52 protein-coding genes are annotated in these 53,074 nt (G+C 68.0%); 21 read left to right on the top strand and 31 right to left on the bottom strand.

What is annotated here, in order from left to right; translation table 11 throughout:
- Nucleotides 1–23 precede the first annotated feature (23 nt).
- Nucleotides 24–704, bottom strand: a complete 681-nt coding sequence (locus tag B1790_RS26790) for a GAF and ANTAR domain-containing protein (protein WP_079926325.1) — start codon at nucleotides 702–704, stop codon at nucleotides 24–26.
- 196 nt (nucleotides 705–900) lie between these two features.
- Here B1790_RS26790 and B1790_RS26785 point away from each other — a divergent pair, with 196 nt between their 5' ends.
- From B1790_RS26785 to B1790_RS26770, 4 genes are all read left to right on the top strand, one after another.
- Nucleotides 901–2,124 (top strand): acetyl-CoA acetyltransferase, encoded by a 1,224-nt coding sequence (locus B1790_RS26785; protein WP_079926324.1) that lies wholly within the window; start codon nucleotides 901–903, stop codon nucleotides 2,122–2,124.
- A gap of 24 nt (nucleotides 2,125–2,148) precedes the next feature.
- Nucleotides 2,149–3,666, top strand: a complete 1,518-nt coding sequence (locus B1790_RS26780; protein WP_079926323.1) for a carotenoid oxygenase family protein — start codon at nucleotides 2,149–2,151, stop codon at nucleotides 3,664–3,666.
- A 32-nt stretch (nucleotides 3,667–3,698) separates the two neighbouring features.
- Complete coding sequence (locus tag B1790_RS26775; RefSeq protein WP_079926334.1) at nucleotides 3,699–4,556, top strand: helix-turn-helix domain-containing protein; 858 nt, start codon at nucleotides 3,699–3,701, stop codon at nucleotides 4,554–4,556.
- A gap of 165 nt (nucleotides 4,557–4,721) precedes the next feature.
- Nucleotides 4,722–5,171: an Hsp20/alpha crystallin family protein gene (locus B1790_RS26770; RefSeq protein ID WP_079926322.1), complete on the top strand. Its 450-nt coding sequence runs from the start codon at nucleotides 4,722–4,724 to the stop codon at nucleotides 5,169–5,171.
- 40 nt (nucleotides 5,172–5,211) lie between these two features.
- Here the strand turns inward: B1790_RS26770 and B1790_RS26765 are convergent, their stop codons facing one another.
- A complete protein-coding gene (locus tag B1790_RS26765; protein WP_079926333.1) occupies nucleotides 5,212–5,796 on the bottom strand; it encodes a GNAT family N-acetyltransferase in 585 nt (194 codons plus the stop codon).
- The gene (locus B1790_RS26760) at nucleotides 5,793–6,227 is read right to left on the bottom strand and encodes a hypothetical protein (protein WP_079926321.1); all 435 of its coding nucleotides are present in this window, start codon (nucleotides 6,225–6,227) and stop codon (nucleotides 5,793–5,795) included. Before B1790_RS26760 ends, B1790_RS26765 begins: the two co-directional genes overlap by 4 nt.
- A gap of 48 nt (nucleotides 6,228–6,275) precedes the next feature.
- On the opposite strand from B1790_RS26760, the gene B1790_RS26755 reads away from it, so the two are divergent.
- Entirely contained in the window at nucleotides 6,276–6,722 is a 447-nt protein-coding gene (locus tag B1790_RS26755) for a cupin domain-containing protein (protein ID WP_079926320.1), read from the top strand.
- Here the strand turns inward: B1790_RS26755 and B1790_RS26750 are convergent.
- On the bottom strand, nucleotides 6,712–7,446 hold the full coding sequence (locus tag B1790_RS26750; protein ID WP_079926319.1) for a 3-keto-5-aminohexanoate cleavage protein: 735 nt from the start codon (nucleotides 7,444–7,446) through the stop codon (nucleotides 6,712–6,714). The genes B1790_RS26755 and B1790_RS26750 overlap by 11 nt on opposite strands.
- 42 nt (nucleotides 7,447–7,488) lie before the next feature.
- Between B1790_RS26750 and B1790_RS26745 the strand changes: the two genes are divergently transcribed.
- Entirely contained in the window at nucleotides 7,489–9,201 is a 1,713-nt protein-coding gene (locus B1790_RS26745) for a TrkA family potassium uptake protein (protein ID WP_079926318.1), read from the top strand.
- Here the strand turns inward: B1790_RS26745 and B1790_RS26740 are convergent.
- The 3 genes from B1790_RS26740 to B1790_RS26730 are packed head-to-tail and all read right to left on the bottom strand — an operon-like array spanning nucleotide 9,182 to nucleotide 10,315.
- Complete coding sequence (locus tag B1790_RS26740) at nucleotides 9,182–9,622, bottom strand: SRPBCC family protein (RefSeq protein WP_079926317.1); 441 nt, start codon at nucleotides 9,620–9,622, stop codon at nucleotides 9,182–9,184. The genes B1790_RS26745 and B1790_RS26740 overlap by 20 nt on opposite strands.
- 3 nt (nucleotides 9,623–9,625) lie before the next feature.
- On the bottom strand, nucleotides 9,626–9,895 hold the full coding sequence (locus tag B1790_RS26735) for an antitoxin (protein ID WP_079926316.1): 270 nt from the start codon (nucleotides 9,893–9,895) through the stop codon (nucleotides 9,626–9,628).
- Between the two features lie 51 nt (nucleotides 9,896–9,946).
- Nucleotides 9,947–10,315 carry a VOC family protein gene (locus tag B1790_RS26730; protein WP_079926332.1) on the bottom strand — a complete coding sequence of 123 codons (369 nt, stop codon included), beginning with the start codon at nucleotides 10,313–10,315 and terminating at the stop codon, nucleotides 9,947–9,949.
- 61 nt (nucleotides 10,316–10,376) lie between these two features.
- Here B1790_RS26730 and B1790_RS26725 point away from each other — a divergent pair, with 61 nt between their 5' ends.
- Nucleotides 10,377–10,829: a MarR family winged helix-turn-helix transcriptional regulator gene (locus B1790_RS26725; protein ID WP_079926315.1), complete on the top strand. Its 453-nt coding sequence runs from the start codon at nucleotides 10,377–10,379 to the stop codon at nucleotides 10,827–10,829.
- On the opposite strand, the gene B1790_RS26720 is transcribed toward B1790_RS26725, so the two are convergent.
- Genes B1790_RS26720 through B1790_RS26705 form a run of 4 tightly spaced genes read right to left on the bottom strand, consistent with a single transcriptional unit; the run spans nucleotide 10,826 to nucleotide 16,699 of the window.
- On the bottom strand, nucleotides 10,826–13,198 hold the full coding sequence (locus B1790_RS26720) for a cation-translocating P-type ATPase (protein ID WP_079926314.1): 2,373 nt from the start codon (nucleotides 13,196–13,198) through the stop codon (nucleotides 10,826–10,828). The genes B1790_RS26725 and B1790_RS26720 overlap by 4 nt on opposite strands.
- Before the next feature lie 28 nt (nucleotides 13,199–13,226).
- A complete protein-coding gene (locus B1790_RS26715; protein WP_079926313.1) occupies nucleotides 13,227–14,840 on the bottom strand; it encodes a serine hydrolase in 1,614 nt (537 codons plus the stop codon).
- A gap of 17 nt (nucleotides 14,841–14,857) precedes the next feature.
- Nucleotides 14,858–15,964: an MBL fold metallo-hydrolase gene (locus B1790_RS26710; RefSeq protein ID WP_079926312.1), complete on the bottom strand. Its 1,107-nt coding sequence runs from the start codon at nucleotides 15,962–15,964 to the stop codon at nucleotides 14,858–14,860.
- The gene (locus B1790_RS26705) at nucleotides 15,965–16,699 is read right to left on the bottom strand and encodes an enoyl-CoA hydratase (RefSeq protein ID WP_079926311.1); all 735 of its coding nucleotides are present in this window, start codon (nucleotides 16,697–16,699) and stop codon (nucleotides 15,965–15,967) included.
- A gap of 37 nt (nucleotides 16,700–16,736) precedes the next feature.
- Here B1790_RS26705 and B1790_RS26700 point away from each other — a divergent pair, with 37 nt between their 5' ends.
- The 6 genes from B1790_RS26700 to B1790_RS26675 all read left to right on the top strand — a co-directional run bounded on the left by B1790_RS26700 (nucleotide 16,737) and on the right by B1790_RS26675 (nucleotide 23,185).
- Entirely contained in the window at nucleotides 16,737–18,218 is a 1,482-nt protein-coding gene (locus tag B1790_RS26700; protein ID WP_079926310.1) for a carboxyl transferase domain-containing protein, read from the top strand.
- 27 nt (nucleotides 18,219–18,245) lie between these two features.
- Complete coding sequence (locus tag B1790_RS26695; RefSeq protein WP_079926309.1) at nucleotides 18,246–18,863, top strand: GntR family transcriptional regulator; 618 nt, start codon at nucleotides 18,246–18,248, stop codon at nucleotides 18,861–18,863.
- Nucleotides 18,864–19,078: 215 nt separating this feature from the next.
- On the top strand, nucleotides 19,079–20,542 hold the full coding sequence (locus B1790_RS26690) for an MFS transporter (RefSeq protein ID WP_233165330.1): 1,464 nt from the start codon (nucleotides 19,079–19,081) through the stop codon (nucleotides 20,540–20,542).
- A gap of 31 nt (nucleotides 20,543–20,573) precedes the next feature.
- A complete protein-coding gene (locus B1790_RS26685; protein WP_079926308.1) occupies nucleotides 20,574–21,491 on the top strand; it encodes an ABC transporter substrate-binding protein in 918 nt (305 codons plus the stop codon).
- A 4-nt stretch (nucleotides 21,492–21,495) separates the two neighbouring features.
- The gene (locus B1790_RS26680) at nucleotides 21,496–22,473 is read left to right on the top strand and encodes an ornithine cyclodeaminase family protein (protein ID WP_079926307.1); all 978 of its coding nucleotides are present in this window, start codon (nucleotides 21,496–21,498) and stop codon (nucleotides 22,471–22,473) included.
- Nucleotides 22,474–22,492: 19 nt separating this feature from the next.
- Nucleotides 22,493–23,185: a hypothetical protein gene (locus tag B1790_RS26675; protein ID WP_079926330.1), complete on the top strand. Its 693-nt coding sequence runs from the start codon at nucleotides 22,493–22,495 to the stop codon at nucleotides 23,183–23,185.
- A gap of 68 nt (nucleotides 23,186–23,253) precedes the next feature.
- Here B1790_RS26675 and B1790_RS26670 read toward each other — a convergent pair whose 3' ends face one another.
- On the bottom strand, nucleotides 23,254–23,793 hold the full coding sequence (locus B1790_RS26670) for a TetR family transcriptional regulator (RefSeq protein ID WP_079926306.1): 540 nt from the start codon (nucleotides 23,791–23,793) through the stop codon (nucleotides 23,254–23,256).
- A gap of 103 nt (nucleotides 23,794–23,896) precedes the next feature.
- Between B1790_RS26670 and B1790_RS26665 the strand changes: the two genes are divergently transcribed.
- From B1790_RS26665 to B1790_RS26655, 3 genes are read left to right on the top strand one after another with little or no spacing between them, the layout of a single operon-like run.
- A complete protein-coding gene (locus tag B1790_RS26665; protein ID WP_079926305.1) occupies nucleotides 23,897–25,030 on the top strand; it encodes an FAD-dependent oxidoreductase in 1,134 nt (377 codons plus the stop codon).
- Nucleotides 25,031–25,079: 49 nt separating this feature from the next.
- Nucleotides 25,080–25,916 (top strand): VOC family protein, encoded by an 837-nt coding sequence (locus tag B1790_RS26660; RefSeq protein WP_079926304.1) that lies wholly within the window; start codon nucleotides 25,080–25,082, stop codon nucleotides 25,914–25,916.
- A 1-nt stretch (nucleotide 25,917) separates the two neighbouring features.
- A complete protein-coding gene (locus B1790_RS26655) occupies nucleotides 25,918–27,288 on the top strand; it encodes an NAD(P)/FAD-dependent oxidoreductase (protein WP_142271526.1) in 1,371 nt (456 codons plus the stop codon).
- A gap of 4 nt (nucleotides 27,289–27,292) precedes the next feature.
- Here B1790_RS26655 and B1790_RS26650 read toward each other — a convergent pair whose 3' ends face one another.
- From B1790_RS26650 to B1790_RS26605, 10 genes are all read right to left on the bottom strand, one after another.
- Nucleotides 27,293–28,744, bottom strand: coding sequence for a cytosine permease (locus tag B1790_RS26650; protein ID WP_079926303.1), 1,452 nt, complete (start codon nucleotides 28,742–28,744; stop codon nucleotides 27,293–27,295).
- Nucleotides 28,737–29,546 (bottom strand): nitrilase-related carbon-nitrogen hydrolase, encoded by an 810-nt coding sequence (locus B1790_RS26645; RefSeq protein WP_079926302.1) that lies wholly within the window; start codon nucleotides 29,544–29,546, stop codon nucleotides 28,737–28,739. Before B1790_RS26645 ends, B1790_RS26650 begins: the two co-directional genes overlap by 8 nt.
- On the bottom strand, nucleotides 29,543–30,901 hold the full coding sequence (gene hisD / locus B1790_RS26640; protein WP_079926301.1) for a histidinol dehydrogenase: 1,359 nt from the start codon (nucleotides 30,899–30,901) through the stop codon (nucleotides 29,543–29,545). Before hisD ends, B1790_RS26645 begins: the two co-directional genes overlap by 4 nt.
- Nucleotides 30,902–30,967: 66 nt before the next feature.
- Nucleotides 30,968–31,930, bottom strand: a complete 963-nt coding sequence (locus B1790_RS26635; protein ID WP_079926300.1) for a LysR family transcriptional regulator — start codon at nucleotides 31,928–31,930, stop codon at nucleotides 30,968–30,970.
- 26 nt (nucleotides 31,931–31,956) lie between these two features.
- Nucleotides 31,957–33,777, bottom strand: a complete 1,821-nt coding sequence (locus B1790_RS26630; protein ID WP_079926299.1) for an ABC transporter ATP-binding protein — start codon at nucleotides 33,775–33,777, stop codon at nucleotides 31,957–31,959.
- Nucleotides 33,774–35,702, bottom strand: coding sequence for an ABC transporter ATP-binding protein (locus tag B1790_RS26625; protein WP_369832429.1), 1,929 nt, complete (start codon nucleotides 35,700–35,702; stop codon nucleotides 33,774–33,776). Before B1790_RS26625 ends, B1790_RS26630 begins: the two co-directional genes overlap by 4 nt.
- A 38-nt stretch (nucleotides 35,703–35,740) precedes the next feature.
- Nucleotides 35,741–37,621, bottom strand: coding sequence for an ABC transporter ATP-binding protein (locus tag B1790_RS26620; protein ID WP_079926297.1), 1,881 nt, complete (start codon nucleotides 37,619–37,621; stop codon nucleotides 35,741–35,743).
- Between the two features lie 89 nt (nucleotides 37,622–37,710).
- A complete protein-coding gene (locus B1790_RS26615) occupies nucleotides 37,711–38,256 on the bottom strand; it encodes a chromate transporter (RefSeq protein WP_056550297.1) in 546 nt (181 codons plus the stop codon).
- Nucleotides 38,253–38,828, bottom strand: a complete 576-nt coding sequence (locus tag B1790_RS26610; RefSeq protein WP_079926296.1) for a chromate transporter — start codon at nucleotides 38,826–38,828, stop codon at nucleotides 38,253–38,255. The genes B1790_RS26615 and B1790_RS26610 overlap by 4 nt, the downstream gene beginning before the upstream one ends.
- Nucleotides 38,825–39,814, bottom strand: a complete 990-nt coding sequence (locus B1790_RS26605; protein WP_142271525.1) for a phosphatidylserine/phosphatidylglycerophosphate/cardiolipin synthase family protein — start codon at nucleotides 39,812–39,814, stop codon at nucleotides 38,825–38,827. Before B1790_RS26605 ends, B1790_RS26610 begins: the two co-directional genes overlap by 4 nt.
- A gap of 89 nt (nucleotides 39,815–39,903) precedes the next feature.
- Here B1790_RS26605 and prrA point away from each other — a divergent pair, with 89 nt between their 5' ends.
- On the top strand, nucleotides 39,904–40,614 hold the full coding sequence (gene prrA, locus B1790_RS26600) for a two-component system response regulator PrrA (protein ID WP_142271524.1): 711 nt from the start codon (nucleotides 39,904–39,906) through the stop codon (nucleotides 40,612–40,614).
- Between the two features lie 7 nt (nucleotides 40,615–40,621).
- Nucleotides 40,622–41,968: a HAMP domain-containing sensor histidine kinase gene (locus B1790_RS26595; protein ID WP_079926293.1), complete on the top strand. Its 1,347-nt coding sequence runs from the start codon at nucleotides 40,622–40,624 to the stop codon at nucleotides 41,966–41,968.
- On the opposite strand, the gene B1790_RS26590 is transcribed toward B1790_RS26595, so the two are convergent.
- On the bottom strand, nucleotides 41,965–42,465 hold the full coding sequence (locus B1790_RS26590; protein ID WP_079926292.1) for a BON domain-containing protein: 501 nt from the start codon (nucleotides 42,463–42,465) through the stop codon (nucleotides 41,965–41,967). The two genes, B1790_RS26595 and B1790_RS26590, sit on opposite strands and share 4 nt — an antisense overlap.
- A complete protein-coding gene (locus tag B1790_RS26585) occupies nucleotides 42,466–42,828 on the bottom strand; it encodes an FKBP-type peptidyl-prolyl cis-trans isomerase (protein ID WP_056550290.1) in 363 nt (120 codons plus the stop codon).
- 31 nt (nucleotides 42,829–42,859) lie between these two features.
- On the opposite strand from B1790_RS26585, the gene B1790_RS26580 reads away from it, so the two are divergent.
- Together B1790_RS26580 and B1790_RS26575 are read left to right on the top strand one after the other, a co-directional pair.
- On the top strand, nucleotides 42,860–43,120 hold the full coding sequence (locus B1790_RS26580) for a DUF2630 family protein (protein WP_233165329.1): 261 nt from the start codon (nucleotides 42,860–42,862) through the stop codon (nucleotides 43,118–43,120).
- Nucleotides 43,121–43,149: 29 nt separating this feature from the next.
- The gene (locus B1790_RS26575) at nucleotides 43,150–44,835 is read left to right on the top strand and encodes an amidohydrolase (protein WP_079926291.1); all 1,686 of its coding nucleotides are present in this window, start codon (nucleotides 43,150–43,152) and stop codon (nucleotides 44,833–44,835) included.
- Here B1790_RS26575 and B1790_RS26570 read toward each other — a convergent pair.
- From B1790_RS26570 to pdxH, 7 genes are all read right to left on the bottom strand, one after another.
- Entirely contained in the window at nucleotides 44,759–45,244 is a 486-nt protein-coding gene (locus B1790_RS26570; RefSeq protein WP_079926290.1) for a MarR family winged helix-turn-helix transcriptional regulator, read from the bottom strand. The two genes, B1790_RS26575 and B1790_RS26570, sit on opposite strands and share 77 nt — an antisense overlap.
- Nucleotides 45,234–46,670: an MFS transporter gene (locus tag B1790_RS26565; protein WP_079926327.1), complete on the bottom strand. Its 1,437-nt coding sequence runs from the start codon at nucleotides 46,668–46,670 to the stop codon at nucleotides 45,234–45,236. Before B1790_RS26565 ends, B1790_RS26570 begins: the two co-directional genes overlap by 11 nt.
- 85 nt (nucleotides 46,671–46,755) lie before the next feature.
- Nucleotides 46,756–48,069 (bottom strand): citrate synthase, encoded by a 1,314-nt coding sequence (locus B1790_RS26560; RefSeq protein WP_079926289.1) that lies wholly within the window; start codon nucleotides 48,067–48,069, stop codon nucleotides 46,756–46,758.
- 71 nt (nucleotides 48,070–48,140) lie between these two features.
- Entirely contained in the window at nucleotides 48,141–48,815 is a 675-nt protein-coding gene (locus B1790_RS26555; protein ID WP_079926288.1) for a TetR/AcrR family transcriptional regulator, read from the bottom strand.
- Complete coding sequence (locus B1790_RS26550) at nucleotides 48,808–49,482, bottom strand: TetR/AcrR family transcriptional regulator (RefSeq protein ID WP_079926287.1); 675 nt, start codon at nucleotides 49,480–49,482, stop codon at nucleotides 48,808–48,810. The genes B1790_RS26555 and B1790_RS26550 overlap by 8 nt, the downstream gene beginning before the upstream one ends.
- Before the next feature lie 43 nt (nucleotides 49,483–49,525).
- Nucleotides 49,526–50,785, bottom strand: a complete 1,260-nt coding sequence (locus B1790_RS26545; RefSeq protein WP_079926286.1) for an MFS transporter — start codon at nucleotides 50,783–50,785, stop codon at nucleotides 49,526–49,528.
- 2 nt (nucleotides 50,786–50,787) lie between these two features.
- Nucleotides 50,788–51,417 carry a pyridoxamine 5'-phosphate oxidase gene (pdxH, locus tag B1790_RS26540; RefSeq protein WP_079926326.1) on the bottom strand — a complete coding sequence of 210 codons (630 nt, stop codon included), beginning with the start codon at nucleotides 51,415–51,417 and terminating at the stop codon, nucleotides 50,788–50,790.
- 116 nt (nucleotides 51,418–51,533) lie between these two features.
- On the opposite strand from pdxH, the gene B1790_RS26535 reads away from it, so the two are divergent.
- Complete coding sequence (locus B1790_RS26535; protein ID WP_079926285.1) at nucleotides 51,534–52,661, top strand: citrate synthase 2; 1,128 nt, start codon at nucleotides 51,534–51,536, stop codon at nucleotides 52,659–52,661.
- Nucleotides 52,662–53,074: the final 413 nt, after the last annotated feature.

Genomic DNA, 53,074 nt, shown 5'->3' with positions numbered 1-53,074 from the left:
GCCCATGAAGAACAACTAGTCCGCTACTCCCCGCGGGTGTCGATCACACGTTGGGCGACGTCGAGCAGCTTGGTGTTGGTGTCCTGTGACAGCTGGCGGAGCATCGAGAACGCCCGCACGTCGTCGATCTTGAACCGCTCCATGATGATGCCCTTGGCCTGCCCGATCCGGTCGCGCGTGGACAGCGCCGACTGCAGCTGCTCGCCCTCCCGGCTCGCGAGGATCGCCGCCGCCGCGTGCGCCGCGAGGATCATGCCGATGGACTCCGCCTCGCTGTCCCACAGCTTGGGCTCGTGCCCGAACAAGTTGAGGGCGCCCGCCGTGCGATCGGCGGTGTACAGCTTGAACGACAACGCGCTGAGAACGCCGAGCTTCACGACCTCCGGGGCGTAGTTCGGGAACCGGGGCTCGTCGCGGAAGTCGTCGGTGCGGACCACGATCTCGTCCAGCGCCGCCTCGACGCAAGGACCTTCGTTGTGGCGCATCTGCAGTTCGTCGAGCTTGAACATCAACTCGCTGGTCGGCGCGAGGGTTTCGAAACTGCCGGCCTTGCCGATGAGTAGGACGCCCGCGAAGTCGACGCCGGGGATCAGTTCCTTGGCGGTAGCGGTGACGTCGGCGAGGACGTCGTCGACCTTCCGCAGCGCGGTGACCCGCGCCAACTCCGCCATGCGCATGGCGAGGTCGTGGTTCTGCAACTTCATGATGGCATTTTGCACGTTATCTCCGTCGCCAAGCACGTTTGTGACCGCCGAGCACGGGAAATGCGCTCAGGCAGGTGTGCTTGAGTGTCGACACTCAATCAAACCTAGGTCTCACCGGTTCAGACTAGAGCCGGTGGGGCCGTTTTGATTAAACGATTCGCCGAGTCACTCTGCTAATTGTAGTAGCGTCCGGTGCATGGCCGATGCGAACGTGTGGATCCTCGGGGGCTACCAGAGCGACTTCGCCCGCAATCTCACCCGCGAGGGCGTCGACTTCGCCGGGCTGACCGCCGAGGTCGTCACCTCGACGCTGCACGCCGCCAAGATCGACGCTGCCGACGTCGGCGTCGTCCACGTCGGCAACGCGTTCGGCGAGATGTTCGCCGCTCAGGGCCACCTCGGCGCCATGCCCGCCACCGTGGTCGACGGCCTCTGGGACACCCCGTCCTCGCGCCACGAGGCTGCCTGCGCGTCCGGGAGCATCGCCGCGCTCGCCGCCATCGCGGACCTGCGCTCCGGCGCCTACGAGACGGCCCTCGTCCTCGGCGTCGAGCTCGAGAAGACCGTGCCCGGTGACACCGCCGCGCAGTACCTCGGCGCCGCCGCCTGGACCGAATTAGAGGGGCAAGACGCGCGGTACATGTGGCCCTGGACGTTCTCCGAGGTGGCCGACGAGTACGACCGCCGCTTCGGCGTCGACGAGGTCCATCTCCGGGCCATTGCGTCAATCAACCTCGCCAACGCCCGCCGCAACCCGAACGCGCAGACCCGCGACTGGACGGTGCCGAACCCGCTGACCGACGACGACGTCGCGAACCCCGTCGTCGAGGGCCGGATTCGTCGTTTCGACTGCAGCCAGATGACCGACGGCGGCTCCGGCGTCGTCCTCGTCACCGACCGGTTCTTGCGAGACCACCCCGACGTGACGCCGTTGGCGCGCATCGACGGGTGGGGGCACCGCACCGTTGGCTTGGGTCTGCAACAGAAACTCGACCGCTCGGCCGAGGGCCCCTACGTCATGCCACACGTCCGTCACGCCGTGCTCGACGCGTTCGGCCGCGCGCACGTGACCCTGGACGATCTCGACGGCATCGAGGTGCACGACTGCTTCACCCCCAGCGAATACCTCGCCATCGACCACATCGGACTAACCGGGCCTGGGGAATCCTGGAAGGCCATCGAGAACGGCGAAATCGAAATCGGCGGACGGCTGCCGATCAACCCCAGCGGCGGACTCATCGGCGGCGGCCATCCGGTCGGGGCGTCGGGGGTGCGCATGCTCCTCGACGCCGCCAAACAGGTCAGTGGCACCGCGGGCGACTACCAGGTCGACGGCGCATCCACCTTTGGCACCCTCAACTTCGGCGGAAGCACCGCCACCACAGTCAGTTTCGTCGTCGCCGGCGTGCCGGCAATCTAACCTCAGCGGTCAAGGAGTAACGCAATGAACGTAGAAGTGGTCGGCAAGTTCCTCTCCACGCTGCCCGACGACGACGACCATCCGTATCGCACCGGTCCGTGGCGACCGCAGTCGACCGAGTGGGACGCCGACGACCTGACCGTCGTCGACGGTGAGCTTCCGCGCGACCTCGACGGCGTCTACCTCCGCAACACCGAGAACCCGCTGCACCCCGCGCTGAAGGCCTACCACCCCTTCGACGGTGACGGGATGATGCACGTCGTCGGCTTTCGCGACGGAAAGGCGTTCTACCGCAACAGGTTCGTCCGCACCGACGGCTTCGCCGAGGAAGAGGAGGCGGGCGGTGCCCTGTGGCCAGGGATCGCCGAGCCGGTCGGGTTGGCCAAGCGCGACTATGGCTGGGGCGCAAGGACGTTGATGAAGGACGCGTCGAGCACCGACGTGACCGTGCACCGCGGCACCGCGCTGACTAGCTTCTACCAGTGCGGCGACCTGTACCGGGTCGACCCGTTGACCGGTGCCACCCTCGGCAAGCAGGAATGGAACGGCGCGTTTCCACACCAGTGGGGCGTGTCCGCGCACCCCAAGGCCGACGACAAGACCGGTGAGCTCTTGTTCTTCAACTACTCCAAGCAGGAACCGTTCATGCACTACGGCGTCGTCGACGCCGCCAACGAACTGGTGCACTACGTCGACGTGCCGCTCCCCGGTCCGCGGCTGCCACACGACATGGCGTTCACCGAGAACTACGCCATTCTCAACGACTTTCCGCTGTTCTGGTCACCCGAGTACCTGGAGCGCAACGCTCACGTCGCACGCTTCCACCGCGACATGCCGTCCCGGTTCGCCGTCATCCCCCGGCGCGGCCAGACCTCGCAGATTCAGTGGTTCGAGGCCGACCCGACCTACGTCCTGCACTTCACCAATGCCTACGAGGACGGCGACGAGATCGTCCTAGACGGGTTCTACCAAGGGGATCCGGAGCCGAGCGACAACGGGCTCGGCGACAAGTGGCAACGCGCCTTCCGCTTCCTCGCGCTGGACCGCATGCAGGCGCGGCTGCATCGTTGGCGGTTCAACCTGGTCACCGGCGGGGTGCGAGAAGAGCAGTTGTCGGACTCCATCACCGAGTTCGGGATGATCAACCCCGGGTACGCCGGCGGGAAGTACCGCTATGCCTACGCCGCAACGGGCAAGCCCGGCTGGTTCCTGTTCGACGGCCTCGTCAAGCACGACCTGCAGACCGGCTCCGAGGAACGCTACGCCTTCGCCGACGGGGTCTACGGCAGCGAGACGGCGATGGCGCCCCGAGTCGGAAGCACCAGCGAGGACGACGGTTACCTCGTCACCATCACCACCGACATGAACGCCGACGCCTCGTACTGCCTGGTGTTCGACGCCGCCAGGGTTGGCGACGGGCCGGTGTGCAAACTGGCTCTGCCGGAACGTGTTTCGAGCGGAACGCACTCGACGTGGGCCGCGGGGGCCGAGCTGCGCCGCTGGCAACAGACCGACACCGCCGCAGAGGCGATCGGCCTGTAGTGGAGCCGGGAGGCGTCAACGCCGTCGGGCGGATGCTGGGCGTGCTCGGCGACGAGTGGACGCTGCTACTCGTCCAACAGTCATTGCTCGGGGCGACTCGCTACGGCGAATTCGCTGCCCGCCTTCCGATTTCGCACGCCGTTCTCACGAAGCGGCTGACGGCACTGACGGCCGACGGCCTGCTGGAGCGCACCATCTATCACCAACGACCACCCCGGTACGAGTACGTGCTGACGCCAAAGGGCAGGTCATTGTGGCCGGTGCTGACGGCGATCTGGGAGTGGGAACGCCGCTGGGTTCCCGACCACGCCGAGCGGTTGCCCACGATGCACCACCTCAGCTGTGACGCCGAGTTCGCCCCGCAGGTCACCTGCCGGGCGTGCGACCAGGTGGTCACGGAGAAGGAGTTGACCGTTGAGTGGGGTCCGAGCGGATCGTGGAAACGGTCGATGCCCGCCGAGTCGACGCGGCGCCGGGCGACGTCCGAGGCGGCCGGGCGGGCGGGACTGTTCCCGGAGACCATGACCATCCTCGGCAACCGCTGGGCGTTCGCCCTTCTGGTCGCCGCGTTCGTCGGCACCACCCGGTTCAACGACTTCGCCGGCCAGCTCGGCGCTCCCCCTGGCTCGCTGACCGACCGGCTGCAGAGCCTCACAGCGGGTGGCGTTCTGGATGCCGTCGGCGGGCGCTACGCCCTCACCGAGAAGGGTCGGGCCGCGTTTCCGATTCTGATCACCGCCCTGCAGTGGGCGCAACGATGGTTCGCCGCACCCGAGGGGCCAGCCGTCCTGCTGCGGCATCAGTCGTGCGGCGACGCGTTCGAGGCCGTGCTCAGCTGCGACCAGTGCGCCGGGGCACTGCGCGGCGCCGACGTGGAGGATCGGCACTGAAGTCCGAAGGTGTTGCCGCAGTCCAACACTGGTGAAAAGTCAGCGCAAGAATCTTCCAGAAACTTCTTGGCACTCTCACCCGTCGAGTGCTAATTTGGGAGTCGCACAGTGATTGACAGCCCGCCGAGGTGGCGGGCATCGAGTAGACAAGGGAGGTGGATTGCTGTGCTTCGTTTTGATCCGTTCGGTGACCTCGACCTGTTGACCCGCGGTCTGCTCAACGGCCAGTCCGGGTCGAACCGCAGTCCCCGGTTCATGCCGATGGACCTCTGCAAGGTCGACGACCACTATCTGCTGACCGCCGATCTGCCGGGCGTCGACCCGGGATCGGTGGACATCGACGTCGACGCCGGCACGCTGACGATTTCCGCGCACCGGACCGCTCGCAGCGAGGACTCCGTCCAGTGGCTGACCAACGAGAGGTTCTTCGGCACCTACCGCAGGCAGCTGTCCCTTGGTGATGGGGTCGACGCCTCCGCGATCAGCGCGACCTACGAGAACGGCGTGCTGAACGTGACCATTCCCATTGCGGAAAGGGCGAAGCCGCGCAAGGTGCAGATCGCCCAGGGCGGAAAGCAGACGTCCATCGAGGCGAACACCGTCGACGCCGGTTAGCGTCCTATGTTGGACCGGTGACGGCGCCCGCGTGGCGTCGTCACCGGTCCAACCGGAACCGAAGGTTGTTGCGCACCGACGGCCACTCGCCGTCCAGGATCGAGTAGACCACCGTGTCGCGCCGGGACCCGTCCGGCAGCAGTTGATGGCTACGGAGGATGCCGTCGCGCTTGGCGCCCAATCGCTCGATGGCCGCGCGGCTGGTCGAGTTGAAGAAGTGGGTGCGGAACTCGACTGCGACACAACCCAATTGCTCGAAGGCGTGCCCCAGCATCAGTAGTTTGCATTCGGTGTTGACCCCGGACCGTCGCACGTCCTGGCGGTACCAGGTGTACCCGATCTCCAGCCGGCGGTTGGGCGCGTCGACGTGACAGTAGCTCGACGATCCGACCAGCTCGCCACCCAGCGCGCGCACCACGAACGTCAGGCCCGTGTCGGGGTGCTGCACCGCCAGCCGGCCGTCGATCCACTCCTGGGCGGTGTCCGGCGTCGGAGCACTGGTGAACCACAGCGGCCGGACGTCGGCCGTGGCCGCGACGATCTCCGGAGCGTGCGCCGAGGTCAGCGGCTCCAAGCTCACCCACCGATCCCCGGTGAGGTGCACGGGTTCGACGAAGGCGGTCATCGAGCGCGTCCCATCCCGGCCCACGCCGCCACCATGGCGAACACCGACAGCACGGCGGCTGCCACGACGGCCCCGCCTCCGACGTAGAGGCCGTAACCCGCCGCGATCGGGTTGCCGACGTACAGCCGGTAATACCACAGCACCAGCACTGCCAGGATCACCGAAATGCCAAGGGCCGCAGTCGAAGCTGTCTTGGGACGGAGACTCCTGGCCGACATTGCCGCAGCCACGATCAGCAGCGAACTCAGCACGACGATCAGCTGGCCGACCCCGAACCCGTTCGGTGGCACACCGATCGAACCGTACTTTCCGCCGATGGCATTCGCTCTGCCGCCGCCGTCGGCGCTGGTGACCAGCCACGGCAGCCACGCACTGACCAACAGCACCGTCGAGCAGAACACGACGAACCATCCCGGGCGCAGGCGAGCCATGCGACGAGCGTATCGGGTCGGCAACCCGCCGCGACGTAGGCTGACGGCATGAGCGAACTCCCCGGGTGGGCCGAGAATCTCGACCTGGCGCCGCACCCCGAGGGCGGGTGGTACCGGGAGACCTGGCGCAGCGACCTGACCTTGGGACAACCCGCGCTGCCGCCGGAGTACACCGGCCCACGAAGCGCCGGAACCGCCATCCTGTTCCTGCTGATGCCGGGACAGCAGTCGGCGTGGCACACGGTGCGCAGCGCCGAGCTGTGGTTCCACCATCGCGGCAGCCCACTGCTGCTCGAAGTGGGCGCCGAACAGCGCGGCGCCACAACGCATCTCCTCGGAAGCGACGTCACCGCCGGTGAGCAGCCACAGTTCGTGGTGCCACCGGGACACTGGCAGCGCGCCGTGCCACGGGACGCCGAACCCGCACTGGTCAGCTGCGTCGTCGTGCCGGGTTTCGACTTCGCCGACTTCGCGCTCGGCGCGCCTACCGACTGAGCAGCTGGACCGCCGCGGACACCAGCGCAGCGTTGTCGGGGGTGACGGACCCGTCGGGCAGCGTCAGGGTGTCCTCCATGCCGATGCGGGTCTGCAGACCGCAGACACCCGCGTGTTCGAGTAGCGGCCAGCAGCTTTCGTCAAGGCCGTGCAGCAGTACCGGCGCCGGCGAGTTCGCGGACGCGACCCTTTCGAGCATCGCGTCCGCGACGGCGACGCCCTCGTGCCCGTCAAGCTCGACCATCACCCGCATGCAGTGCTGAACCAGCGTCGACTCCGCCCACGACGCGGCCGCCTCCAGGTTGAACAGCCCGATTTCGACGCCAATCCCCTTGCCGAGCAGCACCTCCGCGAGCTCCGGCGAACCGGGTTCGTCCCAGTTGAGCGACGCGAAGTCGGGCAGCACGGTCCAAGCCTCCACGGCCCGGCGGCGGGCATCGGGGTCGGGCAGCGCCCAGAACCCCGTGGTCACCCCCAGCGGCAAGCCGGGCACGGCGGCCCGGACGGCGCTCACCGCGGCGGCGACGACGTCTGGGTCGAGTGAGTCCTTGCCGTCCGGCGTCTTCGGGTGCATGTGCACGGCCTTGGCACCCGCCCGGTGGGCCGAGAGCGCGGCCGCAGCCAACTGCTCCGGGGTGACGGGCAGGGCGGGGTGCTCGGCGGGGGTGCGCGCACCGTTGACACAGGCCTTCACGTAGATCGTCGCCGCGGTCATGCAGTCCATCTTCGCCTCTCACCGTCGGACTTTCCGAAGTACCGTCTGTCCATGGAGGGGCACATCATCGTCTGCGGCGACGATCCGCTGGGGTTGCGGATCGTCGAACAGCTCCGCGGCGCCGGCCGCGAGATCGTGGTCGTCGAATCCGCCGCCGAGCTGAGCGAGGCAGGCATCGCGGCTGCGGCCGCGTTGATCTGTGCCGACGACGACGATGCGCTCAACCTTGAAATCGCTGTGCTGGCAAGACAGTTGAACGCCACCGTGCGCGTCGTCGCCCGTCTGGCCAACGGCGTGCTCCGGGAAGCCGTTGCCATCGGGAACGGCCCCGGGGCCATCCTCGACGTCGCCGACGTGGCAGCTCCGTCGGTCGTCGAGGCCTGCCTGTCGCGTACCACGCACTCGATCACCGTTGCAGGCATCGAATTCGTCGTCTCCGGCACCACGGCACCACGGGCGGCCACGCTGCGGGAGATCTTCGGCGATCTGGCTCCGGTCGCCGTGCTGCGGGGTGACCGGTCACCGGATCCTGGCACGGTGGTGCCGTGCCCGGGCCGCGACGAGAGCGTCGCGGCCGGGGACTGGACGGCGATGATCGGCACGGCTGGGGAGCTTGCCGCCCAAGGCATCGCCGTGACTTCGTCTCGGACGGCAGCCGCGCACCCGAGACGGTCGCCGGTGAAGCCGGTGGCCGACGCGATACGCGCCTTTCGCGAGGACGTGAATCCGAACTTCTTCAAGGCGCTTGCCGTGTCGATGAGCCTGCTGCTCGGGGCAACGGTGCTGCTGCGCTTCGCCTACCACCGGCCCGGCATGAGCTTCGTCGATGCGCTGTACTTCTCGACCGAGACCATTGCCACCGTCGGCTACGGCGACTTCAGCTTCGTCGACCAGCCGACCTGGTTGCGGTTGTTCGGCATCGCGTTGATGTTCGCCGGTGTCACGACAACCGCCGTGTTGATGGCCTTCGTCGCCGATCTGCTGCTGTCCCGGCGCATGGGGCAGAACGCCGGTCGCCGCAAGGTGCGTGATCTGACCGATCACATCGTCGTCGTCGGGCTCGGATCGTTCGGCATTCGGGTGGTGGCCGATCTGAAGGCCGCCGGACACGACGTCGTGGCCGTCGAACGCAGCCGTGACAACCGCTACCTCGCCTCGGCGGCACAGCTCGACGTACCGGTGATCTTCGGCGACGCCACGCTGCCGGAGACACTCGACGCCGCCCGCATCGACGACGCCGTGGCGGTGGCGGTGCTCACGCAGGACGACATGGTGAACATCGAGACGGGCATCGTGCTTCGCGAACGGCTCGGCCAGCGGTGGCTGAGATCGGCCGACCAGCCGGGCGTTCCCGTCGTGCTGCGGGTCTACGACCGGACGCTGGGAAAGGCGGTCGCCCAGCGCTTTGGCTTCGAAAACGTGCGGTCGACGGTCGAGCTCGCGGCGCCGTGGTTCATCGGCACCGCGATGGGATTGGAGGTACTTGGCACGTTCTCGGTGGGACAGCAGTCCTTCATGGTTGGCGGCGTCGAGGTGGAGCCGGGCAGCAAGCTCGACGGGCTGCGGATGGCGGACATGTCCACCCAAACCCGGGTGATCGCGATCATGCACCGCCCGGGGGACGTCCAACTCCATCCCCGCCGCGAGACCCGTTTGCGCGCCGGTGACACCGCATATCTCGTCGGCCCACACCGCGAACTCCTGGAGGCGTTGCACGAGGGGCAGGCCGATACAGCGGAGACGGTTACGCGAAGACGGTCTTGAACTTGTCCAGCGATTCGCGGATGTCGCCCTTCAGCGAACTGGCGACGATCATCCCGATCGGGCCGAACAACGCAGGCCCACCCAGGTGGACGTCGAAGGTGACGGTGGAGTTGACCGCCTCCTCGTCGGCGGGCTTGACCCTGCCGATCAGCTTGACCTTGACCCCGCCCTTGCCGTCACCGTCGAGTGTCAGCGAGTGCGGCGGCTTGTAGCTGACGATGGTCCACCGGACCAGGTTCATCATTCCCTTGACCTCGACGACCGAGGCCAGCTTGGTGCCCTTCTCCAGGGTGTCGGGCAGCGTGCTGCGCCACACCCGGTGAATCGTCAGCCACTCCCTGTACCGCGTCAGATCCGAGGCGGCCTCCCAGGCCTTCTCCGGTGGCAGGGGTACGTCGACGGAGACCGAGAGTTTCGCCATGTCTTACGAGGTGGGAGGAGGTCCGGCCGGGGTGGCGGGAGGCGTGGTCGGCGGCTGCGGGGCCGGCGGCGTGGCCGGAGGTTGCTGCCCGGCGGGCGGTCGTCCGGCGTTGTCCCTGGCCGCCTTCTTCGCGGCCTCCTGCACCTTGTCGACCTGCCCTGCGTACTTGCCCTGCGTCTTCTTGTCGACGAGGTCGCCGGCCTTCTCGATGGCGACGTCGACCTTGTCGGCGTTCTTCGACGCGAGGTCCTTCAGCTTGTCAAGAAATCCCATGACACCACCCTAATCGGGCTTGCCGCGGAGGCGGCGGAGTAGGTCGGCCGATCAGGCGCGATCGTGGAGGGTCACCTGGTATCCGTCGGGGTCGGCGAAGGTGAACGTCCTACCGAATGGGCCGTCGACAGGCGCGGAGACGATCGCGTGACCGTCGGCGACGAGCGCGTCGTGAATGGCCTGGACGTCGGTGGCGTGCAGCCAGATGGCGGCTCCGATTCCTGGCTGGGCGACGGAGGTGAGGTCGGTGCCGGGAACGACGTCGCGCAGCGCGAACGCGATCGGCTTGGTGTCGAAGACGACGGCGTGCGGAGGTCCGGCCGGGGATCGGACGAGGCCGAGGTACTGCTCGTAGAACGCCTGCGAGGCGGCGCGGTCGCGGGTTTGGAGCGAGATGAAGTCGGGGCCGGTGACGGGCATGGGGATTCCTTCCATTCGTGTCAGTTATCTGACACGTTTGAACCTATGTCAGAATACTGACATGAGTCAAGACGGAGTCGACCTGCCGACGTCGCTGGGCTATCTGCTGAAGGAGGCGTCGAGCGTTCTGCGCGCGGCCATGGAGGAGGTGCTGCGGCCGCTGGAGATGAGCGTGACGCACTACGCCTGCCTCGAGCTGCTGGCCCAGCGACCCGGCCTGTCGAACTCCGAGCTCGCCCGCGGCGCGTTCGTGACACGGCAGTCGATGAACGTCCTACTCCAGACCCTGGAACGGCAGGGCTACGTCACCAGGCCGGCGGAGGCACCGGTCGGGAAGGCCCTTCCCACCCGGCTCACCGCCCGCGGCCGACGGAGCCTGGAGACCGCGACCGCAGCGGTCCGCTCCGTCGAACTGAGGATGCTGGCCGACATGACCGACGGCGAGCAGGCGGCCGCGTCTCGGATCCTGCGCAAGATGATCCACTCCCTGCGCGACACCGGTCCCTCGAGCTAGGCCGATCGCCACAGTCGTCGGGGTTCGCCGAGAATGCGTCCCTGCACCCACCAGGAGATCTCGACCAGCACGGCGGCCGCCAGCCCGATGCACAGCGCGGTCGTGGTCGCCGCGACGTTCGACGGGTCCAGCATGAACGCCTTCCTCGTCAGCGGTAGAGCGAAGATCACCACGTACGCCAGCGCCGAGACGGCTACCAGCCCGATCCGCCACCACTCGTACGGACGGGCCACCACCGCAAGAACCCACAGCGCGCCCACCAACAGCGTGATCAACGCCGCCGTCGACGCCTGCGTCTGCTCCACCACCGTCGACGCCCGTCCTTCGTAGGCAAGCAGGTAGCTGGCGAACGTCCCGATCCCGATGACGAGCCCGCTTGGCAACGCGGAGGTCATCACGCGCCGGACGAACCCCGTATGCGCGCGCTCGCGGTTGGGGGCCAGCGACAGCACGAACGCGGGGATGCCGATGGTGAACCAGGCGGCGATCGTCACGTGGATCGGTTGGAACGGGAACAACAGCGGGTCGGTGCCGAACACCTTGGCAGACAGGCCCGCCATGCCCACCAAGATGGCCAGCAGCACCGAGTACACCGTCTTGGTCAGGAACAGATTCGAGACGCGCTCGATGTTGCCGATCACGCGCCTGCCCTCGCCGACGACGTACGGCAGCGTGGCGAACTTGTCGTCGAGCAACACGATTTGGGCCACCGCGCGGGAGGCGGAGCTTCCCGAGCCCATGGCGACACCGATGTCGGCGTCCTTGAGCGCCAGTACGTCGTTGACCCCGTCGCCGGTCATCGCGACGGTGTGACCGCGGGATTGCAAGGCGTGCACCATCGCCCGCTTCTGGTCGGGTCGCACCCTGCCGAACGTGGTGTACTCGGCGACGGTGTCCGCCAACGCCTCGGGTTCCTCCGGAAGGCGTCTGGCGTCGAGCGTCTCACCATGCAGGCCGAGGCCATCCGCCACCGCGCCGACCGACACGGCGTTGTCACCCGAGATCACCTTGACCGTGACCCCTTGGGCGGCAAAGTAATCGAGGGTGTCATGGGCATCGGGACGCACCCGCTGCTCGAGGACCACCAACGCCACCGGCGTGACGACGCCTGGTGCGTCCGGCGCGTCGACCGCCCGGTCCGACGAACCAAGGAGCAGCACCCGCAGACCCCGCGCCCCGATCCGCTCGGCTTCGTCGGCGTCGGGCGACGACGGGTCGAGCAGCACGTCGGGTGCGCCGATCACCCAATTGCCGTGGTCCTCATAGGACGTTCCGCTCCACTTGGTCGCCGACTTGAACGGCGCACTCGCGGTGGCGGTCCACCCGGGCGGCTGGTCGTAGGCCTCCGCGATGGCCCGCATGCTGGCGTTGGGACGGTCGTCGTCGGCGGCCAGGGACGCCAACGGGTCCGCGCAGTCGTCCTGGCCGAAGGTCCTGAGATCGGCCAACCGCATGCCGTTCTCGGTCAGCGTCCCCGTCTTGTCGGCGCACACCACGTCCACCCTGGCGAGGCCCTCTATGGCGGGCAGCTCCTGCACGAGGCATTGCCGTCGGCCCAGCCGCACCACCCCCACCGCAAAGGCGATCGACGTCATCAGCACCAGGCCCTCGGGCACCATCGGCACCAACGCACCGACCATGCGCAGCACCGACTCTCGCCACCCGGCGTCGGTGGTGAACAGCTGGGTGTAGATGGTCAGGAGGCCGGCGGGAACCAGAAGGTAGGTGATGAACTGGAGGATCTTGTCGATGCCACTGCGCAATTCGGACTTCACCAGGGTGAACTTGCTGGCTTCCTCCGCGAGCTTGGCGGCGTACGCCTCGCGGCCCACCTTCGTCGCGCGATACGCCCCGCTGCCCGCGACGACGAAGCTGCCCGACTTGACCTCGTCGCCGGCGTCCTTGGCCATCGGATCGGCTTCACCGGTCAGCAGCGACTCGTCGACTTCCAGATTCGACTCCTCGAGCACCTCGCCGTCGACCACGATCTGGTCACCGGGCCCGATCTCGATGACGTCGTCGAGCACCACCTCACCGGGTGCGCGGGGACCCGTCCCGGACTGCCTGCGCACCAACGGTTTTGCCTGACCGACGATGGCCAGCTCGTCCAGGGTCCGCTTGGCGCGCAACTCCTGAATGATGCCGATCGCGCTGTTCGCGACGATCAGGATGCCGAACAGGCCGTTGATCACCGATCCCGTCGACAGCACGATGACCAGTAGCACACCGAGAATCGCGTTGATCCTGGTGAACACGTTGGCCCGGACGATCTCCTTGACACTGCGCGCCGCCCTGGCCGGAACGTCGTTGGCCTTACCGTCGGCGACGCGTTGCGCCACCTCGGCATCGGAGAGCCCAACCGCACTCATCGGCGACGAATTCTCTTCGCGCAAGCGCTCATCGCGTGAAGGTGCCCATCTTCTCTTCGTCGTAGTACTCGAGATTCAGCTTGTCGCCGTAGAAGGTCGCCTTGGAGATCGACCCGGGTGGCGCGTTCTCCCCCTGCGGCACGAAGGTGAAGACGTTGCCGTCCCAGTGAGTCAGCTCCAGCTTCTCGCGCGGACCGAGCGCGAGGGTGAGCTTGCCGTCGGCATCGGTGACGGTCGCCGGTCCCCAGTACGCGTTGCCGTACGTGCCGACGATCGTCGGAGTCGGCGGCGCAGGCGCCGGTGCCGCGGGCGGCTTCTGCCCGGCCAGTGATCCCTCGGGCTGTTCCATCGCGGCAAAGGCCTGGCCGTACAGCGCCCGCCAATCCTGGCGCACCTCGCCGAACTGAACCAAGTCGGCGAACTCCGCGGTGAGCGTCTCCGGCACACCCGACGGCGTGGCGTTGGTCAACGCGACGATGGCCACGTCCGCCGACGGGATGACCACGAAGTTGGTGCCCGCTCCGAGTTCGAACGCGCCGGAGTGGCTGAATTGAGTGCGGGCCGCCGCGGTCGTCCCGACGTTGAAACCGTAACCGTAGAAGCCGGGTCGGGCAGCTGGTTCGGACGGCGGGCTGGCCACGATCTGCGGCGTGACGGCGGCCAGCAACTGCTTCGGATCGACGATCGTCTTGCCGTCGACGATGCCGTTGGCCAGCACCATCGTCAGCCACTTGGCCATGTCGTTCGCCGTCGAACTGACCCCACCCGCCGGGGACTCGGCCTGTGCGTCGCGGACGTAGAGCGGCTCGAACGCCCCGTCGACGTGGATGTGCCCGATGGCCCGGTCGGGCCTGGCCTCGTATTCGCTGAACTGCGAGCTCGTCGATGTCATGCCCAGCGGTCCGTACAGCACCTCCTGGCTGAGGTCCTCCCACGTCTTGCCCGCGCTGGTGGCCACGGCCTCGGCGCCGGCGGTCAACCCAAAGTTGGTGTAGGCGTAGGAGGTACGGAAGGGACCGAGCGGCAGCTGGCGCAGATGGTCGAGGATGTAGCGCCGGTCGTAGCCGAGGTCCTCCAGCAGGTCTCCGGCGTGGTCGGGCAGCCCGGAGCGGTGGGAGTACATGTCGCCGACGGTCACCAGCTTGGTGACCGTCGGATCGGCGAGGGCGAACCACGGCAGCTTCTCGACGACGGGAGTGTTCCAGTCGACGGCACCCTCGCTCACCTGGTGGGCGACGACGGTCGACCCCAGCGGCTTGGACAGCGACGCCAGCTGGAACACCGTGTCCGGATCGACCTGGTTCGCCGGATCGTCTCCCTTGCGGACGTCCTTGATGCCGAAACCTTTGGCGTAGGCGACTTTTCCGCCGTGAACGACGGCGACCGACATGCCGGGGATGCCCGACTTCTTCATCAGCTCGTCGGCGATGCCGTCGAGCTTCGCGACCGCCTTGTCGACCGCGTCGTCGGGCAGCGGCATCGCCGGCACCAAGGGGGGTGGTACCGGGCCCGTCGACGGATTGGCCGCCGCGGGCGGCGGCGCACTCGAGGGGCCGGCCTGCGGCGCCGGCTTCGCGCAGCCACCGAGCGCGGCCGTCAGGGCGAGGAGGGTGACCAGGCGGAAGACCGGTGAGCGCTGCACACCAGCACGCTATCCGGTCAGGCCCGCCACCATGGGTCCAATTCGGCCGTGGCCGGTTCGACGCGCAGACCGGGCTTGGGCGTCACCACTCGGACGCCGTCGCCCTCGGCGGCGCTCAGGAGCCGCTCGACGGGTTCTGACCACGGGTGGGGAGCCAGCCGGAACGTCGCCCAGTGGATCGGCAGCAGCAAGCCGGCGTCGGACACGTCGCGGTGTGCGCGGACGGCGTCCTCCGGGTTCATGTGGATGTCTGGCCAGCCGGGGTGGTACGCGCCGATCGGCATCAGGGTCAGGTCGAAGGGGCCGTAGTCGGCGCCGATGTCGGCGAAGCTCTTCGTGTAGCCGGTGTCGCCGCCGAAGAAGGCTCGGTGCCGCGGACCGACGATCGCCCACGACGACCACAGCGTGACGTTGCGCGTGAGGAAACGCCCGGAGAAGTGCCGCGCGGGCGTGCAGACCAGTTCGAGTTCGCCGACGTGAGCGCTCTCGTTCCAGTCCAATTCGACGATCCGGTCCTTCGGGATGTGCCACGCCCGCAGGTGTGCGCCGATGCCGAGCGGCACGTAGAACTTCGCCCGCTGGGTCAGCGCGAGCTGCTTGATGGTGTCGACGTCGAGGTGGTCGTAGTGGTCGTGGCTGATGATCACGGCGTCGACCGCGGGCAGCGCCTCGAGGGCGGCGGGCACCGGGTGCAACCGCTGCGGGCCGACGGCGCGCGACGGCGAGCACCGGTCGCTCCACACCGGGTCGGCCAGGATGCGGTACCCGTCGACCTCGATCAACGCCGACGAATGGCCGTACCAGGTGGCGGCGAGCTCCGCCGCGGTCAGGCTCGGATCGGGGGTGACGAGCGGGACCGGCGTCGCGGGATGCTGCCCCGAGCCGCCGCCGATGACGTCCCTGGCCAGGATGAACTGCTCCTGCCGGGTGAGGCTGGCCTCGGAGGCGGGCTCCATGTTGACGAAGACGCCGTCGCGGTAGTGCGGCGACCGTCGGGCGACCGTGTCGATCTCCACCGGCGACGCGCCGAGCGCCTCGGGGGCGCCCTGCACCGCCCGCAACACCCAGCCCCCGCCGATGAGCGCGGCCGTGCCGCCGATGAATCGCACCGCCTCCCGAATCATCTAGGCCCCCGTGAAGTTCGCGGGCCGCTTCTCGATACGCGCGACCTGCGCCTCGATGATGTCCGCACTGGACCACGCTCGGTCGAAGAGTTCCTTGTGCGCGGGCCACGCGTCCTCGTAGGCGCCGTCGTCGTTGAGCACGCGCTTGGCGTGTTGCAGCGCCAGCGGTGCGAACCCGGCGATCTCCTGTGCCCACGCCTGGGCGTCCGCCAGGGTGCCCGAGCGATTGGCCATGCCGGTCAGCAGGGCCGCGTCGGAAGTGAGCCGTTCGGCGGCCAGCAGCATGCCGCGGGCCCGCCCGGCTCCGACGAGGGAAGTCAGTCGGCGGATGCTCCAGTTGTCAAGCGCGATGCCGTATTTCGCGACGGGAAACTGGAAGTACGCCTCGGGCGTTACGACGCGCAGGTCGCAGATCATCGACAGGATCACCCCGGCGCCGATGGCAGGCCCGTTGACCGCGCCGATGACGGGAAGGGGCGCCTGGTCGATGGCCAGGTTCAGTGCCCTCGCCTTGTCGGGCAGCTCATCGGCGACGCCTTGGCCGCCGGACAGATCCGCCCCCGAACTGAAGACATGCCCCTGGCCGGTGAGGACGATCGCGCGGACGCCTTGGTCGGCGGCCTTCTCGACCGCCTCTCGCAGTGCGTCGAGCAGTTCGCCGTTGAGGGCGTTGCGTCGTTCGGGACGCTGCATCTCCAATGTCAGTACGTTGCCCTCGCGGGTCATTCCGATCATGGGACCAGCCTAACGAGCGGACCGCTAGCCTTGCCTCGTGAGCCGGATCGGTGCCATGACGCTGCGTGACGCCGTCCTCGACGAGGGGTCGTTCGTCAGCTGGGACAGTCCCCCACTCGACGTCGCCGCCGACGACGGCTATCGCCGCGACCTCGCCGACGCCAGGGCCGCCACCGGCCTCGACGAATCGGTGCTGACCGGCGAAGGCACGGTCTTCGGTCGCCGCGTGGCCGTCGTGGCCAGCGAGTTCGACTTCCTCGCCGGTTCGATCGGCGTGGCAGCGGCCGAACGGATCACGGCCGCGATCGAACGGGCGACGGCCGAAGCCCTGCCGCTGGTCGCGTCCCCGAGTTCCGGCGGAACCCGCATGCAGGAGGGCACGGTCGCCTTCCTGCAGATGGTGAAGATCGCCGCCGCGGTCGAACTGCACAAGCAGGCGCATCTGCCCTACCTGGTGTACCTGCGGCACCCGACGACCGGCGGGGTGTTCGCGTCGTGGGGGTCGCTGGGCCACGTGACCGCCGCCGAGCCGGGGGCGTTGATCGGCTTCCTCGGGCCGCGGGTCTACGAGCACCTCTACGGCGAACCGTTTCCGACGGGCGTCCAGACGGCGGAGAACCTGCACCGGCACGGCGTCATCGACGGCGTCGTCCCGATCGAACTGCTGCGCTCGACGCTGGATCGCGCGCTCACGGTGCTTTCCGACGCACCTGGCACGCCACCGAACGCTCCGGAGGCGGAGCCCGTCGCCGACGTACCGGCGTGGGATTCGGTCGAGATCTCCCGGCGCCCGGACCGCCCCGGCATCGGGTACCTGTTGCGGCACGGTACGACGGAGCGGGTGCTGCTCTCGGGAACCGGCGGCCACGGCGAAGCGGCCACCACGCTGCTGGCGCTGGCCCGATTCGGCGGGCAACCCGCGGTGGTGGTCGGTCAGCAGCGCGGTGTCGGCGGCGGACTCGCAGGTCCACAGGCGCTGCGCGAGGCACGCCGCGGGATGGCGTTGGCCGCCGGGCTGCGGCTGCCGCTCGTCCTGGTCATCGACACGCCCGGCCCGGCTCTGTCGGCCGCCGCGGAGGAGGGCGGGCTGGCGAGTGAGATCGCCAGGTGCCTGGCGCAGCTGGTCACCCTGGACACGCCGACGGTCTCGGTGCTGCTCGGCCAGGGCAGCGGCGGGCCTGCGCTGGCGATGGTGCCCGCCGACCGCGTCCTGGCCGCCCTGCACGGCTGGCTGGCGCCGCTGCCGCCAGAGGGGGCCAGTGCGATCGTCTTTCGCGACGTCGACCATGCCCCGGAACTCGCTGCCGCCCAGGGCATTCGGTCGGCGGACTTGCTGCGCAACGGGATCGTCGACGCCATCGTGGGAGAACACACCGACGCCGCCGACACCCCGCTGGACTTCACCAATCGGCTGTCGGCCACCATCGCCGCCGAGCTGGCGGCTCTGAGGCGCCTGCCCGCCGAGGAGCGGTTGGCGTCACGGCTACGGCACTACCGCGGAATCGGGTTGCCCGGCTGACCGTGCGCACGGTTTAGGCTGCACGTCGTGACAGAGCCCTCGTCCCGGGTGGAGTCGACCGGCGATTCGATCGCTCACGCGCTGCGTCAGGACATTCTGGCGGGGCGGTTGACGGCTGGCGAACGGTTGATCGAAGAGTCGATCGCCAAGAAGTACGGGGTGTCGCGGGTTCCGGTGCGGGAGGCGTTGTCTCGACTCCAGTCCGAGGGCTTCGTCACGATCGTGCGCTACCGCGGTGCCGCCGTCTCCGAGACGCTCGTCCAGGACGGCCGAGAACTGTTGCAAATCCGCCGCGGCCTCGAGGTGCTCGCAGCGCAGTTGGCCGCCACCAATCGCGGCGGCGAGGCCGCAGACGAGCTGGCCGCCCTCGCCCAGGACTTCGACCGACACCACGACGAGGAGGGTCCGTCGTTCCACGAAGTGGTGGCTGCCGCGTCCGGCAACCGGCAACTGGTGGAGATGTTGGCCGGGCTGAACCGACGCGTGCAGTGGGGACTGGGACACAACCCCGACGCGTCGACGAGTGATCACCGGGCGATCGCCCAGGCGATCGTGAACGGCTCGGCGGTACAGGCGGGCTATCTGATGGAAGAGCACCTTCGCCGCGACGAGCGGTACTTCGCCGAAGAGTTCGAGCACGACTGACGTTCGAGCCGCACCCGCTCCGTCCGCACAGACACTCGGTTGTACTACAATCCAGGCAGAGTTTTCGTGGTTGTAACGCAATAGCGCTGGTGGGAAACAGATGCGTAACGGGTTTCGTATACAAATTGGGCAGCGCGGCTTCTGTCATCGACGACGTGGGGTCGGCTCACCGACGCAACCGTCGCCGGTGTCGACTCACCCATCCGGAGACCCCGATGTCCCTCGTTCGCACGAAGACCAAACTCGTTCCCGCTCAACACGACTCCGAACCACCCGACCCCGCGGCATCGCCCGGTCTGACGGCCGCCCTGGACCGCATCGGCTTCGGCCGGGTGCAGGCCGCACTCATCCTGCTTCTGATGGCCGGATTGTTCTTCGATTCCCTCGAACAGAACTCCACCGGTGCGATGGGACCGCTCCTCAAGGAGTCGTTCGGCATCGGCAATGCGGAGTTGACGATGATCAACACGGCCACGGTGCTCGGCGGGCTGGCCGGCCGTCTCATCGGCGGCTACATCGCCGACCGCTGGGGTCGTCGCGCCGCCCTGAGCCTCAACCTTCTGGTCTACACCCTCGGCGGCCTGATCAGCGCGGCGGCGGTGAACTACGAAATGCTGCTGGCGAGTCGGTTCATCGTCGGCATCGGCCTTGGCGGCGAGTTCACCGTCGGCCTGGCGATCCTGGCCGAGATCGTGGCCACCCGGCATCGGGGATCGCTGCTCGCGACGCTCAACATCTCCTCCGGCGGCGTCGGCAACATCGCGTCCTTCGGCTTCTTCTGGTTGGTCCTCGGCCCACTCAACGGCGTACTCGGCGGCAACGACACCGCATGGCGCTGGACCTACGTGCTGCTGGCGATCCCCGCGTTGCTGGTGGTCTTCTTCCGTCGGTATCTGCCCGAGTCGCCCCGCTTCCTGCTGTCGAAGGGTCGCGTCGACGAGGCCAACCAGAGCCTGACCCGACTGGGCGGCGGCAGCATCAAAGCCCTGCGCAAGCCCGGCGCCACCAAGCAGTACGTCACCGAGGCCGACATTCCAGTCCAGGTGAAGAGCAGCTACGCCGAGGTGTTCAAGGGCGAAAACCTCAGGCGCACAGCAGCGATCGGCGCCGCCTCGTGGATGTCGTTCGGCGCGCAGGTCACCCTGCTGTTCCTGATGCCGATCCTGCTGGTGTCACGCGGCTACTCGCTGTCGGACTCGCTGGCCTTCACCATGATCATGAACATCGGTTCCCTGTTCGGGGCGTGCGCGGCGTCCTACCTGGCGGGCAAGGCGCCGCGGCGGCTCACCGTGAGCATCGCCGCCGTGCTGGGGTGCATCTCTGCCATCTGCTTCGCGTCGTTCGCCCACTCGACCGCCCTGATTCTGGTGCTGGGCATGATCTTTCAGTTCTTCACCATGATGCTCAACACCATGCTGTCGGTGTGGTCACCGGAGCTCTTCCCCACTTCGGTGCGGGCGATGGGCACCTCGGTGGTCAACGGGATCGGCAACGTCGCGGGCGCCGTCATGCCCTTCGCAGCGCTGTTCTTCTTCGACCGGGCGGGGGTCGCCGGCGTGTTCGCCATGATCGCCGTCATGTACGCACTGTTGGTCGTCGCCGCCCGTTTCGGCCCCGAGACGTTCGGTAAGCCCCTGGAGGCCGTCACCGAAAAGCCCGTCCTCGCCCACGCCGCCTGATTCGTCACCAATCGAGAAGGAAACACCAAACATGTTGACACTGAACATCTCCGCCACCGCCCACGGACTGAACTACCTGCCGCAGTATTACGCCGACCACCTCGGCCTCTTCGCCGAGCGCGGCTTGACCGTCACGGCCACCGCGAAGGATCCGTGGACGGGCGTGCTCGACGATCTGGACAGCGGCGACGCCGACATCGCGCTGGGCGGCCTGTGGGTTCCCGCGATGTACAGCGGCACCCCCCGCAAGCTCTCGGTCGTCGCCCAGGTCAACCATCAGTTTCCCAAGGCCCTGGTGACCCGGACGTCGCAACCGGACTTCCAATGGTCGGATCTGACCGGCCGGACCGTCCTCGCGCCGGGCATCGGCGGCAGTGCGCCGTACGCCTTCACCGCGGGCCTGGTGCGGGAAGCCGGCGTCGACCCCGCGTCGGTCAGGTGGCTGCGCGACCTGTCAACGCCGATGTTCGTCGAGCTGTTCGAGTCCGGCCTGGGAGACGCGATCGTGCTGGACCACACGACGGCAGAACTATTGCAGCACAGGGGAACCGGATTCATCGTCAACGACTACTCGGTGACCGGAGGCCTCGGGCCCAACAGCGTCTACTACCTCCGCTCCGAGCGGATCGAGGAGCTGTCCGAGCGGCTGATCGCGTTCACCGCGGCACTCGACGAATCCATGGCGCTGCTGGCCTCGGTCGGCGTCGACGAACTACGTCCGCTGTTGGCCGAGCACTGGCCGACGACCCCGCCGGAGGTGCTGGCCAGCGCGTGTGAACGGATGCTGCGCTCACAGACGTGGGCAACACCCCGCATCGACCAGGCCGCCACCGAGCGCTGGATGCGAATCTTGTTCGAGGAAGGCATGGTTCGCGCCATCCCCGACTTCGGCGACGTGGTCGACTCGACGATCGTCGACGCGGTCGGCTCGGCTTCGGTCTCGGCCTGATCGCATGGTGCTCATCCTGACGCACTCCGAGATCACCGGCCTGCTGGACCGCGACGAGGTGCGCAAGGCCGTCGAGCTGGCGCACGCCGGGTTGGCGCGCGGCGACTGGCACAACCCGGCGCCACGTGCCATCGCCTTGGCCGACGACGGTTCGGCGATTCCCATGACCACGTCCGGGGGTGGACACGTCTCGGTGAAGATGCTCTGCGACCTGCCCGCCAATCGCGCGCGTGGACTGCCGGTGCAACGCTCCAGCATCATGGTCACGTCCGCGTCGACCGGTGAGTGCCTGGCCATCCTCGACGGCCGCGCCGTCACGGCCATGCGTACCGCGGCCGTCAGCGCCGTCGCGACCGACCACCTGGCACGGCGTGACGCAACCGTCCTCGGAGTCATCGGGGCGGGCAATCTGGCGGTCGAACACGCCCGCGCCATCTCGGCCGTCAGGGACATCTGGAAGATCGTCGTCTGGACAAGGAGCACCGCCACGTTCGACGCGTTCGTGGCCAGGACGCAGGACATCGGCGTTGCGGTCGAACGGGTTTCGTCGGCCGAAGCGGTCGTGGCCGCCGCCGACGTCGTGTGCACGTTGACCCCGGCCCGTGACCCGGTTCTGCTCGGCGCGTGGCTGCGGCCGGGCCAGCACGTCAACGCGGTGGGGGCACCGCCGCGGCCGGACCACCGCGAGGTCGACGGCGCGGCCATGAAGCGCTCCCGCGTCATCGTGGACAGCCACGACACCGCGATGGCGAAGTCCGGAGGCGTGCTGCTGGCAATCGCCGAGGGCGCCATCACCGCGGACGACGCACGTACGGAACTGGGGCAGGTGATCGTCGGGTCTCGCGCGGGTCGGTCCTGCGCCGAGGACGTGACGCTGTTCGAGTCCGTCGGCCTCGGGTTGCAAGACCTTGCCACCGCCGAGTTGGTCCTGGCCCGCGCCGCGGAGCTCGGAGTGGGGACGACGGTCGATCTGAGCGCGTAGCGGTGGCATTGTGGGAACCGTGGACTCGGTGCTGCACTTCGCCGGAAACTTCTGGTGGCTGATCTTTCCGCTCGGCGGGGTGATCGGCGGTGCCGTCAGGGCCGTCGCCGCCGCCAACGAGCGCCGCGCCGAGCGCCGGCTGGAGCGCTACCGGATCAAGCAGCAGGCCAAGGTCGCGATGGCGGAGGCCTCGGGACGCGGACGGGTCGACGAGGCGGCCGCCCGTCGCGAGGTGACCAAGGTCCTGCAGCGGCACGACGGCACCGACGCGCGCTGGCTGGACTACGAGCTGGACGTGGCCAAGCTGCTGGACTTCCCGCTGATGACCGACATGCGCGAGCCGCTCACCGCAGAGTTCCACCGGGCCCGCAGCCGCGCCGACCTGCTGCGGCCCGCGAGCGCCGAGGACGTCGTCGGTGACCGGGACGCCCAGCTCGACTACCGCGACGCCGTCCACGACTACGTCACCGCGTTCGACGTCGCGGAGGCCGAGGCGGTCCGCAGGCGACGCAGTGACTTCTCGGTGGAAGCGCAGGAGCGGTTGGAACGTGCTCAGCGTCTGCTGCGGGTGGCCTCCGACGGCGCGGCCACCGTCGACGAGCGGCGCAACGCGTACTCCAAGGCCCAGCGCGAGCTCGACGGTCTGATCGTGTTGCCCGCGGTGACGCGGGCCGGCATCGAGCGGCGGATCGCCGGGGAGATCGAGGCCTAGCGGGCCGCGTTCGTGAATCTGGCGACGCCTCCGCGGCGATTCCCGTCGCCAGTTTCACACTCGGGGCCCTAACCGACCGCGTAGCGCTGCAGGGTGGGGCCGAGCCACTCGATCAGTTCCTCGCGGCTCAATTCGACGACGGGTGGCAGCCGCAACACGAAGCGGCACAACGCCATTCCGAGCACCTGGGTGGCGATGAGGCCGGCCCGCCGCGGCGCGTCGTCGGGGGTGAACTTCGAGATCGCGGGCAGCAGCTGGCCAGCGAAGATGTCGGTCATGCGTTGGGCCGCATCGGCATTCGTGGTGGCCGAGCGCAGCAGCACCACCAGCGCGTCGTCGGCCTCCCAGCGCGTCAAGAAGTGCGACGCCAACGCGTGGCCAAGGCGCTCGGGTGCGACGTCGGACAGGTCGGGGAACCGCAGGTCGAACTCCGCGGCGGCGGCGAACAGCTGGTCCTTGTTGCCGAAGTAGCGCATCACCATCGACGGATCGATGTTCGCGTCCGCGGCGATGGCCCGAATGGTGGCGGCCTCATATCCCGATTCGGCGAACCGCTCCCTGGCGGCGGCCAGAATGACGGCCTTGGTCTGGTCGGCCTTCGCTCCCATGCCGAGGACTCTATGCCAACACCTGTTGACTTTTCCGCTGACACAGCGCACGCTGGGAAATGCCAACACGCGTTGGCATTTGTCCGGCCCCAAGGAGCACCCCATGCACGACACCGACGTCCTCATCGTGGGCGCTGGCCCGACCGGGCTGACACTCGCCGCATCGTTGCTGCTCAACGGCGCGAGCGTCACGCTCGTCGACCGGCAGGCCGAAGCCGCGAACACCTCCCGCGCCGCCGGGGTCAACGCCCGCACGCTCGAGGTGCTCGAGGGGATCGACGTCACGCGCCGCCTGGTGAAGGAGGGCCTCGAAGCGCCCCGCTTCGCCATTCGTGACGGCGCCACCACCCTGCTCACAGTCGACTTCAGCGGTCTTGGCACGGCCTATCCGTTCACGCTCATGGCGCCGCAGTCGACGACCGAACGGCTGCTAGTGGACCGCGTTCGCGAACTCGGCGGCGACGTCGTGCGGCCCAAGGTGCTCGTCACCGTCACCGAGGACGCCACGGGCGTGACGGCGACGTTCGACGACGGCGACACCGTCCGCGCCCGTTACGTCGTCGGCGCAGACGGCATGCACAGCACCGTGCGCACGCAGGCCGGGATCGGTTTCACCGGGGGTGCCTACGACCACTCCTTCGTCCTCGCCGACGTCCACCTGCGGGGGGACGCTCCGACCGACGAGGTCCGGCTGTTCTGGGCGAGCGAGGGCCTTACCGTCGTCGCACCCCTGCCCGACGGCGCGTTTCGCATCGTCGCTCCCGTCGACGACGCACCCGAGGCGCCCTCGGTCGAGTTCGTACAGCACCTCCTCGACGCCCGCGGTCCCGGAGGCATCGCGGTGACGGACGTCGTCTGGGGTTCCCGGTTCCGGATCCACCATCGGGTCGCCGACACCTACCGCTGCGGCCGGATCCTGCTCGCGGGCGACGCCGCCCACGTGCACAGCCCGGCCGGCGGTCAGGGCATGAACCTCGGCATCCAGGACGCGGTCGCCCTAGCCGACGCGTTGGCGGCGGTGTTGGCAGGCGGGCCGGACTCGCGGCTCGACGAGTACGCCGCCGCCCGCCGTCCGATTGCCATGCAGGTGATTGCCCTGACCGATCGACTGACCAGACTCGCCACCCTGCCACGCGCGGCGCGCCCCGCCCGCAACGCCGCGCTGAAGATCCTCGGGCATCTCCCCGTGGTCACCCGCGCCCTGGCGACCCGCCTGTCGGGCCTGGTCTACCGCTGAGGCGGACGGCGTTGTTTGACTTTCGGGTGCCAACGGGAACCATGGCGGCATGACCCCACCGAAGACGTACCCGCACGGCGTCCCCAGTTGGATCGACACCGTCGCGCACGACCTCGACGAGGCAAAGCGCTTCTACGCCGGACTATTCGACTGGACCTTCACCGACGCCATCCCCACCGACGCCCCTGGCAACTACCTGATCGCCACCATCGGCGGTGAGGACGTCGCCGCCATCGCCACCCCCGACTCGAACGACGAGGTCGTCGCGTGGCGCACCTACGTCGCAGTCGACGACGCCGACGCGACCGCTCGGGACGTGGCGGCCGCGGGCGGCACCGTCACGCTCGCCCCGGTCGACGCCGGTCCCGGCGGACGCCTGGCGGTGTGCGTCGACCCGCGCGGCGCCGAGTTCCGCCTGTGGCAGGCGCGCAAACGCCTTGGGGCGCAACGGGTCAACGCGCCGAGCACGTGGAACTTCAGCGACCTGCACACCACCGACCCACACCAGTCCGCGAAGTTCTACTCGACGGTGTTCGGGTGGGAAGTCGACGACGTCGGCTACGCGACGATGGTTCGCAGGCCCGGCTACGGCGATCACCTCGCCGAGACCGTCGACCCCGACATCAGGCAGCGGCAAGCCGAGGTGGCCGCGCCCGCCGGGTTCGAGGACGCGGTCGCCTGGATGCGACTGATCCCCGAGGGCCACCCCGAACGATGGCAGGTGACGTTCGCCGTGGCCGATCGCGACACGTCGGCGGCCACGGCGGAGGACCTCGGCGCCACCGTCCTGTCGTCTGACGACTCGGAGTGGACCAGGACCGCCACGGTCCGCGACCCGCAGGGCGCCGAACTCGTCCTGAGCCAGTTCACCCCGACCAAGGGCTAGCGTGCCGATCCTCGAGGCCGACTATCTGGTCGTCGGCGCGGGCGCGATGGGCATGGCGTTCGTGGACACCCTGATCTCCGAGACCGACGCGACCGTGGTGCTCGTCGACCGCAACGACCAGCCCGGCGGGCACTGGGTCAACGCCTATCCCTTCGTCCGGCTGCATCAACCCTCGGCGTACTACGGCGTCAACTCGCGCCGGCTGGGTAGCGACTCGATCGACGCCGGCGGCTGGAACGAGGGCTTCTACGAGCTCGCCGGCGGCAGCGAGGTGTGCGCCTACTACGACCAGGTGATGCGTCAGCACCTGCTGCCCAGCGGCCGGGTCTCGTACTTCCCGATGAGTGAATACTTGGGCGACAACCGCTTTCGGACGTTGGCCGGAGACGAGTATCGGGTCGAGGTCCGGCGCCGGGTAGTCGACGCCACCTACCTGAGCGTCGTGGCGCCGTCGATGCGCCCGCCGCTCTACGACGTCGCCACCGGGGTCGACTGCATCCCGCCCAACGACCTGCCCAAGCAGCGGGTCCGGGACCGCTACGTGATCGTCGGTGGCGGCAAGACCTCCATGGACGCGTGTACTTGGCTCATGCGGCACGGCATTTCACCCGATCGGCTGACGTGGATCAAGCCGCGGGACTCCTGGCTGCTCGACCGTGCCTCCGTGCAGCCAGGCCCGGCCTTCGCCAGGCGGGTGCTTGCGGACTTCTCGGCCCAGTCGCGGGCCATCGCGGCCGCCGACTCGGTCGAGGACCTGTTCCGCCTGCTGAACGAACGCGGTTGCCTGCTTCGGATCGACGATGCGGTGACGCCGTCGATGTACCGGTGCGCGATCGTCTCCCAGGGTGAACTCGACCATCTGCGCCGGATCTCCGACGTCGTCAGGATGGGGCGCGTCGTCGCGCTGGAGCCGGGCCGAATCGTCCTAGAAGACGGCACCGTCGCCGTCGACACGTCGGCGTTGTTCGTCGACTGCACCGGCGACGGCATCGGAACCCGCCCGGCGACAACGGTATTCGCAGGCGACCGCATCACCCTGCAGTCGGTGCGCACCTGCCAGCCCACGTTCAGTGCCGCGGTCATCGCCCGCGTCGAGGCGATGAGCCTCGGGGACGACGCCAAGAACGACTACTGCCGGCCGGTCCCCCACCCGACGAAGCCGCTCGACTGGATCACGATGACCGTCGAGTTCAACCTCAACCAACTGCGCTGGTTCGACGATCCCGACCTGATGGCGTGGCTCAACGGCGCCCGGTTGAACGCCGCCAGCCACATGCTTGCCGCCGACGCGGACGCCACCGACGTCTTCCGTCAGATCGCGCCACGCCTGCGAGCCGCCAACACCAAGCTCGAAGCCCTGCTCCGCGCCTGACGACTCAGGTCTCGACGGGCGCGACGCGTCCGGCGAAGCTGACCGCTTCGATGCCGTGCTCCCGGGAATCGGCTTCAGCCCTGGCGATCTCGGCATCCAAGTCCAACGAGCGCGCCATCACCACGTACGCCACGGCCGATGCGAACAGACCAACGAACAACGCGACGTCGACGCCGCCCATCGCCGACGCGACCGGACCGGTGAACCACACCGTCACCACGAAGGGAACCATGGCAACGATGCCGACGAGGTAGGCGATCAGTCCTCGCCAGCCCCACGTGCCGTACACCCCGCCGGGCACGAAGATCTCCCTGACCGCATAGTGGCCACGCCGCACGAAGTAGTAGTCCACCAGGTTGACCGACGTCCACGGCACCAGCAGATACAGCAGCACCACCAGGAAGCTGCCGAAGTTCGACAGGAATTCTCCCGTCGACAGCATGGCACCGAGGAGGCCCGCCGCGGCGACGACCGAGCACGAGATCACCCGCAGTCGACGGGTCGGGCGGACGGCGCGGAACGAGTCGACCATCGTGATCAACTCCAGCGACGCGGCGTAGATGTTGATCGTGATGACGGTGATCAAGCCCGGCAGCGCGGCGACCAGAAGCCAGAGCCCCGAACCCGGCACGATGTCGTCGGCCGCCTTGCGCACCGCGTCGAGCGGAGAGGCGCCTGCCATCAGTGCCGCAACCAGGGCGCCGAGCGCCATGAGCCATGCGGCGCCGACGAATACGCCCGTGTAGGTGTAGAACAGTGCCTTGCGCGGACTGGTCTGGGGCGGCAGGTAACGGGAATAGTCCGACACGTAGGGAGCCCAGCCGAGGGCGTACGCCGCGGCCGCGCCGAACTGGACGAGAAACGCCGCCCACGTGAACTGACCAAGTCCCAGTTGGCCGTCGGGAATGTCCGACCAGATGAGCGCCGCGACGGTGAACACGCCGAAGGTGGCGAGGAACACCCAGGTGAGCCAGGTCTGAAAGCGGTGGATCCAGTGGTAGCCAAAAATGGCCAGTGCCAACGCGAGTGCCGTGATGACGACGTACCACAGGTCGGGCAGATCCGCGCCCGTGGTCAACGTCAGCACGTCGGCGGCGAGGATCTGGTTGAAGACGTTGAAGCCGACGATGCTGAACACCACGACGGCACAGATGACGACGACGCCGCGATAGCCGAACTGAGCGCGCGACTGAATCATTTGCGGCAGTCCCAACTGCGGGCCCTGGGCCGAGTGGAACGCGGTGAACACCGTGCCGACCGCGGTGCCGCTGAGGATCGCGAGCAAGGACGTCAGCAGCGACGCCCCGAGCGCCGCGCCGACCATGCCCGTGGCAAGCGTCGTCAGGTTGGCGTTCGACATGAACCACAGCGGGAACAGGGTCGAAGGCTTGCCCTTGCGTTCGCCGAGCGGAACCCAGTCAATGGACTTGGACTCGATGGTGGGTGTCTCAGACATGAATACCTCCGTAGAGTTCCGGACGCCGATCCGCGAACAAGTCGTTGTGGGCGCCAAGGGATTTGTCCCCCGACAGGTCGAGGATGGCGGTGGCCTTGCCATCGTCATCCGGTGTCGCGCAGATCCAGCCGTCTGCCGACACGACGGCGGTGCCGCCGGTCCATTCGACCCCACGCTCGGCACCGTGCCGGTCCGCGATCACCGTCGCCAGTCGAGAGGTCCTGGCGGCGGCCATGGCCTGGATGGTCTCGGGCGGATGCTCGCCAGCCGGTCGAACCACCATGGGCCAACACACCGGAAGCGCGAGGACTTCAGCGCCCGCCAGCGCCAAACGCCTTGTCAGCTCCGGGAACTCGCTGTCGTAGCAGATGGCGACGCCGAGCCTGCCGACGGGAGTGTCGAATACCGCGCCCGCTTCGTCACCGGGGACGAACACGTCGCACTCGGCGCCCCAGAGGTGCGCCTTCCGGTAGCAGCCCAGGACACCGTCACGACCGATGACGAGCGCCGAGTTGAACAGTCGGTCACCGTCGGTCTCGCAGAATCCGACGACCGCCACCGCATCGGTGTGCAGCGCTTCGGCTAACGACGCCAATCTCGGATCGTCGGCCCGCATCGCGAGCGAACGCGCCTCGACCTCGTCGTCGAAGACGTAGCCGCTGGTGGACAGTTCGGGAAGCACGATCAGATGGGGACCCGGCTCCCGACGGCCGAGGGCACGCTCGATGGCCGCCAGGTTCGCGGCCACGTTGCCCATCTCGACGGCGAGGCTGACGGCCGAGACCCGCAGCTGCCGAGTCATCGGCCCCGGTTGACTGCGGGAGTTCCGTCGAAGGCACCTGAGTGACGGCCGATCGCGTCGATGCGGATGGTGGCTGTCGCCTCGTGCGCCGCCAGCCCCTCGAACGCCGAGATGCGTTCGACGGCAGGGGCCAGCGCTGCGGTCGCCTCGCGCTGAGCGCGCTGATAGGTCAGCGGCTTGAGGAAGCGCGAGACCGAGAGGCCGGCGTTGTAGCGGGCCGTCTTGCCGGTCGGCAGAACGTGATTGGTGCCGGCGATGCCCTTGTCCGAGTACGCGACCGTGCTCCACGGTCCGATGAACAGCGAACCGTAGTTGCGGAGCTCCTTGAGGAAGAAGTCGTCGTCCTCGGTTTGCACCTCGAGGTGTTCGGGGCCGAGGACGTCGGATATCGCGGCCGCCTGGGCACGATCGCGGGCCACCACCACCGAACCGTAGTCGCGCCACGCCGCACCCGCGACGGCGCGGGTGGCGAGACCCTCGAGCTGGCGGTCGATCGCATCGACGACTTTGCGGCCCAACGCCTCCGACGTGGTGATCAAGGCCGCGGGCGAGTTGGGGCCGTGCTCGGCCTGCCCCAACAGGTCGGCGGCCACCCACTCCGGGTTGGCGCTGTCGTCGGCCAGCACCGCGACCTCAGACGGTCCGGCCAGCAGGTCGATGCCGACCCGACCGAAGAGTTGCCGCTTGGCCTCGGTGACGAAGGCGTTGCCCGCGCCGACCAGCATGTCGACCGGCGCTTCGTCCAGTAGGCCGAACGCCATTGCGCCAAGGGCCTGCACGCCGCCGATGGCGAAGACCCGGTCGGCCCCCGACAGGTACGCGCCGTAGAGCACGGCGGGATGGGCGCCGTCGGCCCCCGACGGTGGCGTGCACGCCAGCACGGTGGGCACGCCTGCGGCCTTGGCCACCCCGACGGTCATGAAAGCGCTTGCCAGGAGCGGGAATCGGCCGGCCGGGAGGTAGGCGCCGACACGCGACACCGGGATGTACTGCACTCCGCCCACGACGCCTGGCGCGACGTCGACCTCGAAGTCGGAGAGGTGAGCGCGCTGCGCGGTGGCGAATCGGTTGGTGCGGTCGTAGCCGAGTTCCAGCGCCGCCCGCACGTCGGCGGGAAGGGCGTCGCCGCTCTTGCGGAGATCGGCGGAAGCCACCTCGAGGTTCCCGGTCCACCCGTCGAGGTCCTTCGCGTAGGACCGGACGGCGTCGAGCCCGTCGCGTTCGATGTGCGCGAGCATTTCCGACACCCGTTCCACGACAAGCGGATCGCGTTGTGCTGGCGGCCCGTCGACGGCGGGCTTCTTCAGCCAGGTGAACGGTCCGAGGGCGCGGGCTTCATCTGCGGTGATCTGCATGCCCAGGGACGGTAGGCCGATTTCCGGCAAAGGACTAGATGGGCAACTCCTGCGCGATCCACAGGATTATCCGATACGACGGCGGGAGATCTGCGGGACGACGGAATGCCCATCCCCCGCTGCGGTGTCCAGCTGCGCCAAGTCACGGATGGTGTCCTCGGCCAGCCGGGCGAACTCCCGGGTGGCATTCGACAGGGGGCGCCCACGACGCTGCGCCAGGGCGATGGTGTCGAACAGCGGCTCGGCGAACGCCACGGTGTGCAGGCCCTTGGGAAACGCCCCGCTCTCGATGACCGCGCCGCTCACCATCGTGTCGCCAACGCCGTCGGCCACCAGCTTCAGCGCCGCCTCGACGTGCTCGATCTCGATCAGTGGCTCCAATCGCAGTCCGGCGAGCTGAGCGCGCTCGGCGAGTTGGCGTCGGGTGGGATCCTTCCAGCCGTAGTGGGCGTCGTAGAGCACCAGGTCCGTGGCGGCGAATTGGCCGATGGTGACCGGACTTTCGGTGCGGGCCGGGTCGGCGCTGACGTAGAACACCTCGTCGCGCACCAGCGGGCGCACCGTCAGACCCTCGTCGTCGATGGGCAGGATCAGCAGACCCGCCTCGATCTCACCGGCCTGAATCGCCGCCGCGGTCTCCGCCGAGTTCTGCCCGACGAGCCGAACCCGCACCTCGGGGTAACGCGTGTGGAACGTCTGCACCAGGCTCGACAACAGGTAGTAGTCGGCGTTGCGCGGAACCCCGAACGTCGCCGTCCCACCGCCGAGCGAGCCCACCGAGCGAACCGCCTGCGCGCCCCCGTCGGCGGCGAGCACCGACTGCTGCGCGTAGGGCAACAGCTCCTCGCCCGCCGCGGTCAAGGCCAGCCTGCGACTGCCACGGACGAACAGTTGGGCGTCCAACTCGTCCTCGAGGCGACGCACCAGTTCCGAGATCGAGGCCTGCGCCATGTGCAGCGCATCGGCGGCGCCCGTGAACGAACCCAGCCGCTCGGCCTCGACGAACGCACGCAGTTGATTGAGCGTCACCCGTTGAGCATAGGGAGACCGCGTGTTCAGACCAGGGAGTCGACCCACGCCCGATGCAGCGCGGCGTACCGGCCGTCGCCGACCATCAGCTCCCCCGGCGGCCCATCCTCGACGATGCGACCGTGTTCGAGCACCAGCACGCGGTCGGCCACCTCGACGGTGGAGAGGCGGTGCGCAATGACGACCGCGGTCCGGTCGGCCAGCACCGTGGCGAGCGCCCGCTGCACCAGCCGCTCGCTGGGGATGTCGAGTGACGACGTCGCCTCGTCCAGGATGAGCACGGCGGGATCGGCGAGAAACGCTCTGGCGAAGGCGATCAACTGCCGTTGGCCAGCGGACAACCGGCCGCCCCGCTTGGCCACGTCGGTCTCGTAGCCGTCGGGGAGCGCGTCGACGAACCGGCTGACGCCGACGGCCTCGGCCGCCTCGCGCACCTCGGCGTCGGTCGCGTCGGGTCGACCGAACCGGATGTTGTCGGCGATGGTGCCCTCGAACATGAAGTTCTCCTGCGTCACCATGACCACGTGCTTGCGCAGGTCGGCCTGCGCGAGGTCGCGCAGGTCGACGCCGTCGAGCATGACCGCACCCGAGGTGGGGTCGTAGAACCTGGCGATCAGCTTGGCGATGGTGGTCTTGCCGGCACCGGTCGTCCCGACCAGGGCGACGGTCTGACCCGCCGGGATCTCCAGCCGCAAGTCCGGAAGCACCGGACGGTCGAGAACGTAGGAGAAGGCGACGTCACGAAACTCGATGTCACCCTTGACCGTCGAGAGCTCGACTGGCTGCTCCGGGTCCTGGATGCCGGGCTTCTCGGCCAGCACGCCCGCGATCTTCTCCAGGGCCGCGGCGGCGGACTGGAACGTGTTGAAGAACTGCGAGATCTCCTGCATCGGCTCGAAGAAGATCCGCAGATACAGCAGGAACGCGGTCAGCGTGCCGAGCGTCATCTCACCGTTGAGCACCCGGTAACCGCCGTAGAGCAGCACTCCGCCGGTGGTGACGTTGCCGACGAGGCGGACGGCAGGCATGAAGATCGCCAGCAGTTTGAACGCCCGCTCGTTGACGTTCTTGTAGTCGTCGGCGACGTCGGTGAAGATCTGTTGGTTGCGCGGCTCGCGGCGGTAGGCCTGTACCGCCTTGATTCCCGTCATCGTCTCGACGAACTGCACGATCACCAACGCGGCGCGCTCACGCACCAGCTTGTAGGTCTTCGCCGACTGGGTGCGGAACCACCACACCAGCAGCACCAGGACCGGGAAGGCGCACAGGCACATCAGCCCGAGCTTCACGTCGAGCACCACCAGCAGCACCGACGTGCCCAACAGCGTCAGGACGGCGGTGATGAGACCGTCGAACCCGGTCTGCAGCATGTCCTGGATGGCCTCGACGTCGTTGGTCGACCGCGCCACCACCCGGCCGGAGGTGTAGCGGTCGTGGAACGCGACGTCGAGCCGTTGGAAGTGCCGAAAGATCCTGCGGCGCAACTCGAGTAGCACTTCCTGACCGATCCGCCCCGACCGGCGCAGGAAGAACATCCGGCTGGTGGCCTGCACCAGCACGACGCCGCACAGCGCCGCCACGATCAGGATCAGTTCACGCGCGGAACCACCGCCGACGAGTGGCGGGATGCCATGGTCGATGCCGCGTTGCACCAGCAGCGGCACCGACAGTCGCGCGGCGTTCTCCGCCACGATGACGATCGTCAGCAGGGCCACCGCCGTGGCGTAGGGCCGCAGCAGGCCGCCCAGCAGGCTGCGCGCTTCCCGGCGACGCGAGATCGACTCGTCGATGGGCAGGTCGGCGTCGTCGTTGCTGACGGCGCGGCCGCGCCAGTCGGTGGTGCTCATCTCTTCTCCGCTTCCGACGCCGCATAGTCGCGCTCGCCGTCCCGGTCGGCTTCCTGCTCCAGGTAGAGGTTTTCGAGCCGGCGGCGTTCCTGGTCGCGTTCCCAATCGCAATCGCGTTCCAGGTTCTCGTCGAGTTCGTCGTCGGCGGCCAGCAGATAGCGGTACTCCGGTGCCGTCACCAACAGCTCGGCGTGGGTGCCGACCCGGGTGACGGTCGCCCCGGCGCCGTCGACCCGTTCGAGCAGGGCGACGCGGTCGGCGAGCAGCACCGTCGACGCCCGGTTGGCGACGACCACACCGGTCACCTCGGCGAGGACGCGACGCAGCGCCTCCGTGACGACGGCCTCGGTGTGCACGTCGAGCGCCGAGAGGGTGTCGTCCAAGACCAGGATGGACGGGGCGGCCAGCAGTGCCCGGGCCAGCGAAAGTCGTTGGCGCTGACCACCGGACAGGCTCATGCCCTGCTCACCGATCCGGGTGTCCAGCCCGAACGGCAGGTCGTAGGCAAACTGGGCGGCGGCCACCTCGACGGCCTGGGCCAGTTGCTCCTCGGTCGCCAGCGGCCTGCCGAGGCGCAGGTTCTCCGCCACCGACATCGAGAAGAGGGTGGGGTCTTCGAAGGCGGTGGCGACCGCCTTCCGCAGGGCGGGCAGCGACAGCTCGCGAATGTCGTGGCCGTCGACCAGGATCGCGCCCTCGGTCACGTCGTAGAGCCGTGACAGCAGCGAGACGAGCACCGACTTGCCGGATCCCGTCGGCCCTACCAGGGCGAGGGTCTCCCCCGGCTCGACGGTGACGTTGACGTGGCGCAGGACCCACTCGTCGGAGTCGGGAAACGTGAAACCGACGTCGACCAGCTCCAGGCGACCGCCGCGGGGCACCTCGCGGTGCGGCCCGTCGGTTATCTCGCGGGGCGCGTCGAAGATCTCGACGACGCGGTTGGCGGCCGTCATGGCCTCCTGAGTCATCGACAGCAGGAAGCCCAGCGAGGCGATCGGCCACACCAGCGACAGCATCATGGTGATGAACGCGACCAGGGTGCCCATCGTGACGAGGCCGCTACCCGCGGCGTAGGCACCCAGCCCGAGCACGATGATCAGGCTGGCGCTGGGAATCGCCTCAAGCAGTGTCCAGAACTTCGCCGAGACGCCGACCTTGCGCACCTCGGTGTCGAACAGCGCGGTGGCGCGTTGGTCGAACCGGTCGTAGGCGTACTGCTCGCGGCCGAACGCCTTGACCACCCGCACCCCGAGCGCCTGCTCCTCGACGTGGGTGGCGACGTTGCCGGACTGATCCTGCGCGGCGCGCGACAGCTTGGTGAACTGACGCTGGAAGTGCAGCACGGTGGCGGTGATCGGCACGATCGAGATCACCACGACCACACCCAGCGGCCAGTACATGGCGAGCAGGATTCCCGTCACCACGATGATCTGAATGACGTTGAGCAACAAGAAAAGCAGGCCAAACGACAGGAACTGGCGGATGGTGCTGAGGTCGTTCATCACCCGCGACAGCAGCTGGCCCGACTGCCATTGGCCGTGGAACGACATCGGCAGGATCTGCAGCCGCGCGTAGAGGTCCTTGCGGATGTCGGCCTCGACGCCCATGGTGGCGCGCGAGACCAGCCAGCGGCGGACGAACCACAGCACGGCCTCGGACACCAGCAGGGCCATCGCGGCCGAGCCCAGCGTCCACAGGTGCTGCTGATCCTGGTGCCGCACCGGCCCGTCGATGACGGCCCTCGTCATCAGCGGAATGGCGACCGTGGCGACCAGGCTGAGCAGCGCCGCGATCAGCATCGAGGTCCACCGCAGCCAGTACGGCTTCAGATACGGCAGCAACCGCAGGATGTCCGACGACGACCGGATGCGCCGAGGTGGTGGCGCGACGGCGGGCTCGGACCGAAGTCCCTCGTCGTCTTTCACCGTCACACCTTCAAGGTTCCCATGCTCGGCAACCGATTTCATGCGGCGGACGTCTCGTCACCGAACTGCGTCTCGTACAGCTCTGCGTAGCGGCCGCGGCGGGCCAGCAGTTTGCGGTGGGTGCCGCGCTCGACGATGCGACCGTCCTCGACGACGAGGATCACGTCGGCGGCCCGGATCGTGGAGAGCCGGTGGGCGATCACCAGGGACGTCCGCCCCGCGAGCGCCTCGGCCAGCGCCTGCTGCACCGCGGCTTCGGACTCGGAGTCCAGCGACGCGGTCGCCTCGTCGAGCACCACCACCCGGGACTTCCCGAGCAACAACCGCGCGATGGTCAACCGCTGGCGCTGTCCGCCGGAGAGCCGGTAACCGCGTTCGCCGACGACGGTGTCCAGACCGTCCGGCATGTCCGCGACCACGTCGTCCAGCCGGGCTCGGCGCAACGCCTCCCACAACTGCTCGTCGGTGGCGCCCGGCGCGGCCAAGGTCAGGTTCGCGCGGATGGACTCGTGGAAGAGGTGCCCGTCCTGCGTGACGACGCCGACGGTGTCCTTCAGCGACGCGAAGGTCACGTCACGGACGTCGGCACCCGCCAGCTTGACCGACCCGGAGTCGACGTCGTACAGCCGCGCCAACAACGACGCGATCGTCGACTTGCCCGCGCCCGACGAGCCCACCAGCGCGACCATCTGCCCGGGCTCGGCGGTGAACGAAATGCCATGCAGCACTTCGTCTCCACCACGGTCGTCGAGCACGGCGACCTCCTCGAGCGAGGCCAGCGACACCTTGTCGGCCGACGGGTAGGCGAACCGCACGTCGTCGAACTCCACACCGACCGGCCCGTCGGGCACGGGCACGGCGTCGGCCTTCTCCCCAATCAGCGGCGTCAGGTCCAGGACCTCGAAGACGCGCTCGAAACTGACCAGCGCACTGGCGATTTCGACGTGGGCATTGGCCAGCGCCGTCAGCGGCGCGTACAGCCGCGTCAACAGCAGGGCCAGGGAGACGATGGCCCCGGCCTGCAGCGCGCCGCCGATCGCCAGCACGCCACCCAGCCCGTAGACGAGCGCCAGCGCGAGCGCCGACATCAGCGTCAAAGAGTTCATGAACGTGGCCTGCAGCATCGACGTCCGCACACCGATGTCGCGGACCCGGTCGGCCCGCGTCGCGAACTCCTCGGACTCCCGGCCCGGGTCACCGAACAACTTGACCAGCGTGGCACCGGGTGCCGAGAAGCGTTCCGTCATCTGGGTATTCATCGTCGCGTTGTAGATCGCGCTCTCCCGACTCAGCGTCGCCATCGTGCGACCGATCCGGCGGGCAGGCAGCAGGAACAACGGCGTCAACAGCAGCGACAGCACCGTGATCTGCCATGAGATGCCGAGCATCACGGCCAGCGTCAGCGCTAGCGTCACCAGGTTGCCGACCACACCGGAGAGCGTGTCGGAGAACGCGCGCTGCGCGCCGATCACGTCGTTGCCCAGTCGGCTGACCAGGGCCCCGGTCCGGGTCCTGGTGAAGAACGCCACCGGCATCCGCTGCACGTGGTCGAACACCGCGGTCCGCAGGTCGAGGATCAGGCCCTCGCCGATGTGCGACGACAGCCAGCGGGTCAGCATTCCGACGCCCGCCTCGGCGACCGCCACGGCCGCGATGACCGACGCCAGCAGCACCACCGTGGTCGGCAACCCGCCGTGCACGATCGCGTCGACCACCCGTCCGGCCAGCACCGGCGTGGACACCGCAAGCAGCGCACCGACGACGCTGACCGCCACGAACGCGCCTAGGCGCCGGTGGTGGCGGGCGGAGAATCGCCAGATTCGCATCAAGAGGGCACGGTTGGCGAGCACGCGGAGGTCACCTCCGCGCGCGTTGCGCTGCCGGTATAGGGCCCGGCTGGCCGCGTATTCCATGCTCATGTCATCACCGTAAAACCTCAACAAAAGATGAGGTCAATTCGGTACCAACGGGGACACCCATGCAAACGGCTATACCCGTTTTGGCAAACTCAGACGATGCCGAAGTAGCCGATCACACCGGCGGCCGCAACCACGATCAGCGGGTTCACCTTGGACCGGACGAAGATCAGCGTGCACACCGCGGTCAGCAGGTAGGCCCGCCAGTCGTGGTCGGCGGCGCGGCTCATCACCAGTGACGACGCCAGGATCAGCCCGACGGTCAGCGGCGCGAACCCCTTCTCGACGGCGATCCGCCACTTCGACTCCTGCGCCCGCTGCCAGAACAGGGTGATGGCGTAGACCAGCGACGCTGCCGGAATCACCATCGCGGCAGTGGCGACGAAACCGCCGACGATCCCGCCGAGCACGCCCCCGACCGGCAAGCCCGCGGCGTACCCGATCATGCCGACGATCAGGATGCTCGGACCAGGCGCGGTCTGCGAGATGGAGAACAGGTCGGCGAACTGTGTGTCGCTGAGCCAGTGATGCTGGTGGACCGATCGCAGATGCATGTCGGGCAACACCGCGTTGCCACCGCCGATCGACATCAGAGACAGCGACCCGAACAGGACGATCAACTGCAGATAGGTGCTCACTTCGCGGCCGTCTCCCGAGCTCCCCGGGGCCACGCCCAGAGCAACGCCAGCGGCGCGACGATCGCCAGCACCCCGAGCAGCGGCCAGCGCAGCACGCCGTTGAGCACGAACGCCAAGCCGAACAGCGCCACCGGAATCACGCCCGTCAGGCACGTCTTTCCGGTCTTGACCACCATCGCCAACGTCAGCGCGACGGCCGCCGCGGACGCGCCGTGAAGGATGCCCTTGACCGCGGGCACCTCCTTGAAGGTGAAGTACAGGAACGCCAGCACCAACACGATGACCAGCGGCATGAAGCACAGCCCCACGACCGCGGCGACGGCTCCCGGCACGGCGCGCAGCTTGGTGCCGGTGAACACGGCCATGTTGACCTGATTGGCTCCTGGCAGGATGCGGCACATCGTCATGGCGGACAGGAACTCCGCCTCACCCATCCACTTCTTCTCGACGACGATCACCTCGCGCGACCACGCCGACAGTCCGCCGCCGAAGGAGGCCAGCGCGATGTGGTTGAACGTCAGCCCCAATTCGAACAATCCGACCTTCGTCGGCACCGGCTCCGGCGACGTCACTCGTGGACGAGTTCCGGGTCGTGCGGGAAGTCGTCCTCGTGATGCGTCGAGGGATCGAGCGGATCCGGCGGCGAGTACTGGTGCGACAGCGCCCAGTCCTCCTCGTAGGTGGCCTTGAGGCGCGCGACGACGGTCGGCTCGGTCACGGTGATGCCGAGTTCACGGCGCAGATCGAAGGCGCTGCGGTCGATGTTCATCGAGCCGACGAGCGCCCGCTCGTCGTCGACGATCAGCAGCTTGGCGTGCACCCTGAGGTTCTTCTGCTTGTGCACCTTGGCGCCGAAGCGGCGCAACGTGCGCAGCGAAGCGAAGGTGTCGAGCACGTCGCCCTCGCTGATGCCGTGCCGACCGCCGCACAGCACGTGCACCTTCACACCCCGCTCGACGGCGGCCGCGAGGTGATCGAGGATCACCGCGTCGACGAACTTGGGGTGCTGGACGTCGATGCGATGGGTGGCCGTGTCGATGAAGCGGGCCATGTGGAACCGCGAATTGGAGTTACTCCACAGCAGACCCCGGTACACCGACGGCACCCAGTCGTCGTGATTCCAGTCGGCGTTGAATACCTCGACGATCTGCATCACCTGCACCGGATCGTCGATGATGACGCCGTAGTCCCTGGTGGCCGTGAAGTACTTGAGGCACATGTTGAACGTCGCCACCATGGCGGTCGTCTCGTCGACCACCATCGACTTCTCGTGGGTGACGTAGAACTTCGGATTGGCCCACTGCACGGAGATGCCCGCGGCGCTGAAGCGCTCGAAGGTCTCGTCGTTCGCGCGGTCGCCGCCGGACCTGGCCGCGTTGAGCATCACCCGGACGTCGACCCCGGCCTGCTTCCGCGCGACGACGGCGTCGATGAGGCTCTCGTCGGTGAAGGTGAACTGCTTTATCAGAAGCGACGTGTGCGCCGACCCGATGAAATCCAGCACCGGACCCAGACCATCGTCGGGTTGAACGATCAGACGGGGACCGATTGCTTGCACGAGTGTAAAAGTTAGCACCGACCAGGCCCGTTCCGCCTGCACAACGCGCCTACCGCATCCGTGGTGGCGCATCAGGCAAGATGAGCGACATGGAGATGGGAGCTAGCGGTGCCGCGCCACCCCGGGTACTCGTGGTGGACGACGACCCCGACGTGCTGGCGTCCCTGGAACGCGGACTGCGCCTGTCCGGGTTCGAGGTGAGCACCGCCGTCGACGGCGCCGAAGCGCTTCGCAGCGCGACCGAAACCCGGCCCGACGCGATCGTCCTCGACATCAACATGCCGGTCCTCGACGGCGTCAGCGTGGTGACGGCCCTGCGCGCCATGGACAACGACGTGCCGGTGTGCGTGCTGTCGGCACGCAGCTCGGTCGACGACAGGGTGGCAGGCCTCGAGGCCGGGGCCGACGACTACCTGGTCAAACCATTCGTCCTGGCCGAACTCGTCGCCAGGGTCAAGGCCCTGCTGCGACGCCGGGGAGCGACGGCGACGTTCTCGTCGGAGACCATCGCCGTCGGCCCGCTCGAGGTCGACATCCCCGGTCGCCGGGCCCGCGTCAACGGCGTCGACGTCGACCTGACCAAGCGGGAATTCGACCTGCTGGCGGTCCTCGCCGAGCACAAGACGGCGGTGCTCTCGCGCGCCCAGCTGCTGGAGCTGGTGTGGGGTTACGACTTCGCCGCCGACACCAACGTGGTCGACGTGTTCATCGGGTACTTGCGCCGCAAACTGGAGGCGGGTGGCGCGTCACGATTACTTCACACGGTCCGCGGCGTTGGATTCGTCTTAAGGCAGCAGTAGGACCCCGGTGAACCTCATCTCGCGGGTCTTCCGACGCACGCCGTCGCTGCGGACCCGCGTGGCGTTCGCCACCGCCATCGCCGCGGCCATCGTGGTCGGCATCGTCGGCGTGATCGTCTGGGTCGGCATCACCAACGACCGCAAGGAACGTCTCGACCGTCGGCTCGACGAGGCGGCCGGCTTCGCGATTCCGTTCCTGCCCCGCGGCCTCGACCAGATTCCCAAGTCGCCCAACGACCAGGACGCAATCATCACGGTGCGAAGAACGGGCGGAAGTGTCACGTCCAACTCCGACGTGACGCTGCCGGACCTCTCACCGGGGTACGCCGACACCACGATCGACGGCGTGCGCTACCGGGTCCGGACCGTGGAGCTGAACGGACCGCAGGGTCCGATGACGGCCGCCGTCGGCGCCACCTACGACGCGACGATCGGCGACACCAACAACCTGCACCGCCGGGTGATCATGATCTGCTCGGGTGCCATCGGTGCGGCGGCCTTGGCTGGCTGGTTGCTCGCCGCGTTCGCGGTGCGCCCCCTCAAACGCCTCGCCCAGCAGACGCGGGCCATCGACGTGGGTGGTGCGGCCCCCGACATCGACGTCCGAGGCGCGACCGAGGCGGTCGAGATCGCCGACGCCGTCAACGGGATGGTGCAGCGCATTTGGCAGGAGCAGGACCGCACCAAGGCGGCGCTGGTGTCCTCCCGCGACTTCGCCGCCGTGACGTCACACGAGTTGCGCACCCCCCTGACGGCGATGCGCACCAACCTCGAGGTGCTCGCCACCCTCGACCTCGCCGAGGATCAGCGCAAGGAAGTCCTCAGCGACGTCATCCGGACCCAGACGCGCATCGAGTCGACGCTGTGGGCCATCGAAAGGCTTGCCCAGGGCGAACTCTCGACGTCCGACGATCACTCGCCGGTCGACATCACCGAGCTGCTCGACCGTGCCGCACACGACGCGATGCGGGTCTATCCCGATCTTGACGTGTCCTTGGTGCCGGCACCCACGGTGATCATCGTGGGGCTGCCCGCCGGATTGCGGCTCGCCGTGGACAACGCGATCGCCAACGCCGTCAAGCACGGTGGCGCCACCCGAGTTCAGCTGTCCGCGGTCACGTCCCGCGCGGGGGTGGAGATCGCGGTCGACGACGACGGGGTCGGCATCCCCGAGGAGGAGCGCACGATCGTCTTCGAGCGGTTCTCCCGCGGGTCGACGGCGTCGCACTCCGGCTCCGGGCTCGGGCTGGCGCTCGTCGCGCAGCAAGCCGAATTGCACGGCGGCACGGCGTCTTTGGAGGAAAGCCCGCTCGGCGGCGTCCGACTGCTGCTGCGGCTGCCCGGACCGTCCTAGCCGACCCGAATGTCGTTGGCCACCTTTACGTTCGGCCAGGTCTCCGTCACCGCTGTCCCAGCCGCCGTCTTGGCCGCCTCGGTCTTGGCGGTCCCCGTCAACGTGGCCGTGTCTCCAACGAGCTTCACCGCGAAGCCCTTCACGTCCATGGCGACCCCGAACAAGGCGCCGAGACCGGAGAACTCCGGGGCGGTGACGCCGGGTTTGACCGTCAGCTGGTCGACGATCTTGGCGCCGGGCATGGCTTGACGCAGCGTGTCGGGCAGATCCGTCTTGAGCGACTCGTCGGGCACTTCACCGGTCAGGGTGAACCCGTCGGCCGTCCGCACGATCGACATGGCCCCGAACGGACCACTCTTCGCGGCGGTCGACTGGCCGGTCGAGGTCGCGGTGACGGTGGCTTGTCCGGTGTCACCGGCGTCGCCGGGGTTGCCGGACGACCCACACCCCGCCACCAAGAGCAGCAGGGTGAGGGTGACCAGCAGCGCGGAACGCACTCAGCGAGCGTCGAGCAGGTCGATCACGAAGATCAACGTCTTACCCGAGAGCCGATGCCCGGATCCGGCTGGGCCGTACGCCTTTGCCGGCGGGATGACCAGCTTGCGGCGGCCGCCGACGCGCATTCCGGGAATGCCGTCCTGCCAGCCTTCGATGAGCCCGCGCAGGGGGAATTCGATGGACTCGTTGCGGTTCCACGAGCTGTCGAACTCGTCGCCGGTGTCGTACTCCACGCCGACGTAGTGCACCTCGACGGTGCCACCAGGCACGGCCTCGGCACCGTCGCCTACGACGATGTCTTCGATGACGAGCTCGGCAGGTGCCGGGCCGTCGGGAAATTCGATCTCGGGTTTAGTCGCCACGTTCACCACGGTAGTCGGGCAGACTGGGTGCGTGGCTACGGACCCGAACAAAGATGCCGACATTCTCGCCCAAGTCAACGAACTGGTGGCCGAGGAGAAGGAACTGCGCGCCAAGCTGCAGCACGGCGAGATCGACGAGACCGAGGAGCACCGCCGACTGCGTGGTCTCGAGGTGCAGCTCGACCAGTGCTGGGATCTGCTGCGCCAGCGCCGCGCCCTGCGCGAGACCGGTCAGGACCCGAATCAGGCCAGTGTGCGACCCGAAAGCGAAGTCGAAGGCTACCTAAACTGACGATCCTGAGGGCCGCCTCGGTCATCACCATGGATCCCGCGAAGCCGCGGGCCGAGGCGGTCGCAATCGACGTCCACTCTGGCCGGATCGTCGCCGTGGGCACGCTCGCCGAGTGCCAGACGTCGGCCCCCGACGACCAGATCGAAGACCTCGGCTCGAGCGTGCTGATGCCGGGTTTCATTCAGGCACACGACCATCCCGTGCCGGCGGCAGTGCTGTGCGAACAGCCGGCCCACTGGATTGCCCCATTCGTCGGATACCCGACGTGGGAGGACGTCGAGGCGCTCTTCGGTAGGCTGCGCCGGGAGACGCCGACCGGGCAGCCGCTGCTCTTCAACGGTCTGGACCGACTGCTGCTGTCGATCCCGATGCCGGATCGGACGAGTCTGGACCGCTACTTTCCCGACCACCCGGTGCTCATCTTCGACATCACCGGCCACGCGTTGTACTTCAACTCGCGTGCCACCCAGTTGTTCGGGTGGGTGGGTGCCACGCCCCCGGCCGACACACCCGACGCGCGGTGGACGCGTCGCCCGGACGGCACCGCCGGCGGCGTCGGATTCGAAACACAGGCGACGATGATGGCCATGGGCGCCTTCCTGCCAGGCGTCGTCCCTTCGCCGCTTCTGAACCTCGGTGCCTGGTATTCGACGTTGGCGCGCAACGGTTTCACCGCCGTCGGCGACCTCGGATTCGTCAGCAAGTTGCGTGCACCGATGGAGTTGCTGGCTTCGCTGGCCGATTGCCCGGTTCGCTATTCGCTCTATCAAGCCACCTACGACTCCGACGCGAATGCCGAACTGGACTTCGGTGAGCTGTCGGGCATGATTTCGCGGGCGGGCTACAAGATTTGGATGGACGGGAGTCCGTCCATCGGCACGGCGGCGATCAGCGTGCCCTACTTGGACTCTGCCCGTGCCCGCATCGCCAACGTACCCGTCGGCACCGTTCCCGGCTTGTCCGTCCTCAACTATTCGGCCGAGCAATTCCTTTCGCTCATCGGTCAATTCGCCGCCGACGGCGTGCAGATCGCCACCCACGTCAACGGCGACGCCGGCATCGACGTCGTGCTCGACGGCTACGAACGCGCCCTGCACGACCTTGGCCTCAGTGGGTCGGACCACCGCTGGCGGCTCGAGCACTTCGCCACCCCCACCAGGGCGCAATGTGCCAGGGCCGGAGATCTCGGGATCACCGCCTCCATGTCGCCCTTCCAGGCGCTCTACTGGGGCGACATCTACGACGGAGTCATCTTCGAGCCCGCGTACGGAGCGCGGTGGCAGCCCTATCGAGATGCCTACGACGGCGGCGTCCGCCCGACCTTCCACAACGACGGCTATCTGTCACCACCGTTGCCGTGGTTGAACATTCAGAATGCCGTCACCCGCAGGAGTGCATCGGGGACCGTGCACGGGCCGGAGCAGGCGCTGACCCTAGACGAGGCTCTGCAGGCACACACGACCAACGCCGCCTGGCAGCAGAAGCGCGACCACGACATCGGCTCGATCGAGCCGGGCAAGCTCGCCGACCTCTCGCTGCTCAACACCGACCCCTACCTGGTCGACCCGGCGCGATTGCAGGACACCATGGAGTTTCAGGGCACGTGGATCTCGGGCCGGCGGGTCGACCTGGACCGCTTCATGGCCTCGGTCGGCGAGGTGGCTCACCGCCACGACGACGCCCTGTTGGCGGGTTCTCGGCCACATCGTTGCTGAGCTTGCCAAGGATCTCCTGAAGAGTCTGCAGTTCCTCGTCGCTCAACTCCGCGACGGGCCGCGGCGCGGGGTCCTGGACCCGCTCGATGCTCGCGACGGTGCGTCGGCCCTCGTCGGTCAGCGAGATCACCTTGCATCTGCGGTTGTTCGGATTCGTCTCTCGCACAACGAGTCCGCGATCTTCCAGGTCGTTGACCGCCACGCTGGTCGCGGGCGCGTCCATGGTGGCGGCCTCGGCGATCTCCTTGGCGGTCATCGGTCGCTTGGCCAGTCGGCGCAGGACCCGAATGCGACTGAAGGGCAGACCGGAGGCATCGACGACGTCGCGCCGCCAGCCTTCGCGGTTGTCGAACACCACGGCGGTCATGGCGCGCCAGACGTCGTCGGCGAGTGGGTGGTCAGCGGACATCGGCTGCCACCTTCGGCTCCGCGTCTCCGGCGATCAGCGGAGCGAGCCGCTCGGCTGACTGCAACGCGCGCGGGGTGGTCGAGTAGAAGCCGAGCACGGTGATGACGACACCGATTCCGATGCACGTGAACCACAGCGGCCGAGCGGAGTCGGCGAAGTCCGCACCGCTGCGTGCCAGCGCGGGCCCGGCGACGGAACCGCACAGCGCCACACCGATGCTCACCCCGATCTGGCGGCTGGTCGACGTCACGGCCGAGGCCGCGCCCGCCCGGTCCAGCGGCATGCCGCTGACGGCCGCGTTCGTGATCGGCGCGTTGACCATCGAGAAGCCAATGCCGAACACCGCGAAGATGACGAGCAGTCCCCACACCGGCGTGGTCTTGGTCAGGAAGGTGAGCAGAATCGACGCGATGGTGACCAGCACGCCGGCCGCCAGCAGTGACGGCCTGGCCCCGAAACGGCCGACCATCCGGCCCGAGATCGGCGAGAACACCAGTGCGCCAATGGCAATCGGGGCGTAGATCAACCCCGTGTGCATGGCGGAATAGCCGCGCTCGCCCTGCAGGTACAGCGACATCATGAACAGGAACGCGCCCCAGCCAGAGAACGCGCAGATCGCAGTGACCGTCGCCCCTGCGAAGGGGATGCTGCGGAAGAAGCGCAGGTCGATGAACGGGTCGTTGCGCTGGGACTCGTAGCGCAGGAAGGCCACGAAGGCGATCAGCGCGACCACTGCGACGGCGACGACCCGTGGGTTGGTCCAGCCGTAGCCCGGACCCTCGATGAGGGTGAACACCACACCGAAGAGGAACGTGACGGCGAGACCCTGGCCGATCGGGTCGATGTTGCGCATGGTCTTCGACTTGGTCTCGGGGACGAAGATGGCGGTCAGGATCACCGCGGCCAGGCAGATCGGCAAATTGATCCAGAACACGGCGCGCCAACTGATCAGCTCGATCAGGAAGCCGCCGACGACCGGCCCCAGGGCCATCGAGATCCCGACGACCGCACCCCAGACGCCCAATGCGCGGGCCCGCTCGACACGGCCGGTGAAGATTTGCGAGATGATGGACAGGGCAACGGGATTGAGCATCGAGCCGCCGACGGCCTGAAGCAACCGGGCGATGATCAGCGTGTCGACGTTGGGCGCCATGCTGCACAGCAGCGACCCGACGGCGAAGACCACCAGGCCAATCTGAAACACCCGGCGGCGGCCGAACCGGTCGCCCGTCGCACCCGACAGCATGAGCAGGGACGCCAGCACCAGGGTGTAGACGTCGACGATCCACTGCAGTTCCGACGGGGACGCATGCAGGTCCGCGCGGATGCTGGGAATGGCGACGTTCACGATCGTGGCGTCCATCGACACGATGAGCAGGCTCAGGCAGCACGAGACCAGGATGATGGCCTTGCGTCGAGGCGTCAGCTCAACAGTTGTGTTCACACAACGATTGTGAACCTACAACCTTTACCGATGCAAACGATGTGGTGCGGTAGACACGCCCGAGGGGCTAGCGACCACCCATGTCGGAGTAGTCCCGCTCGGTGTAACCGGTGTAGATCTGGCGCGGACGCCCGATCTTGCTCGGCGACTCGTGCATCTCGCGCCAGTGCGCAATCCAGCCTGGCAGCCGGCCGAGCGCGAACAGCACCGTGAACATCCGAGTCGGGAAGCCCATCGCCCGGTAGATCACGCCGGTGTAGAAGTCGACGTTCGGGTAGAGCTTGCGCTCGACGAAGAAGTCGTCGGTCAGCGCCACCTCTTCGAGCTGCTTGGCGATGTCCAGCAGCTCGTCGTTGACGCCAAGCTTGGCGAGGATCTTGTCGGCCTGCTCCTTGACGATGCGGGCGCGCGGATCGTAATTCTTGTAGACCCGGTGCCCGAAGCCCATCAGCTTCACGCCCTCTTCGCGGTTCTTGACCTTCTTGACGAACGTCGCGACGTCGTCGTCCCCGGACCGGATCTTCTCCAGCATCTCAAGCACGGCCTGGTTGGCGCCGCCATGCAGCGGGCCCCACAGTGCGTTGATGCCGCCGGATACCGACGTGAAGAGGTTGGCCTGCGACGAGCCCACCAGCCGCACCGTCGACGTCGAGCAGTTCTGCTCGTGGTCGGCGTGCAAGATCAGAAGCAGGTCCAGCGCCCGCACGATCTCCGGGTCGACCTCGTAGGGCTCGGCGGGGAAGCCGAACGTCATCCGCAGGAAGTTCTCGACCAGGGTCAGCGAGTTGTCGGGGTACAGGAACGGCTGACCAACCGACTTCTTGAACGCGTAGGCCGCGATCGTGGGCAGCTTGGCAAGCAGCCGGATCGTCGACAGCTCGACCTGCTCCTTGTCCAGCGGGTCGACCGAATCCGGGTAGTACGCGGACAGGGCGTTCACCGCGCTGGACAGCACCGGCATGGGATGCGCGTTGCGGGGGAAGCCGTCGAAGAACCGCTTGAGGTCCTCGTGCAGCAGCGTGTGGCGCTGAATCTGCGTGGTGAACTTCTCGAGCTCGTCGGCCGTCGGGAGCTCCCCGTAGATCAACAGGTAGCTGACCTCGATGAACGTCGACTTCTCCGCCAACTGCTCGATCGGGTAGCCGCGGTAGCGCAGGATGCCTGCGTCGCCGTCGATGTAGCAGATGGAGCTCTTCGTCGACGAGGTGTTCACGAAGCCACCGTCGAACGTCGTGTATCCGGTCTTCGCCAAGAGCGACCCCAGTGCGATGCCGTCGGATCCCTCGGTTGCCTTCACGATCTCCAGGTCAATCTCGCCCCCCGGGTAGCGGAGGGTGGCGACCTCTTCCGAATCAACGGAGGGACTGGAGTCTTCGGGCACGTTAACCCCTTCTACGGTTGGCGACCGGAACGAAGCTGTCCGTCACTAGTGGAAGGTAGTCGCTATCGGTTTCACGCGCTCGTGGGGGGTTCGCCGTCGGCGGCCGGAATAGCCGCCCACGGTGTCCACGTGCTGCGGAACAGCGACACCGTTGCGGCCAGCCGGTCGCTGATGACCGCGGATTCGATCGGATGGTTGCCCGGTTGGCCGAGTCCGGCGAACGAGTCGGAGAAGATCACCGCCCAGACGTCGGTGACCAAGGTCACCGACCGATGGTCGACCGGGACGTTCATCCGACGCGCCATCACGTGCATCGTCGCCTTGTTGGTGACGTCCTGCCGAAGCGCCAGCGCAGACGCCCGGTAGGACGTCGATCCGTTGATGATCTGGATCAGCATCGCCATCCGCCGGAAGCCCGGCGACTCGACACCGTCGGTCGGGCGAAATACGTCGAGTGAGGCGGCGAGCAGGGCATCGTAGGCGGTCACCTCGCCGGGCAACCGTTCCATCGCCTCGGCGATCAGCTCGTCCAGGTCGTCGGTGATGGCGGCGACGACCGACACCTTGGTCGGGAAGTACCGACTGAACGTTCTCGGCGACACGTCGGCCGCAGCGGCGATCTGGTCGACGGTGGTGTTGTCGTATCCCTGCGCCAGGAACAGTCCGGCCGCCGCGTCGATCAGCGTCGCCCGGGTCTGCCTCTTCTTGCGCTCCCTCAACCCGTGCGGCGGGGGGTTCCTAGCCATAGGCGCGCTCGTAGTCCGCACCGGCGGGCGGACGTCCAAGCTCACTCGCCATCCCCGCCACCTGAGCAAGCGCCTCGTTCAAACGATGCACCATGATCATCGGCCCCAGCCGGACGGTGTCGGTGTCGGAGACCAGGTCCCCGCAGGCGTCGACGATGGTGGCCGAGAAGATGACGGTCGCCAGGCGCACCCGCCGGTCGTCGACGTCGACCCCCATGCGCTTGGCGAGCACCACCTGCGTCACGCCGTGCCGGAATTCGAGGGCCGCCTGCTTCAACGTCTCCGAGGCGTTGATGACGCGCAGCATCAGGACGATTCGCTCGGTGGTCAGCCTGCCGACCCGGCGCGTGGCGACGCGTGTCAGCACCTCCACGTTGGCCCGGCGCATGGCTTCGAGTGGACCGACGCCGGCGTCCACCCTCTCCAGCTCGATGGCCACCTCGTGGGCGTAGTCCTCGAGGAGCGTGAGGAACACCGCGTCCTTGGTCGGAAAGTAGCGACTGAAGGTCCGCGGCGACACGTCGGCCGACGCGGCGATCTGCTCGACGGTGGTGTGCTGGTAGCCCTGTTTGAGGCAGAGATCCATCGCGGCGTCGACGAGCACCGCACGGGTCCTGAGCTTCTTGCGCTCCCGAAGGCCCGGCGATTCATTCGACACGTCGGCCACGGAAGGATGCTAACCCGCTTGCACTTCCAAAATGCGGGCTAACTCAGACCCGGTAGCGGACGAACGCGGGAACCAGCAGCGCCGCGATCACGACGCCGACCACGACGAGGGCACCGCCGCCCGCCGCGGCCACCGTCGTACCGACGACGGCGGCCGACGCACCGTGAACCGTGTCAGCCAACCGTGGCCCACCTGCGACGACGACGGTGAACACGCCTTGCAGTCGACCCCGCACGTCATCGGATGCCGCCTGCTGCAGAATCGTCGAACGGAACGCCGACGACACCATGTCCGCCGCACCACCAATTGCCAGGAACGCCAACGCAATCCAGAGCAAAGCGCCGGCATGCCCGCTCGCCATCCCGGCAGCCAGCCCGAAGCCGATCATCGCCAGGCCCCACACCACGATCGCGACCACCACCGCGAGGCCCTGCCGACTGATCCGCGGCAACCAGCCCGAGAACACACCTCCCGCAACGGCACCGACGGCAATGGCCGCGGAGAGGTACGCCATCGCGGTGCCTCCCTCGACCGGGCCCCCGAAGCTTTCGTGCGCCATCTGGGGGAACAGCGCTCTCGGCATGCCGAAGATCATGGCGATCAGGTCGACGACGAACGACATCAGCACCACCCGGTTGCCGGCCAGGTACCGAAAACCGTCGAGGACCGCCGCAAAACCCCACTTCGAGGAGCCCTTGGCGGTCCCGGTCGGGGGCATCTTCGCCAGCCGCCACGTCGCGACGATGGGCGCGACGCACGTCAGCGCGTCGATCGCGTACAGCGTGGACAGGTCGACGAAGTGCAACAGCACTCCGGCGAGCAGCGGTCCGACGATCGCCCCCAACTGCATGACCGTCATGTTCAGGGAGTTGGCCGCGGGCAACTGCTCGGCGGGAACCATTCGTGGTATCGCGGCGGACCGGGTGGGGCTGTTGATCGCGAAGAACGCTTGTTGGACCGACAGCAGGCACAACACCACCCACACGTTGTTCAGCTCGAGCGCCGCCTGCACCCACAGCAGGATCGACGACACCGCCAACCCGACGGACGCGATGATCAGCAACAGCCTGCGATCCATCGCGTCGGCCCAGGCTCCGCCCCACAAGCCGAAGATCACCAGGGGCACCAGTGCGAAGAGTCCGGACAGTCCGACGTAGGCCGAGTTCTGCGTAAGCGCGTAGAGCTGAACCGGGACGGCGAAGATCGTGAGATTGGCGCCGATGACGGTGACGATTCCTGCCAGCCACAGCCGGCGAAAGTCCGGCGACCGCAGCGGAGTGGTGTCGGCGAGGAAGTTCGCCACCCCTAGGGCTGCAGACGCTCGACGTGCGTTCCGCTCACCCGGATCCGGTTGTGCACCCGGTTCTCCCGGCCCTGCCAGAACTCCACGACCTCGGGCGAGATCAGATACCCACCCCAGTTCGGCGGCACCGGCACGGACTCGACGTCGGCGAAGCGTTCGGTGACGTCGGCGAGCTGCCGGGCAAGGGCCGCACGGGAGGCGACCGCGTTGGACTGATGCGACGCCCACGCTCCCAGCTGCGACCCGCGGGGCCGCTTGGACCAATATTCGGCCGTCACCTCGGGCGCCACCTTCGCGACGGCGCCGCGCAGGTGGACCTGGCGGCCGAGGGCGTACCACGGGAAGGTCGCCGACGCGTACGGCGAGGCGGCCAACTGCTGCCCCTTGTCGGAGTCGTAGTTGGTGTAGAAGGTGATGCCGGTCTCGTCCACGCCCTTGCACAACACCGTTCGGGTGCTTGGCCTTCCCTCGGCGTCGACCGTGCCGACGACGATGGCATTGGGCTCCACGATCCCGGCCTGCTCCGCGTCGGCTAACCACTTGCGCAACAAGGCGATCCACCCATCGGCCAGCCAGTCGGCGTCGAGATCGGGGCTACCGTCCTTCTCGGGCGATCCGTACTCCACGCGCATCCGCGCCAGATGCTCGCCATCGGAGAAAACCACCCGCCAAACGCTACGCCCAGAGCCTGGAGGCCGGGTTACCGACCGGTAGCAACGGCCGGTCGGCGTGGTGCGAGAATCTGCTCATGACCGACGCGTCCAACATTCCCGACGGGTTCGTAGCTGGCCTCGAAGGCGTCGTCGCCTTCACCACGCAGATTGCCGAACCGGACAAGGACGGCGGCGCCCTGCGTTATCGCGGCGTCGACGTCGAAGACCTGGTCGCCAAGCGCGTCACCTTCGGCGACGTGTGGTCACTGCTGGTCGACGGAGCCTTCGGCCGGGGCTTGACGCCCGCTGAGCCGTTTCCGCTGCCCATCCACACCGGTGACGTCCGGGTCGACGTGCAGGCGGGGCTGGCGATGCTCGCGCCGATCTGGGGCTACCAACCGCTGCTCGACATCGACGACGAGACCGCCCGCAACCAGCTGGCCCGCGCCTCGGTGATGGCGCTGTCCTACGTCGCCCAGTCGGCCCGCGGCATCCACCGCCCCGCCGTCGGGCAGCGGGCCATCGACGAGTGCTCAACCGTCACAGGACGTTTCATGACCCGCTGGAAGGGCGACCCGGATCCCCGGCACGTCGAGGCCATCGACGCGTATTGGGTCACCGCAGCCGAACACGGCATGAACGCGTCCACCTTCACCGCGCGGGTGATCGCCTCGACCGGCGCCGACGTCGCCGCGTCGCTGTCGGGGGCCGTCGGTGCCATGAGCGGCCCGCTGCACGGTGGCGCGCCGGCTCGCGTCCTGCCGATGATCGAAGAGGTCGAGCGGACGGGTGACGCGCGCGCCGTGGTCAAGGCCATCCTGGATCGCAAGGACAAGCTGATGGGCTTCGGGCACCGCGTCTACCGCGCAGAGGACCCGCGGGCCCGGGTGCTTCGCGCGACCGCCGAGCGACTGCAGGCACCGCGCTTCGAGGTGGCCCGCGCTCTCGAACAAGCCGCCCTCGCCGAGCTGCGGGAACGGCGCCCGGACCGGGCCATCGAGACCAACGTCGAGTTCTGGGCGGCCGTGATGCTCGACTTCGCTGGCGTACCTCCCACGATGATGCCCGCCATGTTCACGTGCGGCCGCACCGCGGGGTGGTGCGCGCACATCATGGAGCAGAAGCAACTCGGCAAGTTGGTCCGCCCGGCTGCGATCTACGTCGGACCGCAGCCACGTAGCCCGGAATCCGTCGAGGGCTGGGATCTGATCAAGTCGTCGTGACCACGACGTTCCGCTCGGCGGCAACGGCTTTCGCCGACTCGTCCACGCCATACCCGAATCTTCCTGGGACGGGCCGGGTCTCGGCGACTGGGATCTGCGCGCCCTGGTGGGACATGCGTCGCGTTCTCTGATCACGGTGAGCACCTACCTTCGACCGCCGACGCGGGGGCGATCGTCGAACGTGGCCGTCAGGCGGGTCGCGACCTCGGTGAGCAGCCCGCCAGGGCCGCAGGGCTGGACTTCACCCTTCCCGACGACGTGCTCGCCGAGGCGACGGTGCTGGCAGCTCGGATCAGCGTTCGCCTCGACAGTGCCACCCCGGCGCTGCTGGCGCTGACCGGTCGAGAGCCGCTGCCCTCCCCCTTCTCCGTCGTGTAGATCCTGTTATCGGGTCGTGTCAGACCCCGTATCTA

This window comes from Mycobacterium sp. AT1 (genome assembly GCF_002043095.1).
In the GTDB taxonomy this organism is placed as follows: Bacteria; Actinomycetota; Actinomycetes; order Mycobacteriales; family Mycobacteriaceae; genus Mycobacterium.
The sequence above is the reverse complement of the archived record's forward strand: the minus strand, read 5'-3'. Positions and strand labels throughout refer to the sequence as shown.

What these genes read in the sequence shown, in the direction of transcription:
- pdxH (WP_079926326.1), bottom strand. Translation starts at nt 51,417, where the DNA reads ATGCGCGTGGAGTACGGATCGCCCGAGAAGGACGGTAGCCCCGATCTC.
- B1790_RS26745 (WP_079926318.1), top strand. Translation starts at nt 7,489, where the DNA reads ATGGAGGGGCACATCATCGTCTGCGGCGACGATCCGCTGGGGTTGCGG.
- B1790_RS26660 (WP_079926304.1), top strand. Translation starts at nt 25,080, where the DNA reads ATGACCCCACCGAAGACGTACCCGCACGGCGTCCCCAGTTGGATCGAC.
- B1790_RS26555 (WP_079926288.1), bottom strand. Translation starts at nt 48,815, where the DNA reads ATGGCTAGGAACCCCCCGCCGCACGGGTTGAGGGAGCGCAAGAAGAGG.
- prrA (WP_142271524.1), top strand. Translation starts at nt 39,904, where the DNA reads ATGGAGATGGGAGCTAGCGGTGCCGCGCCACCCCGGGTACTCGTGGTG.
- B1790_RS26690 (WP_233165330.1), top strand. Translation starts at nt 19,079, where the DNA reads ATGTCCCTCGTTCGCACGAAGACCAAACTCGTTCCCGCTCAACACGAC.
- B1790_RS26775 (WP_079926334.1), top strand. Translation starts at nt 3,699, where the DNA reads ATGCTGGGCGTGCTCGGCGACGAGTGGACGCTGCTACTCGTCCAACAG.
- B1790_RS26765 (WP_079926333.1), bottom strand. Translation starts at nt 5,796, where the DNA reads ATGACCGCCTTCGTCGAACCCGTGCACCTCACCGGGGATCGGTGGGTG.
- B1790_RS26710 (WP_079926312.1), bottom strand. Translation starts at nt 15,964, where the DNA reads ATGATTCGGGAGGCGGTGCGATTCATCGGCGGCACGGCCGCGCTCATC.
- B1790_RS26780 (WP_079926323.1), top strand. Translation starts at nt 2,149, where the DNA reads ATGAACGTAGAAGTGGTCGGCAAGTTCCTCTCCACGCTGCCCGACGAC.
- B1790_RS26680 (WP_079926307.1), top strand. Translation starts at nt 21,496, where the DNA reads ATGGTGCTCATCCTGACGCACTCCGAGATCACCGGCCTGCTGGACCGC.
- B1790_RS26735 (WP_079926316.1), bottom strand. Translation starts at nt 9,895, where the DNA reads ATGGGATTTCTTGACAAGCTGAAGGACCTCGCGTCGAAGAACGCCGAC.
- B1790_RS26575 (WP_079926291.1), top strand. Translation starts at nt 43,150, where the DNA reads ATGGATCCCGCGAAGCCGCGGGCCGAGGCGGTCGCAATCGACGTCCAC.
- B1790_RS26685 (WP_079926308.1), top strand. Translation starts at nt 20,574, where the DNA reads ATGTTGACACTGAACATCTCCGCCACCGCCCACGGACTGAACTACCTG.
- B1790_RS26535 (WP_079926285.1), top strand. Translation starts at nt 51,534, where the DNA reads ATGACCGACGCGTCCAACATTCCCGACGGGTTCGTAGCTGGCCTCGAA.
- B1790_RS26665 (WP_079926305.1), top strand. Translation starts at nt 23,897, where the DNA reads ATGCACGACACCGACGTCCTCATCGTGGGCGCTGGCCCGACCGGGCTG.
- B1790_RS26755 (WP_079926320.1), top strand. Translation starts at nt 6,276, where the DNA reads ATGAGCGAACTCCCCGGGTGGGCCGAGAATCTCGACCTGGCGCCGCAC.
- B1790_RS26670 (WP_079926306.1), bottom strand. Translation starts at nt 23,793, where the DNA reads ATGGGAGCGAAGGCCGACCAGACCAAGGCCGTCATTCTGGCCGCCGCC.
- B1790_RS26785 (WP_079926324.1), top strand. Translation starts at nt 901, where the DNA reads ATGGCCGATGCGAACGTGTGGATCCTCGGGGGCTACCAGAGCGACTTC.
- hisD (WP_079926301.1), bottom strand. Translation starts at nt 30,901, where the DNA reads ATGCAGATCACCGCAGATGAAGCCCGCGCCCTCGGACCGTTCACCTGG.
- B1790_RS26720 (WP_079926314.1), bottom strand. Translation starts at nt 13,198, where the DNA reads ATGAGTGCGGTTGGGCTCTCCGATGCCGAGGTGGCGCAACGCGTCGCC.
- B1790_RS26650 (WP_079926303.1), bottom strand. Translation starts at nt 28,744, where the DNA reads ATGTCTGAGACACCCACCATCGAGTCCAAGTCCATTGACTGGGTTCCG.
- B1790_RS26790 (WP_079926325.1), bottom strand. Translation starts at nt 704, where the DNA reads ATGAAGTTGCAGAACCACGACCTCGCCATGCGCATGGCGGAGTTGGCG.
- B1790_RS26645 (WP_079926302.1), bottom strand. Translation starts at nt 29,546, where the DNA reads ATGACTCGGCAGCTGCGGGTCTCGGCCGTCAGCCTCGCCGTCGAGATG.
- B1790_RS26620 (WP_079926297.1), bottom strand. Translation starts at nt 37,621, where the DNA reads ATGAGCATGGAATACGCGGCCAGCCGGGCCCTATACCGGCAGCGCAAC.
- B1790_RS26630 (WP_079926299.1), bottom strand. Translation starts at nt 33,777, where the DNA reads ATGAGCACCACCGACTGGCGCGGCCGCGCCGTCAGCAACGACGACGCC.
- B1790_RS26750 (WP_079926319.1), bottom strand. Translation starts at nt 7,446, where the DNA reads ATGGACTGCATGACCGCGGCGACGATCTACGTGAAGGCCTGTGTCAAC.
- B1790_RS26740 (WP_079926317.1), bottom strand. Translation starts at nt 9,622, where the DNA reads ATGGCGAAACTCTCGGTCTCCGTCGACGTACCCCTGCCACCGGAGAAG.
- B1790_RS26730 (WP_079926332.1), bottom strand. Translation starts at nt 10,315, where the DNA reads ATGCCCGTCACCGGCCCCGACTTCATCTCGCTCCAAACCCGCGACCGC.
- B1790_RS26725 (WP_079926315.1), top strand. Translation starts at nt 10,377, where the DNA reads ATGAGTCAAGACGGAGTCGACCTGCCGACGTCGCTGGGCTATCTGCTG.
- B1790_RS26760 (WP_079926321.1), bottom strand. Translation starts at nt 6,227, where the DNA reads ATGGCTCGCCTGCGCCCGGGATGGTTCGTCGTGTTCTGCTCGACGGTG.
- B1790_RS26705 (WP_079926311.1), bottom strand. Translation starts at nt 16,699, where the DNA reads ATGATCGGAATGACCCGCGAGGGCAACGTACTGACATTGGAGATGCAG.
- B1790_RS26570 (WP_079926290.1), bottom strand. Translation starts at nt 45,244, where the DNA reads ATGTCCGCTGACCACCCACTCGCCGACGACGTCTGGCGCGCCATGACC.